Annotated in this window: 47 protein-coding genes (1 of these 47 running past the window's edge); 26 read left to right on the top strand and 21 right to left on the bottom strand. The window is 60.2% G+C overall.

Annotation, left to right across the window (positions count from 1 at the left end; all coding sequences use genetic code 11):
• The 6 genes from M0808_RS20850 to mreB all read right to left on the bottom strand — a co-directional run.
• A protein-coding gene (locus M0808_RS20850; RefSeq protein ID WP_247842313.1) for a YhdP family protein crosses the window boundary here: on the bottom strand, positions 1-860 show its 5' portion. The gene continues 2,944 nt to the left of window position 1, outside the view; the window shows 860 of its 3,804 coding nt (coding positions 1-860); its start codon is at positions 858-860; the stop codon falls past the left edge of the window.
• 75 nt (positions 861-935) lie between these two features.
• A complete protein-coding gene (gene rng, locus M0808_RS20845) occupies positions 936-2,393 on the bottom strand; it encodes a ribonuclease G (protein WP_007961585.1) in 1,458 nt (485 codons plus the stop codon).
• A 58-nt stretch (positions 2,394-2,451) separates the two neighbouring features.
• Positions 2,452-3,048 (bottom strand): Maf family protein, encoded by a 597-nt coding sequence (locus M0808_RS20840; protein WP_225137543.1) that lies wholly within the window; start codon positions 3,046-3,048, stop codon positions 2,452-2,454.
• Positions 3,049-3,092: 44 nt separating this feature from the next.
• Positions 3,093-3,584: a rod shape-determining protein MreD gene (gene mreD / locus M0808_RS20835; protein ID WP_096795347.1), complete on the bottom strand. Its 492-nt coding sequence runs from the start codon at positions 3,582-3,584 to the stop codon at positions 3,093-3,095.
• Complete coding sequence (mreC, locus tag M0808_RS20830; RefSeq protein WP_223008496.1) at positions 3,584-4,708, bottom strand: rod shape-determining protein MreC; 1,125 nt, start codon at positions 4,706-4,708, stop codon at positions 3,584-3,586. The genes mreD and mreC overlap by 1 nt, the downstream gene beginning before the upstream one ends.
• Positions 4,709-4,849: 141 nt before the next feature.
• The gene (gene mreB / locus M0808_RS20825) at positions 4,850-5,887 is read right to left on the bottom strand and encodes a rod shape-determining protein MreB (protein ID WP_002555108.1); all 1,038 of its coding nucleotides are present in this window, start codon (positions 5,885-5,887) and stop codon (positions 4,850-4,852) included.
• Between the two features lie 211 nt (positions 5,888-6,098).
• On the opposite strand from mreB, the gene gatC reads away from it, so the two are divergent.
• The 6 genes from gatC to M0808_RS20795 all read left to right on the top strand — a co-directional run bounded on the left by gatC (position 6,099) and on the right by M0808_RS20795 (position 11,399).
• Positions 6,099-6,386, top strand: coding sequence for an Asp-tRNA(Asn)/Glu-tRNA(Gln) amidotransferase subunit GatC (gene gatC, locus M0808_RS20820; protein ID WP_003221657.1), 288 nt, complete (start codon positions 6,099-6,101; stop codon positions 6,384-6,386).
• Positions 6,387-6,402: 16 nt separating this feature from the next.
• On the top strand, positions 6,403-7,854 hold the full coding sequence (gatA, locus tag M0808_RS20815; RefSeq protein WP_097090387.1) for an Asp-tRNA(Asn)/Glu-tRNA(Gln) amidotransferase subunit GatA: 1,452 nt from the start codon (positions 6,403-6,405) through the stop codon (positions 7,852-7,854).
• A gap of 10 nt (positions 7,855-7,864) precedes the next feature.
• The gene (gatB, locus tag M0808_RS20810) at positions 7,865-9,310 is read left to right on the top strand and encodes an Asp-tRNA(Asn)/Glu-tRNA(Gln) amidotransferase subunit GatB (RefSeq protein ID WP_007961565.1); all 1,446 of its coding nucleotides are present in this window, start codon (positions 7,865-7,867) and stop codon (positions 9,308-9,310) included.
• A gap of 229 nt (positions 9,311-9,539) precedes the next feature.
• Positions 9,540-9,914: a septal ring lytic transglycosylase RlpA family protein gene (locus M0808_RS20805; RefSeq protein ID WP_007966094.1), complete on the top strand. Its 375-nt coding sequence runs from the start codon at positions 9,540-9,542 to the stop codon at positions 9,912-9,914.
• A 46-nt stretch (positions 9,915-9,960) separates the two neighbouring features.
• Entirely contained in the window at positions 9,961-11,022 is a 1,062-nt protein-coding gene (locus tag M0808_RS20800; RefSeq protein ID WP_247842311.1) for a calcium/sodium antiporter, read from the top strand.
• Positions 11,019-11,399 (top strand): carboxymuconolactone decarboxylase family protein, encoded by a 381-nt coding sequence (locus M0808_RS20795; RefSeq protein WP_003221648.1) that lies wholly within the window; start codon positions 11,019-11,021, stop codon positions 11,397-11,399. The genes M0808_RS20800 and M0808_RS20795 overlap by 4 nt, the downstream gene beginning before the upstream one ends.
• A gap of 135 nt (positions 11,400-11,534) precedes the next feature.
• Here the strand turns inward: M0808_RS20795 and M0808_RS20790 are convergent, their stop codons facing one another.
• The 5 genes from M0808_RS20790 to kdgD all read right to left on the bottom strand — a co-directional run bounded on the left by M0808_RS20790 (position 11,535) and on the right by kdgD (position 18,370).
• Positions 11,535-12,476 (bottom strand): AEC family transporter, encoded by a 942-nt coding sequence (locus M0808_RS20790; protein ID WP_041072811.1) that lies wholly within the window; start codon positions 12,474-12,476, stop codon positions 11,535-11,537.
• 388 nt (positions 12,477-12,864) lie between these two features.
• Positions 12,865-14,418 (bottom strand): galactarate dehydratase, encoded by a 1,554-nt coding sequence (gene garD / locus M0808_RS20785; RefSeq protein WP_027610829.1) that lies wholly within the window; start codon positions 14,416-14,418, stop codon positions 12,865-12,867.
• An 11-nt stretch (positions 14,419-14,429) separates the two neighbouring features.
• Positions 14,430-15,794 (bottom strand): MFS transporter, encoded by a 1,365-nt coding sequence (locus M0808_RS20780; protein ID WP_247842310.1) that lies wholly within the window; start codon positions 15,792-15,794, stop codon positions 14,430-14,432.
• Between the two features lie 158 nt (positions 15,795-15,952).
• A complete protein-coding gene (locus M0808_RS20775; RefSeq protein WP_027610827.1) occupies positions 15,953-17,398 on the bottom strand; it encodes an aldehyde dehydrogenase family protein in 1,446 nt (481 codons plus the stop codon).
• A 60-nt stretch (positions 17,399-17,458) separates the two neighbouring features.
• On the bottom strand, positions 17,459-18,370 hold the full coding sequence (kdgD, locus tag M0808_RS20770; protein ID WP_007981458.1) for a 5-dehydro-4-deoxyglucarate dehydratase: 912 nt from the start codon (positions 18,368-18,370) through the stop codon (positions 17,459-17,461).
• Positions 18,371-18,607: 237 nt separating this feature from the next.
• Here kdgD and M0808_RS20765 point away from each other — a divergent pair, with 237 nt between their 5' ends.
• Together M0808_RS20765 and M0808_RS20760 are read left to right on the top strand one after the other, a co-directional pair.
• Complete coding sequence (locus M0808_RS20765) at positions 18,608-19,921, top strand: phospholipase (RefSeq protein WP_247842309.1); 1,314 nt, start codon at positions 18,608-18,610, stop codon at positions 19,919-19,921.
• 2 nt (positions 19,922-19,923) lie between these two features.
• The gene (locus tag M0808_RS20760; RefSeq protein WP_134785435.1) at positions 19,924-20,112 is read left to right on the top strand and encodes a hypothetical protein; all 189 of its coding nucleotides are present in this window, start codon (positions 19,924-19,926) and stop codon (positions 20,110-20,112) included.
• A gap of 145 nt (positions 20,113-20,257) precedes the next feature.
• On the opposite strand, the gene M0808_RS20755 is transcribed toward M0808_RS20760, so the two are convergent.
• Together M0808_RS20755 and M0808_RS20750 are read right to left on the bottom strand one after the other, a co-directional pair.
• Positions 20,258-21,007 (bottom strand): FadR/GntR family transcriptional regulator, encoded by a 750-nt coding sequence (locus M0808_RS20755; RefSeq protein WP_177416188.1) that lies wholly within the window; start codon positions 21,005-21,007, stop codon positions 20,258-20,260.
• A 191-nt stretch (positions 21,008-21,198) separates the two neighbouring features.
• Positions 21,199-22,926, bottom strand: coding sequence for an ABC transporter ATP-binding protein/permease (locus tag M0808_RS20750; protein ID WP_247842308.1), 1,728 nt, complete (start codon positions 22,924-22,926; stop codon positions 21,199-21,201).
• A 270-nt stretch (positions 22,927-23,196) separates the two neighbouring features.
• Between M0808_RS20750 and M0808_RS20745 the strand changes: the two genes are divergently transcribed.
• The gene (locus M0808_RS20745) at positions 23,197-23,523 is read left to right on the top strand and encodes a hypothetical protein (RefSeq protein WP_134785433.1); all 327 of its coding nucleotides are present in this window, start codon (positions 23,197-23,199) and stop codon (positions 23,521-23,523) included.
• 71 nt (positions 23,524-23,594) lie between these two features.
• On the opposite strand, the gene M0808_RS20740 is transcribed toward M0808_RS20745, so the two are convergent.
• On the bottom strand, positions 23,595-24,155 hold the full coding sequence (locus M0808_RS20740; protein ID WP_003221630.1) for a response regulator transcription factor: 561 nt from the start codon (positions 24,153-24,155) through the stop codon (positions 23,595-23,597).
• Positions 24,148-25,410: an ATP-binding protein gene (locus M0808_RS20735; protein ID WP_247842307.1), complete on the bottom strand. Its 1,263-nt coding sequence runs from the start codon at positions 25,408-25,410 to the stop codon at positions 24,148-24,150. Before M0808_RS20735 ends, M0808_RS20740 begins: the two co-directional genes overlap by 8 nt.
• A gap of 407 nt (positions 25,411-25,817) precedes the next feature.
• Here M0808_RS20735 and M0808_RS20730 point away from each other — a divergent pair, with 407 nt between their 5' ends.
• Positions 25,818-26,537 carry an SIMPL domain-containing protein gene (locus M0808_RS20730; protein WP_027610819.1) on the top strand — a complete coding sequence of 240 codons (720 nt, stop codon included), beginning with the start codon at positions 25,818-25,820 and terminating at the stop codon, positions 26,535-26,537.
• 169 nt (positions 26,538-26,706) lie between these two features.
• On the opposite strand, the gene M0808_RS20725 is transcribed toward M0808_RS20730, so the two are convergent.
• A complete protein-coding gene (locus tag M0808_RS20725) occupies positions 26,707-27,066 on the bottom strand; it encodes a DUF6124 family protein (RefSeq protein WP_247842306.1) in 360 nt (119 codons plus the stop codon).
• A 969-nt stretch (positions 27,067-28,035) separates the two neighbouring features.
• Here M0808_RS20725 and M0808_RS20720 point away from each other — a divergent pair.
• The 9 genes from M0808_RS20720 to M0808_RS20680 all read left to right on the top strand — a co-directional run bounded on the left by M0808_RS20720 (position 28,036) and on the right by M0808_RS20680 (position 40,675).
• Entirely contained in the window at positions 28,036-29,637 is a 1,602-nt protein-coding gene (locus M0808_RS20720; RefSeq protein ID WP_247842305.1) for an ABC transporter substrate-binding protein, read from the top strand.
• A gap of 260 nt (positions 29,638-29,897) precedes the next feature.
• Positions 29,898-31,523, top strand: coding sequence for an ABC transporter substrate-binding protein (locus M0808_RS20715; RefSeq protein ID WP_027610816.1), 1,626 nt, complete (start codon positions 29,898-29,900; stop codon positions 31,521-31,523).
• A 303-nt stretch (positions 31,524-31,826) separates the two neighbouring features.
• Entirely contained in the window at positions 31,827-33,425 is a 1,599-nt protein-coding gene (locus tag M0808_RS20710) for an ABC transporter substrate-binding protein (RefSeq protein WP_027610815.1), read from the top strand.
• 175 nt (positions 33,426-33,600) lie between these two features.
• Positions 33,601-35,022: an OprD family porin gene (locus tag M0808_RS20705; protein WP_247842304.1), complete on the top strand. Its 1,422-nt coding sequence runs from the start codon at positions 33,601-33,603 to the stop codon at positions 35,020-35,022.
• 77 nt (positions 35,023-35,099) lie between these two features.
• The gene (locus M0808_RS20700) at positions 35,100-36,695 is read left to right on the top strand and encodes an ABC transporter substrate-binding protein (protein ID WP_098967183.1); all 1,596 of its coding nucleotides are present in this window, start codon (positions 35,100-35,102) and stop codon (positions 36,693-36,695) included.
• A 73-nt stretch (positions 36,696-36,768) separates the two neighbouring features.
• The gene (locus M0808_RS20695) at positions 36,769-37,779 is read left to right on the top strand and encodes an ABC transporter permease subunit (RefSeq protein ID WP_007953665.1); all 1,011 of its coding nucleotides are present in this window, start codon (positions 36,769-36,771) and stop codon (positions 37,777-37,779) included.
• Positions 37,780-37,789: 10 nt separating this feature from the next.
• On the top strand, positions 37,790-38,716 hold the full coding sequence (locus tag M0808_RS20690; RefSeq protein ID WP_007966702.1) for an ABC transporter permease subunit: 927 nt from the start codon (positions 37,790-37,792) through the stop codon (positions 38,714-38,716).
• 10 nt (positions 38,717-38,726) lie between these two features.
• Positions 38,727-39,695 carry an ABC transporter ATP-binding protein gene (locus tag M0808_RS20685; protein WP_139055904.1) on the top strand — a complete coding sequence of 323 codons (969 nt, stop codon included), beginning with the start codon at positions 38,727-38,729 and terminating at the stop codon, positions 39,693-39,695.
• Positions 39,695-40,675 (top strand): peptide ABC transporter ATP-binding protein, encoded by a 981-nt coding sequence (locus M0808_RS20680; protein ID WP_027610810.1) that lies wholly within the window; start codon positions 39,695-39,697, stop codon positions 40,673-40,675. Before M0808_RS20685 ends, M0808_RS20680 begins: the two co-directional genes overlap by 1 nt.
• A 201-nt stretch (positions 40,676-40,876) precedes the next feature.
• On the opposite strand, the gene M0808_RS20675 is transcribed toward M0808_RS20680, so the two are convergent.
• The 3 genes from M0808_RS20675 to M0808_RS20665 all read right to left on the bottom strand — a co-directional run bounded on the left by M0808_RS20675 (position 40,877) and on the right by M0808_RS20665 (position 44,904).
• Positions 40,877-41,131 (bottom strand): hypothetical protein, encoded by a 255-nt coding sequence (locus tag M0808_RS20675; RefSeq protein WP_247842303.1) that lies wholly within the window; start codon positions 41,129-41,131, stop codon positions 40,877-40,879.
• 157 nt (positions 41,132-41,288) lie between these two features.
• Positions 41,289-42,518, bottom strand: a complete 1,230-nt coding sequence (locus tag M0808_RS20670) for an MFS transporter (protein ID WP_247842302.1) — start codon at positions 42,516-42,518, stop codon at positions 41,289-41,291.
• A gap of 802 nt (positions 42,519-43,320) precedes the next feature.
• Positions 43,321-44,904 (bottom strand): peptide chain release factor 3, encoded by a 1,584-nt coding sequence (locus tag M0808_RS20665; RefSeq protein WP_027610807.1) that lies wholly within the window; start codon positions 44,902-44,904, stop codon positions 43,321-43,323.
• A 358-nt stretch (positions 44,905-45,262) separates the two neighbouring features.
• On the opposite strand from M0808_RS20665, the gene M0808_RS20660 reads away from it, so the two are divergent.
• The 5 genes from M0808_RS20660 to M0808_RS20640 all read left to right on the top strand — a co-directional run bounded on the left by M0808_RS20660 (position 45,263) and on the right by M0808_RS20640 (position 50,486).
• A complete protein-coding gene (locus M0808_RS20660) occupies positions 45,263-45,952 on the top strand; it encodes an ABC transporter permease (RefSeq protein WP_171061924.1) in 690 nt (229 codons plus the stop codon).
• A 21-nt stretch (positions 45,953-45,973) separates the two neighbouring features.
• Complete coding sequence (locus tag M0808_RS20655) at positions 45,974-46,867, top strand: glycine betaine ABC transporter substrate-binding protein (RefSeq protein ID WP_027610805.1); 894 nt, start codon at positions 45,974-45,976, stop codon at positions 46,865-46,867.
• 12 nt (positions 46,868-46,879) lie between these two features.
• Positions 46,880-47,533 (top strand): ABC transporter permease, encoded by a 654-nt coding sequence (locus M0808_RS20650; protein WP_007965673.1) that lies wholly within the window; start codon positions 46,880-46,882, stop codon positions 47,531-47,533.
• Complete coding sequence (locus tag M0808_RS20645) at positions 47,530-48,687, top strand: ABC transporter ATP-binding protein (RefSeq protein WP_027610804.1); 1,158 nt, start codon at positions 47,530-47,532, stop codon at positions 48,685-48,687. Before M0808_RS20650 ends, M0808_RS20645 begins: the two co-directional genes overlap by 4 nt.
• A gap of 635 nt (positions 48,688-49,322) precedes the next feature.
• Positions 49,323-50,486, top strand: coding sequence for a type III PLP-dependent enzyme (locus M0808_RS20640; protein WP_027610803.1), 1,164 nt, complete (start codon positions 49,323-49,325; stop codon positions 50,484-50,486).
• Positions 50,487-50,647: 161 nt separating this feature from the next.
• Here the strand turns inward: M0808_RS20640 and M0808_RS20635 are convergent, their stop codons facing one another.
• Positions 50,648-51,406, bottom strand: a complete 759-nt coding sequence (locus M0808_RS20635) for a tetratricopeptide repeat protein (RefSeq protein WP_247842301.1) — start codon at positions 51,404-51,406, stop codon at positions 50,648-50,650.
• Positions 51,403-52,083: a Fe2+-dependent dioxygenase gene (locus tag M0808_RS20630; RefSeq protein ID WP_247842300.1), complete on the bottom strand. Its 681-nt coding sequence runs from the start codon at positions 52,081-52,083 to the stop codon at positions 51,403-51,405. The genes M0808_RS20635 and M0808_RS20630 overlap by 4 nt, the downstream gene beginning before the upstream one ends.
• Positions 52,084-52,290: 207 nt before the next feature.
• On the opposite strand from M0808_RS20630, the gene M0808_RS20625 reads away from it, so the two are divergent.
• Together M0808_RS20625 and M0808_RS20620 are read left to right on the top strand one after the other, a co-directional pair.
• Positions 52,291-54,612, top strand: coding sequence for a TonB-dependent siderophore receptor (locus tag M0808_RS20625; protein ID WP_247842299.1), 2,322 nt, complete (start codon positions 52,291-52,293; stop codon positions 54,610-54,612).
• 236 nt (positions 54,613-54,848) lie between these two features.
• Positions 54,849-57,377 carry a sulfite reductase flavoprotein subunit alpha gene (locus tag M0808_RS20620; protein WP_247842298.1) on the top strand — a complete coding sequence of 843 codons (2,529 nt, stop codon included), beginning with the start codon at positions 54,849-54,851 and terminating at the stop codon, positions 57,375-57,377.
• Positions 57,378-57,671 lie beyond the last annotated feature (294 nt).

The raw sequence follows: 57,671 nt of genomic DNA, 5'->3' as shown, positions 1-57,671 counted from the left end.
TTGCGCTCGGCATAAGCGCCGGTCACCTGTGGTGCGTTCAAACGAATGGCGGCGCTTTGCAGAGCGCCGTCGTTCCAGTTCACCCACAGCTCGCCGCCAGCCTTGATCTCGGAAAAATTCCACTGTTGGGTCAAACGCTCCGGCAGCCACTTCGACCAGTCGCTTTGCGGCAGGCTGACATAACCTTCCACCGAACTGTCCGGCAATTGAGAGGGGCGGATCCGTGTACGCAGGCTCATCGCCACCGGTTGCCCGTCGGGCAAGGTCAGACGAGCATCGAGACGCTGACGGCTGCTGCCGGTTTTCAGATTCAGTCCGACGTAGGTAAAGGTCATCGGCGCCTGATCCAGCGGCTGCACGGTCACCTGACTGTCGAGCACCGACAGTTGCTGAACCATCTGCGAGCGTTGGAACAATTGTTCGGGATCCAGCGGCTGATCGTTCTGCACCGGCAGGCCTTCCAGCGCCCAGGTGCCGTCCTGTGCTTCTTTGACACTGATCTTCAGGCCGTTCAATTCCAGATGGGCGATACGCACTTCGCGCGCCAGCAGACTGGCCCAGAGGTCAGGCACCACGCGCACCCGATCCAGACGCAAGGCATTGGCGCCGTCACCGACCATCACATCATGGGCCAGCAGAATCGGTGCGAAGCCGCTCCAGTTGCCTTCCAGCTCGCCGATCTGCAACGGCATGCCAAGCGCAGCCGTGGCCTTGTCTTCGATATCGGTGCGGTATTCCGCCACCAGTGGCGTCAGTTCCCGACCGAGGCTGACGTACAACGCCATCAACACCAGAACCAACGCGCACAGGCCCAGCCCCCAGCGGGTCAGTGCGGCCAAAATGCGTGTCAGACGCTCCATGTCAGTTGGCTCCCATGGCAAAAAAACTACTGAAAGCTGAGGCCAGCCGTTGTGGATTAAATGTGCTGCAGGGGTTCAGAGCAGCACCACGTCATATTGTTCCTGGGAATACATGGTTTCGACCTGAAAGCGTATGGTGCGGCCGATAAACCCTTCAAGCTCGGCGACGTTACCGGATTCTTCATCGAGCAAACGGTCCACCACTTTCTGGTTCGCCAGCACCCGGTAACCTTCGGCCTGATAGGCGCGGGCTTCGCGCAGAATCTCGCGGAAAATCTCGTAACAGATGGTTTCCGGGGTCTTCAACTTGCCCCGCCCCTGGCAACTGCTGCACGGCTCGCACAGCACTTGTTCAAGGCTTTCACGGGTGCGCTTGCGGGTCATCTGCACCAGGCCCAACTCGGTGATGCCAATGATGTTGGTCTTGGCGTGATCACGTTCGAGCTGTTTTTCCAGGGTGCGCAGCACCTGGCGCTGATGCTCTTCATCTTCCATGTCGATGAAGTCGATGATGATGATCCCACCCAGATTGCGCAGGCGCATCTGCCGGGCAATCGCGGTGGCGGCTTCGAGGTTGGTCTTGAAGATGGTTTCTTCGAGATTGCGATGGCCTACAAACGCGCCGGTGTTGACGTCGATGGTGGTCATGGCTTCCGCCGGATCGACCACCAGATAGCCGCCGGACTTGAGCGGCACTTTGCGCTCGAGGGCTTTCTGGATTTCGTCTTCGACGCCATACAGGTCGAAAATCGGCCGCTCGCCCGGATAGTGTTCCAGACGATCGGCGATTTCCGGCATCAGTTCGGCGACGAACTGCGTGGTTTTCTGGAAGGTTTCCCGGGAATCGATGCGGATTTTCTCGATCTTCGGGCTGACCAGATCGCGCAAGGTGCGCAGGGCCAGACCGAGGTCTTCGTAGATCACACTCGGCGCGCCGATGGTCTGGATCTGCGCATTAATCTGATCCCACAGGCGGCGCAGGTAGCGGATGTCCATGAGGATCTCATCGGCCCCGGCACCTTCGGCGGCAGTACGCAGAATGAAGCCTCCGGCCTCCTTGATTCCTTCCTTGGCCACACAATCGCTGACCACTTGCTTGAGGCGCTCGCGCTCGGCTTCGTCTTCGATCTTCAGGGAAATACCGACGTGGGCGGTGCGCGGCATGTACACCAGATAGCGCGACGGAATCGACAGCTGCGTGGTCAGGCGCGCGCCTTTGGAACCGATCGGGTCCTTGGTGACCTGTACCACCAGGCTCTGCCCCTCGTGCACCAGCGCGCTGATGCTCTCCACCGCCGGGCCTTCGCGCAGGGAGATTTCCGAGGCGTGGATGAATGCCGCACGATCCAGACCGATGTCGACGAATGCCGCCTGCATGCCCGGCAGCACCCGGACAATCTTGCCCTTATAGATGTTGCCGACGATCCCGCGTTTCTGCGTGCGCTCGACATGGACTTCTTGCAGCACACCGTTTTCGACCACCGCCACGCGCGATTCCATCGGCGTGATGTTGATCAGAATCTCTTCACTCATGGCAGGGTCTCGTTCAGGCATGTTCACGATAATGGCCGCATCTTGATTCGTACGACGCTCATTGCGCGTTCAGGTTTTGCCAACAGGGTATGCCGAAATGGCCCAACAGTTCTGCGGTTTCGCAAACCGGCAGCCCGACCACCGCCGAATAGCTGCCATTGAGCCCGGCGACAAACACCGCGCCGAGGCCCTGAATGCCATACCCGCCGGCCTTGTCCCGGGGTTCGCCACTGGCCCAGTAGGCCGCCGCTTCTTCGCGGCTGATCGGGCGGAAGCGCACCAGACTGCGCACCACGCGCGACTCACAGCGCTCGCCTTCGAGCACGGCGATGGCGGTCAGCACTTCATGCTCCTTGCCGGACAACATCATCAGCATGGCGCATGCATCGGCTTCGTCCACCGGTTTGCCAAGAATTTTGCCGTCGAGCACCACGGCGGTGTCCGCGCCCAGAACGCAAAACGCCGCGTCGGTCACTCGCGTGCGTCGACCGGCCTCGGCCTTGCCACGCGCCAGGCGTTCGACATAGGCCGAGGGCGATTCTTCGGGGATCGGGGTTTCATCGATGTCCGCACTGATGGCGGAGAACGGCACGCCGATCTGCGTGAGCAACTCACGCCGACGCGGCGAACCAGAGGCGAGGTAAAGCGGCTTCATCAAGACATCTCCCTTGTCGAGGTGCGGGCACATGCCTGACCGAATCAGTTGATTTTGTAGCGCCGGCGCAATCCACGCAAAGCGAAGCTGACCCAAGGCCAGAGCAAGGCACTGACCAGTGCCGGCAGTACCAGAGCCAGGGTTGGCTGACGGTTGCCGGTCAAGGCGCTGAGCCACAGTTGAACCAGTTGAGCGAGGCCGAAGATCACCAGGATCACCAGGCATTGCTGCCACATCGGGAACATCCGCAGACGCTGCTGCAACGACAGCACGAGGAAGGTGATCAGCGTCAGGATCAAGGCATTCTGGCCAAGCAGATCGCCCTGCAGCACGTCTTCGGCCAGCCCCAGACAGAACGCGGTGACCATGCCGACGGTATGCGGCATGTACAACGCCCAGAAAGTCAGCAGCAAGGCCAGCCAGAGGGGACGCAGGATTTCCATGAACATCGGCAGCGGTGAAACGCTGAGCAGGATGCCGAAGACAAAAGTCAGCCAGACAATCCAGCCGTTACGCGAAGCGGTAGCGCCGACCATTATTCTTGTCTCCCTGTGTTGCCCGGCGCAGTGGCGGGCGGTTTCGCCGCCGGACGCGCAGCAGGCTGGGATGCTGGCGGTTTGGCCGCCGCCGCAGGCTTGGCCGCAGCGGGTTTGCTCGCAGCAGGTTTGGCCGGCGTGGTGCTGGCCGCAGCGGCCGGTGCTGCCGGGGCGGCTGGCGCTGCAGCGGCAGCCGGTGTGTTGACGACTTTCGGCACCGTGGCCGGAAGCATCGGGCCACCGCCCTGCGCATCGAGATTTTCCTGGGCCTGCGCCGCATCGTTGGCGCGCTCTTCGGCGGTGCGGTTGTCACTGAACACCAGCAGCAGATAACGGCTGCGGTTCAACGCAGCGGTCGGCACCGCGCGGACAATTGCGAACGGCTGTCCGGAATCGTGGATGACTTCCTTGACCGTCGCCACCGGATAACCGGCCGGGAAGCGCTGACCGAGGCCGGAGCTGACCAGCAGATCGCCTTCCTTGATGTCAGCGGTATCGGCAACATGCCGCAGTTCCAGGCGTTCCGGGTTGCCGGTGCCGCTGGCAATCGCCCGCAGACCGTTACGGTTCACCTGCACAGGAATGCTGTGAGTGGTGTCGGTCAGCAGCAGCACACGGGAGGTGTACGGCATCAACTCGACCACCTGGCCCATCAGACCGCGTGCATCGAGCACCGGCTGACCGAGCACCACGCCATCGCGCTCACCTTTATTGATGATGATGCGATGGGTGAAGGGATTGGGGTCCATGCCGATCAACTCGGCCACCTCGACCTTTTCGTTGACCAGTGCGGAGGAATTGAGCAACTCGCGCAGCCGCACGTTCTGCTCGGTAAGGGCGGCAAGCTTCTGCATGCGCCCCTGCAACAGCAGGTTCTCGGTCTTGAGTTTTTCGTTTTCGGCGACCAGCTCGGTGCGGCTGCCGAACTGACTGGCGATCCCTTCCCACAGCCGTCCGGGCAGGTCGGTGATCCAGTAGGCGTCCATCAACACCAGCGACGCTTGTTTGCGCGCGGGTTTGAGCAGGTCGAAGCGGGCATCGACCACCATCAGCGCGACCGACAGCACGGCCAGCACCAACAGGCGCACACCCAACGAAGGGCCTTTGGCGAAAAGCGGTTTAATAAGCCGCTCCTCCCAGGCAAATGTTCTGTTTATTCATACGGCATCAAACCGGCCTGGATGAAGACTGACAGAAGATAAACGCCAACAGGCAGCACTGCAAAGTGCTGCCTGTGCGCTCACCCACGTATTGCAAACCGGCGCTTATTCGCTGGAGAGCAGGTCCATGGTGTGCTTGTCCATCATTTCCAATGCACGGCCACCGCCGCGAGCAACACAGGTCAGCGGATCTTCGGCAACAATCACCGGCAGACCGGTTTCCTGGGCCAGCAACTTGTCGAGGTCACGCAGCAGCGCGCCACCACCGGTCAGCACCAGGCCACGCTCGGCGATGTCGGAAGCCAGTTCCGGCGGCGATTGCTCCAGCGCGCTTTTCACCGCCTGAACGATAGTGGCCAGGGACTCTTGCAGAGCTTCCAGCACTTCGTTGGAGTTCAGGGTGAATGCACGTGGAACGCCTTCGGCCAGGTTGCGACCGCGAACGTCGACTTCGCGAACTTCGCCGCCCGGGTAGGCCGTACCGATTTCCTGCTTGATGCGCTCGGCAGTCGATTCACCGATCAGGCTGCCGTAGTTGCGGCGTACGTAGGTGATGATCGCTTCGTCGAAGCGGTCGCCGCCCACGCGGACGGATTCGGCGTAGACCACACCGTTCAGGGAGATCAGCGCGATTTCAGTGGTACCACCACCGATATCGACGACCATCGAACCGCGTGCTTCTTCAACCGGCAGGCCGGCACCGATCGCAGCAGCCATCGGCTCTTCGATCAGGAACACTTCACGGGCACCGGCACCAAGGGCCGATTCACGGATGGCACGACGCTCAACCTGGGTGGATTTGCATGGAACGCAGATCAGCACACGAGGGCTGGGCTGCAGAAAGCTGTTTTCGTGAACCTTGTTGATAAAGTATTGCAGCATCTTTTCGCAGACGCTGAAGTCGGCGATCACGCCGTCCTTCATCGGACGAATGGCAGCAATGTTGCCCGGCGTACGGCCGAGCATGCGCTTGGCTTCGGTGCCGACAGCAACGACACTTTTCTGGTTACCGTGTGTCCGAATGGCCACAACCGATGGCTCATTCAGGACGATACCGCGCTCGCGCACGTAAATAAGGGTGTTGGCAGTGCCCAGGTCAATGGAAAGATCGCTGGAAAACATGCCACGCAGTTTCTTGAACATGGGAAAGGGACCCTAGGCAACGCGTGGGTAAAAAAGTGCGGCAAACTCTAACAACGACAGGGATTTTGGGCAAGGCGCCAATATGTTAAATTGGCCGCTTTTCTGTGCACCAAGCCCCACAATCGCGGCCTTATGACCGTAGAAGTGCGGTAGTGTTCCGACAATCTAACACACGGACGCCGTCCGTTCTGTTTTCCACTGGAGAATCCCGATGGCGCTAGAACGCTCCGACGTGGAAAAAATCGCACATCTGGCCTGCCTTGGCCTGAATGATGCCGATCTTCCGCACATTACTTCCGCCCTCAACAGCATTCTCGGGCTGGTCGACGAAATGCAGGCCGTCGATACCGACGGTATCGAGCCTTTGGCCCACCCGCTGGAAGCCAGTCAGCGCCTGCGCGCCGACGTCGTGACCGAGACCAATCACCGCGAGGCCTATCAGTCCATCGCACCAGCGGTCGAAAACGGCCTGTATCTGGTTCCGAAAGTCATCGACTAAAGGGAAAGAGCCTGCAATGCATCAAATGACTCTGGCCGAGATCGCCCGCGGTCTCGCCGATAAAAAGTTTTCCTCCGAAGAGCTGACCAAAGTCCTGCTGGCGCGTATTACCCAGCTCGATCCGCAGCTCAACAGTTTCATCAGCCTCACCGAAGAGCTGGCACTCGAGCAGGCGAAAGCCGCCGACGCGCGCCGGGCCAACGGTGAGAGCGGCGCCCTGCTCGGTGCGCCGATCGCCCACAAGGACCTGTTCTGCACTCAAGGCATCCGCACCAGCTGCGGTTCGAAGATGCTCGACAACTTCAAGGCCCCGTACGACGCCACCGTGGTCGCGAAACTGGCCGCTGCCGGCGCCGTGACCCTGGGCAAGACCAACATGGACGAATTCGCCATGGGTTCGGCCAACGAGTCGAGCTGGTACGGTGCGGTGAAAAACCCGTGGAACCTGGAACACGTGCCGGGTGGTTCGTCCGGTGGTTCGGCGGCGGCGGTTGCCGCTCGTCTGTTGCCGGCGGCCACGGCCACCGATACCGGTGGTTCGATCCGTCAGCCCGCTGCATTCACCAACCTCACAGGCCTGAAACCGACGTACGGTCGTGTTTCGCGCTGGGGCATGATCGCTTACGCCTCCAGCCTCGACCAAGGTGGCCCGTTGGCGCGTACGGCCGAAGACTGCGCGATTTTGTTGCAAGGTATGGCCGGGTTCGACCAGAACGACTCCACCAGCATCGATGAGCCTGTTCCGGATTACTCCGCCAGCCTCAACACTTCGCTGCAGGGCCTGCGCATCGGCGTGCCGAAGGAATACTTCAGCGCCGGTCTCGACCCGCGCATCGCCGAACTGATCCAGAACAGCATCAAAGAGCTGCAGAAGCTCGGTGCCGTGATCAAGGAAATCAGCCTGCCGAACATGCAGCACGCGATTCCTGCGTACTACGTGATCGCGCCAGCCGAGGCCTCCTCGAACCTGTCGCGTTTCGACGGCGTGCGCTTCGGCCATCGCTGCGAGAACCCGGAAAACCTGATCGACCTGTACAAGCGCTCCCGCGGCGAAGGCTTCGGGCCGGAAGTGCAGCGCCGGATCATGGTCGGCGCCTACGCGCTGTCCGCCGGTTACTACGACGCCTACTACCTGAAAGCGCAGAAGATCCGTCGTCTGGTGAAAAACGACTTCATGGCGGCCTTTAATGAAGTCGACATCATCCTCGGCCCAACCACGCCGAACCCGGCCTGGAAACTCGGCGCGAAGAACAGCGATCCGGTCGCTGCCTATCTGGAAGACGTCTACACCATCACCGCCAACCTCGCGGGCCTGCCAGGCCTGTCGATGCCGGCCGGTTTTGTCGACGGTCTGCCGGTGGGCGTGCAGTTGCTTGCGCCGTATTTCCAGGAAGGTCGCCTGTTGAACGTTGCCCATCAGTATCAGTTGAACACTGACTGGCACACCCGCACCCCAACCGGCTTCTGAGGAGACACACATGCAATGGGAAGTCGTGATCGGGCTGGAGATTCACACTCAGCTCACTACCCGGTCGAAAATCTTTTCCGGTAGTTCCACCCAGTTCGGCTCCGAGCCGAACACCCAGGCCAGCCTGATCGACCTGGGCATGCCCGGCGTATTGCCGGTGCTGAACCAGGAAGCGGTGCGCATGGCGGTGATGTTCGGTCTGGCGATTGACGCCGAGATCGGTCAGCACAACGTGTTCGCCCGCAAGAACTACTTCTACCCGGATCTGCCGAAGGGCTACCAGATCAGCCAGATGGAATTGCCGATCGTCGGCAAGGGCCACCTGGACATCGCGCTGGAAGACGGCACCGTCAAACGTGTCGGCATCACCCGCGCGCACCTGGAAGAAGACGCCGGCAAGAGCCTGCACGAAGAATTCAACGGTGCCACCGGCATCGACCTGAACCGTGCCGGCACGCCGCTGCTGGAAATCGTTTCCGAGCCGGACATGCGCAGCGCCAAGGAAGCCGTGGCTTACGTCAAGGCGATCCACGCGTTGGTACGTTATCTGGGCATCTGTGACGGCAACATGGCCGAAGGCTCGCTGCGTTGCGACTGCAACGTGTCGGTACGGCCGAAAGGCCAGGTCGAGTTTGGTACCCGCTGCGAGATCAAGAACGTCAACTCGTTCCGCTTCATCGAGAAGGCCATCAACTCCGAGATCCAGCGGCAGATCGAGCTGATCGAAGACGGCGGCAAAGTGATCCAGCAGACCCGTCTGTACGATCCGAACAAGGACGAGACCCGTCCGATGCGCTCCAAAGAGGAAGCCAACGACTACCGTTACTTCCCCGATCCGGACCTGCTGCCAGTGGTCATCGAAGAGTCGTTCCTCGGCGAGGTGCGCGCCACCCTGCCGGAACTGCCACCGCAAAAACGCGAGCGCTTCCAGAGCCAGTTCGGTCTGTCGGCCTACGACGCCAACGTGCTGGCCACCAGCCGTGAGCAAGCGGACTACTTCGAGAAGGTCGCAGCCATCGGCGGCGACGCCAAACTGGCGGCGAACTGGGTCATGGTCGAGTTGGGCAGCCTGCTCAACAAGCAAGGCCTGGACATCGACGAGTCGCCGGTTTCCGCTGAACTGTTGGGCGGCATGTTGCAGCGCATCAAGGACAACACCATCTCCGGCAAGATCGCCAAAGTGGTGTTCGAAGCGATGGCCAACGGCGAAGGCACGGCGGACGAGATCATCGACAAGCGCGGTCTGAAGCAAGTGACCGACAGCGGCGCGATCTCCGCGGTGCTGGACGAAATGCTCGCGGCCAACGCCGAGCAGGTCGAACAATACCGTGCGGCAGACGAAGCCAAACGCGGCAAGATGTTCGGCTTCTTCGTCGGTCAGGCCATGAAGGCTTCGAAAGGCAAGGCCAACCCGCAGCAAGTGAACGAACTGCTGAAAAGCAAGCTCGAAGGCTGATGCAAATGGGGCCAGACCTGAAGCCTGGCTCCATCCCCTGTGGGAACAATCCATGGCTGAAGGGGTTTTGTGGTGAGGGGATTTATCCCCGATGGGCTGCGAAGCGGCCCCAATTCTTCTGTATCTGGAATTTGGGGGCGCTGCGCGCCCCATCGGGGATAAATCCCCTCGCCACTGAAGCTGATCTTCACATTGGGTTGTTTCCACATTTGTTTTGTGGAGCCTTTGAATGAAACGTCTGCTCGGCGCCTGCGCCCTGCTCTCCTTGCTCGCCGGTTGCGCCAGCAACGACATCATCGACCCGCACGGTTACGACCAGACCGGCGTCGCCTCCTATTACGGTGCCAAGCACCACGGTAAACGCACCGCCAGTGGCGAACCGTTCAACCAGCATTCCCTGACCGCCGCCCACCGCCAATTGCCATTCGGCACCCGGGTGAAGGTCACCAACCTGAAAAACGACAAATCCTGCGTTGTGCGCATCAACGATCGTGGCCCGCACACCCGTGGCCGCTTGATCGATGTCTCGCGTGAAGCCGCCGAACGCCTCGGCATGCTCGGTAGCGGCACCGCACGGGTGCGCATACAGGCCCTCGACGACTGATGGAGCGCTGACCATTTTTGCTCTAGCCGACCTACCACTGATCAAGGTGATCGAGCTGCTCAGCGGCCTGATCCTGCTGATCCTCGGCGCCGAACTGATGGTGCGCGCCGCGGTGCGTCTGGCCGCACGCCTGCATGTGCGGCCGCTGATCATCGGCCTGACCATCGTCGCCCTCGGCAGCAGCGCCCCGCAGATGGCGGTCAGCCTGCAAGCAACCCTGACGCACAACCCCGACATCGCCGTCGGCAGCGTGATCGGCAGCAGCATCTTCAACATCCTCGTGACCCTTGGTCTGTCGGCGCTGATCATTCCGTTGCGAGTCTCACGGCAACTGGTGCGTCTGGATATTCCACTGATGATCGGCGCCAGCCTGCTGGTGTTCGTCCTCGCTTGGAATGAACAGATCGGCCGCTTCGACGGCGTGCTGTTGCTCGCGGCATTGGCGTTGTATCTGGGCCTGTTGCTGCGCCAGTCGCGACACTCGGCGCGCCCGCATTCGGAATCGCCACAACCTCCGCAGGTGCCGTGGTTCAGCAGTCTGCTGATGATCATCGTCGGCCTCGCGCTGTTGGTGTTCGCCGGGCATTTGCTGCTCGGCGCAGCGGTGGCGGTGGCGACCGATCTGGGCTTCTCCGAACGGGTGATCGGTCTGACGGTGGTTGCGGTCGGCACCTCGCTGCCGGAACTCGCCACCTCGCTGATCGCCGCATTGCGCGGGCAACGCGATATCGCCGTGGGCAACGTGATTGGCGCCAACCTGTTCAACCTGCTCGGGGTGCTCGGGGTCACTGCGTTGATTGCGCCGACGCCGTTGTCGGTATCGCCCAACGCGCTGGATTTCGACTTGCCGGTGATGCTCGGCGTCGCCGCTTTGTGCCTGCCAGTGTTCTATTCCGGCTACCGCGTGACCCGCGCCGAAGGTTTGTTGTTGCTCGGTTTGTACGCGGCTTACGGGCTGCACGTGGTGTCGTTCACCACCGGCATGCCGCTGGCCGGCAAACTGGAAAAACTGATGCTGTTCTACGTGCTGCCGACGCTGCTGGCGTTTCTGTTGTTCACGTCCGTACGCGCCTGGCGCCGCCAACACCACAAGAGGGATGTGCCATGACCGATTCGCAGAAAACCGGGGTTGAAATCCGCCGTCAGGTAATGGGCGATGCGTTCGTTGATCGCGCCTTGGGCAACGCCACCGAGTTCACTCAGCCGTTGCAGGATTTCGTCAATGAACACGCCTGGGGCGGCGTGTGGAATCGCGAAGGTCTGCCGCTGAAAACCCGCAGCCTGATTACCCTTGCAGCGCTGACCGCATTGAAGTGCCCGCAGGAACTGAAAGGCCACGTGCGTGGCGCGCTGAACAATGGCTGCACGGTCGAAGAGATTCGCGAAGCGCTGCTGCATTGCGCGGTGTACGCCGGGGTGCCGGCGGCGATTGATGCGTTTCGCGCGGCGCAGGAAGTGATCGACAGTTACCAGAAACCTGAGTGAAAGGACTGACGCCTTCGCGAGCAAGCCCGCTCCCACAGGGTTCTTTGGTGTTGTTGAAATCTGATTAACAACACAAAAATCTGTGGGAGCGGGCTTGCTCGCGAAGAGGCCCGCAGGAGCAACCCGAGTCTCAGGCTAGATCCACCCACCCCACTGCAACAGAAAGATCCCGATATTGGTGGTCACCGCCGCCATCAGCGTGGTCAGCACAATGATCGCCGCTGCCAGCTCATGATTGCCCTGCGCCGCCCGGGCCATGACGAAACTGGCCGCCGCCGTCGGGCTGCCGAAGTACAGAAACAGAATCCCCAGCTCTGCGCCACGAAAGCCCCACAACCACGCCCCCAGCGTCGCCAGCACCGGCAGGCCGATCATCTTCACCAGACTCGAACTCAGCGCCATGCTGCCGCTCTTGCGCAGCGCCGCCAGTGACAGCGTGCCACCAATGCAGATCAGCGCCAGCGGCAAAGTGGTTTGCGCCAGATACTGGCCGGAGGTTTCCAGCCAGCCCGGCAGGCTGATCTGGAAATACGCGAACGGCGCGGCGGCAATCACGCTGATGATCAGCGGGTTGCTGAACACGCTTTTGCAGATGCTCCACGGATCGGACTTGATCACCGGGCTGTACACCGCGAGCACGATGGTCGACAGCGTGTTGTAAAACAGGATCACCAGCGCCGCGAGAATCGCCCCGAGGGAAATCCCGTAGTCGCCGTACATGCTCGCCGCCAGCGCCAGACCGATCACCCCGTTGTTGCCGCGAAACGCGCCCTGGGTGTAGATGCCGCGATCTTCACGCGGGCACTTGATGATCGCCCAGCCCCAGGCCAGAGCAAAACTCACCAGCGTCGCAACCGCAAAATAGATCAGCAGCGCCGGTTGCAGCGCGGCATGCAGGTCCGCATGCAGGATCCCGAGAAACAGCAGCGCCGGCATGCTGACGTTGAACACCAGCGCCGAGGCGGTGTGGATGAAGTTGTCGTTGATCCAGTCGATGCGCTTGAGCAACACCCCGAGGAACAGCATGGCGAACACCGGCGCGGTGATGTTCAAGGTTTCGAGGAAGATTGCCAGCATGCCGGGGGAGCCTTTGGGTGAGCGTCGTCAGGGCTTAATGATAAGCCAAAAGCTTGAAAAGCCCCTCACCCTAACCCTCTCCCGGAGGGAGAGGGTTAGGGTGAGGTGTGGTGCGTCATACATTGACCTGCAATACCGAGTCGACTATGGATTCGGCAAAGCATTTTCAGGTCGGCGTATTATTAAAATTCCCGGATCGGCCCCTCTCCCCCTCCGGGAGAGGGGGCTGACTGAGGTGTGGTGCGTCATACATCGACCCGAGAGACCGAGTCGATTATGGATTCGGTAGATCCCTTTCAGGTCGGTGTATTACTAGAATATTCCCGGATCGGCCCCCTCTCCCTCCGGGAGAGGGTTGGGGTGAGGGTAGCTTTTGCCTCACAAACCATCAGGTAATCGGCGCCGGATTGAACAGGGTGATGTCGTTATGCAGCTTGTGCTTCTCCGCCCACGTCTGCTGCTTGCCGCTCGCCACATCCAGGTAGTAGTGGAACAACTCCCAGCCCAATTCCTCGATGGTCGCGCGCCCGGTGGCGATCCGTCCGGCATCGATGTCGATCAGATCCGGCCAGCGCTGCGCCAGTTCGGTCCGGGTCGAGACCTTGACCACCGGCGCCATCGCCAGGCCATACGGCGTGCCACGCCCGGTGGTGAACACATGCAGGTTCATCCCCGCTGCCAACTGCAAGGTGCCGCAGACAAAATCACTCGCCGGCGTGGCGCAGAAAATCAAACCCTTCTGCTTGAAACGCTCGCCCGGGCCGAGCACGCCATTGATCGCGCTGCTACCGGATTTGACGATCGAACCCAGCGACTTCTCGACAATGTTCGACAACCCACCCTTCTTGTTGCCCGGCGTAGTGTTGGCACTGCGATCCGCTTCGCCCTTGGCCAGATAGCGGTCGTACCAGTCCATCTCACGCACCAGTTCCTGCGCCACGGTTTTGGTTTCGGCACGGGAAGTCAGCAGATAAATCGCATCGCGCACTTCGGTGACTTCGGAAAACATCACCGTCGCCCCTGCGCGCAGCAGCAAGTCCGAGGCATAACCCAGCGCCGGGTTGGCGGTGATGCCGGAGAACGCATCGCTGCCGCCGCACTGCATGCCGAGGATCAGCTCGGAGGCCGGCACGGTTTCGCGGCGGCGCTGGTCGAGCTTCTTCAAACGGACTTCGGCCAGCGCCATGATCTGCTCGATCATCTCGGTGAAACCGTGACTGGAATCCTGCAGGCGATACAGCCACGGCTCGCTAAGATCCACCGAGGCGTCATCCTCGTGCATCACCTGCCCGGCCTGCAATTTCTCGCAGCCCAGACTGATCACCAGCGCTTCGCCACCCAGGTTCGGGTTGCGCGCCAGATTGCGCACGGTGCGGATCGGTATGTAGGCGTCGGTGGCGGTGATCGCCACGCCGCAGCCGTAACTGTGGGTCAGCGCCACCACATCATCGACATGCGGGTATTTCGGCAGCAACTCGTCCTTGATGCGTTTCACCGCGTGATCGAGCACGCCGGTCACGCACTGCACCGTGGTGGTGATCCCGAGAATATTGCGCGTACCGACGGTGCCGTCGGCGTTGCGATAACCCTCGAACGTGAAGCCTTCCAGCGGGGCCTGCGCGGCAGGCACCTCGGTGGACAGCGGCAGGCTGTCCAGTGGCGGCGCGGTCGGCATGCGCAGTTGATCTTCCTTGACCCAGCTGCCACGCGGGATCGGCTGCAACGCGTAGCCGATGGTCTGGCCGTAGCGAATCACCTGGCCGCCCTCGGGAATGTCCTCGAGGGTGACCTTGTGGCTCTGCGGCACAAAATCCACGGTCACCAGACCGTCCGGGAATTCGGTGCCGGCCGGTACGCCCTGGTCGTTGACCACAATCACTACGTTGTCCCGCTCGTGCAGGCGGATGTAGCGCGGCGAGTCGGAATGTTCAATCAACTGCATGACGCCGCTCCTCAGGAATGCGCTTGAGACAATTTGCCGGTGATTTCAGAACCACCGTTGGTTGGCGGCTCTTTGAGCACCACACGTTTGATCGGGCCGACGATCACCAGGTAGCTGAACACCGCGACCAGTGCGTTGGCACCGACGAACACCAGCGCCCACTTGAACGAACCGGTGGAGCTGATGATGTAGCCAATCACGATCGGCGTGGTAATCGAGGCGATGTTGCCAAAGGTGTTGAACAGGCCACCGCTCAGACCGGCGATCTGTTTCGGCGAGGTGTCGGACACCACTGCCCAGCCCAACGCGCCCACGCCTTTGCCGAAGAATGCCAAGGCCATGAAGCCGACCACCATCCATTCAACATCGACATAGTTGCAAGCGACGATGCTGCTCGACACCAGCAATCCGGCGATGATCGGTGCCTTGCGGGCGAAGGTCAGCGAATGCCCTTTGCGCAGCAAGTAATCGGAAATCACCCCGCCAAGCACGCCACCTATGAAACCGCAGATTGCCGGCAGCGAGGCAATGAAACCGGCTTTGAGAATAGTCATGCCGCGCTCCTGCACCAGGTACACCGGGAACCAGGTCAGGAAGAAATAGGTGATGCCGTTGATGCAGTACTGACCCAGATATACACCGAGCATCATGCGGTTGGTCAGCAACTGACGGATGTAATCCCACTTCGGACCGTCGGATTTTTTGCCTTGCTTGACGTCCATGTCGACCATGCCGCCGTTGTCGGCGATGAACTGCACCTCGGCTTCGTTGGCCAGCGGATGTTGACGCGGGCTGTGGATAACCTTGAGCCAGATGCCCGAGAACACGATGCCGAACATACCCATGACGATGAACACGTGTTCCCAGCCGAAGCGATACACAATCCAGCCCATCAGCGGTGCAAACAGCACGGTGGCAAAGTATTGCGCCGAGTTGAAGATCGCCGAGGCGGTACCGCGTTCCGCAGTCGGGAACCAGGCCGCGACAATCCGCGCGTTGCCGGGAAAGGATGGCGCCTCGGCCAGGCCCACCAGAAAGCGCAGCATGAACAGCGCAACGATCGCCGTGGACATGCCGAATTCACCGACAAAGCCTTGCAGCACGGTGAACAGCGACCAGGTGAAAATGCTCAGGGCATAGACTTTTTTCGAGCCGAAGCGATCGAGCAGCCAGCCACCGGGAATCTGCCCGGCAACGTAGGCCCAGCCGAAAGCAGAGAAGATGTAGCCGAGGGTGACCGCGTCGATGCCGAGGTCTTTTTGCAGGCTGGAACCGGCGATGGCGATGGTCGCGCGGTCGGCGTAGTTGATCGTGGTCACCAGGAACAGCATGAGCAGGATCAAATAGCGGACGTGAGTCGGCTTGGACGATTGCATGTAGATGTACTCCCACTGATTATTTTTATGCGCGGGTGAATCTTCTTTGGTGTTGCTTTTGTGGGAGCTGGCTTGCCAGCGATGGCATCACCGCGGTACGAGGACATATCGCGTCGTCCGCATCGCTGGCAAGCCAGCTCCCACAGGTATTGCGTGTATCAGGAACCGATGTAGGCAGTTTTCACCACGGTGTAGAACTCTTGCGCATAGCGCCCTTGCTCACGTGAGCCATAGGATGAACCCTTACGGCCACCGAACGGAACGTGGTAATCGACACCGGCGGTCGGCAGGTTGACCATCACCATCCCGGCCTGCGAATGGCGCTTGAAGTGGTTGGCGTACTTCAGCGACGTGGTGGCTATGCCGGCAGACAGACCGAACTCGGTGTCGTTGGCCATCGCCAGCGCCGCCTCGTAATCGGCCACGCGAACGACGTTGGCCACCGGGCCGAAAATCTCTTCACGGCTGATGCGCATCGACGCTTCGCTGTCGGCAAACAGCGTTGGCGCGAGGAAGTAGCCTTCGGTGTCGCAGGTCACCAGACCACCGCCGCTGACCAGACGTGCACCTTCGGACTGGCCGATGTCGATGTACTTCATGTCCTGTTCAAGCTGCGCCTGGGAAACCACCGGACCGATATCGGTGCCGGATTTCAGCGCGTGGCCGACCTTGATCGACTGCATGCGCTCGGCCATGGCCTCGACGAATTTGTCGTGAATCCCGGCGGTGACGATCAGGCGGCTCGACGCCGTGCAACGCTGGCCGGTGGAATAGAACGCGCTCTGCACCGAGAGCTCGACCGCTTGTTTGAGGTCGGCGTCGTCGAGAATGATCTGCGGGTTCTTGCCGCCCATTTCCAGCTGCACCTTGGCCTGGCGCGACACGCAATTAACAGCGATCTGCCGACCCACGCCCACCGAACCGGTAAAGCTGATGCCATCGACTTTCGGGCTGTTGACCAGCGCTTCACCGACCACTCGACCGCTGCCCATCACCAGGTTGAACACGCCGGCCGGGAAGCCTGCACGGGAGATGATTTCCGCCAGCGCCCAGGCACAACCCGGCACCAGATCCGCAGGTTTCAGCACCACGCAGTTGCCGTAGGCCAATGCCGGAGCAATCTTCCATGCCGGGATCGCAATCGGGAAGTTCCACGGGGTGATCAGACCGACCACGCCGAGGGCTTCGCGGGTCACTTCAACGTTGACGCCCGGGCGCACCGACGGCACGTAATCGCCGGACAGACGCAGGCATTCACCGGCGAAAAACTTGAAAATATTGCCGGCGCGGGTCACTTCGCCGATGGCTTCGGGCAGGGTCTTGCCCTCTTCCCGGGCCAGCAGGGTGCCGAGTTCTTCGCGACGGGCGAGGATTTCCGTGCCGACTTTATCCAGCGCATCGTGACGGGCCTGAATGCCCGAAGTCGACCACGCCGGGAACGCGGCGCGGGCCGCATCGATAGCGGCGTTAACCTGAGTCAGGTCAGCCTTGGCGTAATCGCCGATGGTGTCGCTCAACTCGGACGGGTTGATGTTGGCCGAGTAGTCGGCACCGGCGACCCATTCACCGTTGATGTAGTTGTCGTAACGCTTGGAATCAGCCACAGAAAATTCTCCTCTCTACGCAAAAGCCGCTGATTGCTCAGCGGCCTTGTGGGTCGGTGTTTATTGCGCGCCTTGCTTGTCGATCAGCGCAGCGAGCATTTCGTACTCTTCGCCGGTCAGGTCGGTCAGCGGTGCGCGCACCGGGCCTGCGTCATAGCCGGCAATTTTTGCCCCGGCCTTGACGATGCTCACGGCGTAACCGGCTTTGCGGTTGCGGATGTCGAGGTACGGCAGGAAGAAGTCGTCGATGATCTTGCCGACGGTGGCGTGATCTTCGCGAGCAATCGCGTGGTAGAAATCCATCGCGGTTTTCGGGATGAAGTTGAACACCGCCGACGAGTAAACAGGCACGCCCAGCGCCTTGTAGGCGGCGGCGTAGACTTCAGCGGTCGGCAGGCCGCCGAGGTAGCTGAAGCGATCACCGAGGCGGCGACGGATCGACACCATCAACTCGATATCGCCCAGACCGTCCTTGTAGCCGATCAGGTTCGGGCAACGCTCGGCCAGACGTTCCAGCAGTGGCGCGGTCAGGCGGCAGACGTTGCGGTTGTAGACCACCACGCCGATGTTCACCGATTTGCACACCGCTTCAACGTGGGCGGCAACGCCGTCCTGGCTGGCTTCGGTCAGGTAATGCGGCAGCAGCAACAGACCTTTGGCGCCCAGACGCTCGGCTTCCTGGGCGTACTCGATGGCTTGACGGGTCGAGCCGCCGACACCGGCCAGAATCGGCACGCTGGTGGCGCAGGTATCGACCGCGGTCTTGATGATTTCCGAGTATTCGCTGGCTGCCAGGGAGAAGAACTCACCGGTGCCGCCGGCGGCGAACAGTGCCGACGCGCCGTACGGGGCCAGCCATTCCAGACGTTTGATGTAGCCAGCGCGGTTGAAATCGCCCTGGGCATTGAAATCGGTGACCGGGAACGACAGCAGACCGGCGGAGAGGATGGACTTCAGTTCTTGTGGATTCATTTTTCGAACACCCTGGGTAGCAACATTTTTTGTGAGTTTTATGGTTCAGCCAGCGCTGAAGTTGTAGGTCATCGTACAACTTAAAAGATAACCGTCAACTGCATTTCATCGTCGCCTCACACTTTTTGTCGGACAAGATTCGTTCTTGACGTAGGAAAAATCTGGGCTAGGCTCGATTTGACTGTATATACATACAGCTAAAAATAAATCCACCGACGACATATCAAGGAGCCAGAAATGTCCGGACTGCATGCAAAACCACAGGAAAGACCCACACCGCTCATCGCCCGATTCGAAGATCTTTTCACTGTAAACGGCATCCACTTCAGCACCGACAATCCGCATCTGCTGCTGCACATCGCCGACGCCCACGGCGATGTTGAACCTGCCACCGCCCTCCCCGGCAACGCCTTGAAAATTCGACCGCCACTGCGCTTTGAAGGCGCTGAACACACGGCCATCGGCGATAACACCTTGCTGCGCTTCAGCGAAAACGTCGAGCCGGTTCGCGCGCAAAACCTGCCCTTGCACTTGCCCAACGGTCTCGCGCTGACCTACGGCCAGGTAGTGGCGCTGGCCGGAGATTTCTACGGCGTGATCGATAGACCGATCAACGAAGGCGCGACTCCAGCCGATCGCCTGAACCGTTTCAATGCCGCCTTCGACTCCCTCGCCGTGCTACCGGCCTCCCGCGCCGAGGCCACGCAGATTCTCGCGGTCATGCAAAAAGAGATCGACGCGGTTAAGCAGGCGATCAAGGACGGCAAAGCACCGCACGAAGCCTACGACGCGCTCGGAGATACGTTGTCCGAAGAGTGGAACAAACTCACCGGCGGTGGCAGTTTTGTCTCCGCGCTGTTCCCGCTCGGGCGTTATCTGAAACTGGCGGCAAACAACGCCGACCACTTTGGCGAATGGGCCAGACTGGCCTACATCGCCGGCCATACCGCCGCTCTGCAAACCGCTGTCGCGGCCCGCGCCACTCACGATGAACAACGATTGGAACGGGCCTACGCGATGAACGCGTTTGCCGACCACTTCCTCACTGACCTGTTCTCTGCCGGCCACCTGCGGGTACCGCGCAAAGAGCTGGCGGCGGTGGTCACGCCGAGCGATCTCGGCTCGCTGGTGACCCGTTTCATGCACGACGAGGACAGCAAATTCGGCCTCAAAGTGCGCAACGCCCATGGCGATCAATGGCGCGCCTACGGCGACAAACGCTACTTCGAGGCCAGCGATGCGGACAACCGCACCCAGGTCAACCTGGCGGTGCAGGCCTCGGCGGATGAAGTCTTCGCCGCTTACCTCAGCGGCAACGTGCCCGCCCCTTCGACGTTTGCCGCGCTGCAACGGCTGCCGGATCTGACGGCGGTGCTGAATCTTTCGAATAACTTCGCGCCGCTGTTCCGCGTCGAGGGCGGCAAGGTGCTGCGGCGCAAAGACGTGAACAACCTCAACGACACCGCCACCATCGATGACTGGTGGGGCTGGAGCACCTACCTGCTGCTCAAGGACTACCACCCGACGGGCAACGTCAATCAAGGAGAATGAGCATGACGATCAGATTGAAACTGGAACTGGCGTCGGGACAGTCGCTGCAAGGTGCACCGCTGGAGTTGCTGGCAGATGGCAAGCCGATTGCGCGGGGTATTGTGGATCAATCAGGCGAGGTGGCGTTTGCTGCCAAGCCGGGGCAAGCGCAACTGGCAGTGAGGGTGGATCGCTCGATATTGCCGCGCTGAATTCGCGGGCCCCTTCGCGAGCAAGCCCGCTCCCACAATGGATCTCGGCTGAACTCAAAGTCCGGGCTTGCCGAAAATCCAGGGTGGGAGCGGGCTTGCTCGCGAAAGCGGTAGATCAATCAACACATGAATCAAACCTGCAAACTCATCCGCGCTGCGCTTGTGCCTCTTCATGAGCCTGGCGCAGTCTTTCGCGGCTGTTGGTCAAGTGCAGACGCATGGCCGCCCGCGCCGCATCGGAATCCTGGCGGGCAATTGCGTCATAAATCTCTTCGTGCTCACGGCTCAGACGATTCATGTAGTGCTGCTGATCGTCATGGGCCAGGCGCGCCGAATTCAGCCGCGTACGCGGAATGATGCTGGTGCCCAGGTGGGTCATGATGTCGGTGAAGTAGCGGTTGCCGGTGGACAGGGCGATTTCCAGGTGGAAGGCGAAGTCCGAGGCCACCGCATCGCTGGCGTGGGCGACGCTGTCGTTCAGCGCATCGAGGGCGGCGCGCATGGTCGCCAGTTGTTCGGAGCTGCGGCGTTGCGCGGCGAGGCCGGCGGACTCCACTTCCAGGCTGATGCGCAATTCGAGAATCGCCAGCACGTCACGCAGGGTGACGACCGTGGCCGGGTCGATGCGGAAACCGCTGGGGCTCGGCGTGTCGAGCACGAAGGTGCCGATGCCGTGGCGGGTTTCCACCTGGCCGGCGGCCTGCAAGCGGGAGATCGCCTCGCGCACCACGGTGCGGCTGACGCCGTGCTCCTGCATGATCGCCGACTCGGTGGGCAATTTGTCGCCGCGCTTGAGCAGACCGTCGCGGATCTGCTCGGTCAGCACCGTCACCAGCTCCTGAGCCAGGCTGCGGCGCTTGCGTGGGAGGCGTGGAGTGTCGATCGGGTTTTCCATGGTCAACGTCTGGTCTCGAAAATTCGGCTTGGTGGGCATCATAGCGCAGGCGGGTTGTACGATCACATCCCGCCTCACATTACCCCATGTGGGAGCGGGCTTGCTCGCGAAGGCGGTGTGTCAGGCAACCGATTTGTCGACTGAAGAGACGCCTTCGCGAGCAAGCCCACTCCCACAGGGGGTTGTGGTGATCAAGCGGTCACGGCCTGCTCCACCAGATGCCCGCTGTCGATCCGCACATGTCTAGGGTGGAAACGCTTCAGGCTGCTGCGGTGGCCGACGCTGACGATGCTCAGGCCCGGCAACTGATCGATCAGCGCCTGATACAACGTTGCCTCATCCTCTTCATCCATCGCCGACGTCGCTTCGTCCATGTACAGCCATTGCGGTGCATAAAGCATGGCGCGGGCGAAAGCCAGGCGTTGCTGCTCACCCGGCGACAGCATGCGCTGCCAGTGATTGGCTTCGTCCAGACGCGCAACCAGATGCGGCAGACGGCAAGTCTCCAGCACCTGCGCGTAACGTTCCGTCGCGTAGGTATCGCCCGGTTGTGGATAACTCAAGGCCTCGCGCAAGGTGCCGATCGGCAGGTACGGTTTCTGCGGCAGGAACAGGTAACGCGCCGCCGGCAGCCGGATGTTGCCGTGGCCCGCCGGCCACAGATGCCCCATCGCTCGCAGCAACGTCGACTTGCCGCTGCCGGATCGGCCGCTGAGCATCACCCGCTCGCCCGGCTCCACCGTCATGTCGGCATTGGTCAGCAGGTGACGACCATCAGCCAAGTCCAGACCGAGGTTGTGCACTTGCAATTCACTGCCCTGATTCTGCACGTCGATGGCCGGCGTACGCTGTTCGTTATCGGTCATGGCCTGACGGAAACTCAGCAGACGATCACAGGTCGCACGCCAGGACGCGAGGCTCTGATACGCACTGATAAACCAGCTGAAACTCTCCTGGACGTTGCCGAATGCAGAGCTGATCTGCATCAGCTCACCCAGTTCGATCTTGCCGGCGAGGTAACGCGGCGACGCAACGATAAACGGGAAAATGATCGCAGCCTGGCTGTAACCGGCAGTGAAAAATGTCAGGCGCTTGGACACTTTCATGATGTCCCAGAAGTTATGCCAGACCATGCCGAAACGGTTGCTCAAGCGACGGTTCTCATTCGGTTCGCCGTTGTACAACGCGATGCTTTCGGCATTTTCACGAATCCGCACCATGGAAAAACGCAGGTCGGCTTCGAAGCGTTGTTGTTGGTTGTTCAGGCCGATCAAGCGACGACCGATCAAATGCGTCAGCCAGCTGCCCACCACGGCGTAGACCAGCACGCACCAGAACATGTAGCCGGGAATGGTGATGCCATAGACTTCGATGCTGCCCGACACACCCCACAAAATGATCGAGAACGACACCAGGCTGACTATATTGCGCAGCAGGCCGATCCCCAGTTCAAGGGTGTTGGAGGTGAAGTTATTGAGGTCTTCGGAAATCCGCTGGTCCGGGTTATCGGTGTAACCGCCCTGCTCCAGCTGGTAGTAATTCTTGTCGGCGAGCCAACGGGAAAAATGCTTTTCGGTGAGCCAGGCCCGCCAGCGAATCGTCAGCATCTGGGTCAGATACAGCCGATACACCGCACCGACAATCGCCACCGCCGCAATGCCGCAGAAATACAGAATCAAGCGCCAGAACGCCGCTTCGTCCTTCTTTTGCAGGGCGTTGTAGAAGTCCTTGTACCAGGTGTTGAACCACACCGAGATGCCCACGCTCAGCAGCGAGAGCGCGATCACCGCAATCAGCAGCGTCCAGGCCTTGCCCTTCTCTTCACTGCGCCAGTAGGGCGTGATGATCGCCCACACCTTGCGAAAAAACTGCCCGCGCACAGCATCGTTGACCGCGGAATATTCAGCGTTCTGATTCATGGAAAAGGCTCGATAAAGAAAAGAACAGACACGCACCGATCATAGTTGATCGGTTCGTTTTATCGCCAGAGTGGGACTGGCTCATTCAGGGATTGTTCAGATTGATGGGGGTTTCAGTATCGCAGCGAGCGCACGTACCGTTCATCGGGACTGTCAGAGTTGACAGTAGAGGGGGGCTATTCAGGCTGATCAACTGGGCTGGCCTCCTGCAAGGAATTCGCTGTGAATCAGGAGAGCAGATTACCCCTCTGACAACGAAAGGAATTGGTCATGAACAAAGAAGAAAACCCGCTTAATGCTCCAACCAGCGATTCGATCAGGAATGGCAAACTGTCTATCAGCAAGCTCGGGGATTCGGGAACTACATTCACATTCGGGTCCAAAAACTCCGAGGTTCATATCGATGCTGCCTGGATCGGTTATGCCTCCGGAAAGAAATCCGAACAGAAAGGCGGTAAAAACAACGAGCTTATTCTCCCGGTATCAAAAGCTACCTTGGAAAGCTGGTTGGGGCTGGATCTCTACGCGCAATGCAAAGCGACACTGGGTGAAAAACAATACTCATCGCCAAAAACGTTCTTCACGGTTGTAGATTGAACCCAAGGCGCTACCCTAATGCAGGGTAGCGCCTGCTTCATTCAATCCAGCTCATTCGGCCAGAAAACCTCTCAACGACGAACCGGGCGCTTCTGCAGTTTGCGCTGCAGGGTGCGGCGGTGCATGCCCAGGGCGCGGGCAGTGGCGGAAATGTTGCCTTCGTGCTCGGTCAGCACACGCTGGATGTGCTCCCATTGCAGACGGTCAACCGACATCGGGTTTTCCGGCACCAGGCTGTCGAGGTCGGCGTGCTCGGAGAGCAGCGCGGCCAGTACGTCATCGGCGTCGGCCGGTTTGCACAGGTAGTTGCAGGCGCCGCGCTTGATCGCTTCGACCGCGGTGGCAATGCTCGAATAACCGGTGAGGATCACCACGCGCATTTCCGGATCCAGCTCCAGCAGCTTGGGCAGCAGCACCAGGCCGGAGTCGCCGTCCATTTTCAGGTCGAGCGCGGCGTAGTCCGGCAGGTCGGCCTGGGCGATGGTCAGGCCTTCTTCGGCGGAACCTGCGGTGCTGACGCGAAAGCCACGACGAGCCATGGCACGGGCCATGACGCGGGTGAACGTTGCGTCGTCGTCGACCAGCAGCAAATGCGGCAGTTCTTCGCCTTCGACTTGGATTTCGTCACTCATGTTGGTCTCCTCGGGCGCCGTGGGGCAGGCGCAGCTCGGTGAGCGTGCCGCCTTCCTCATGACTATAGAGTTTCACTGAGCCGCCGGCGCGTGTCACGCTGGCCTTGCTCAAAAACAGGCCCAGGCCGAAACCTTTGCCCTTGGTGGTAAAAAACGGTTTGCCGATCTGCTCGGCGATGGCCAGCGGCACACCGGCGCCGTGGTCACGAATGCTGATGGTCACGGTTTCCGCGTCCCAGTCCAGCGTCACCTGAAGATTTTCCGGGCAGGCGTCGGCGGCATTGTTCAGCAGGTTGAGCAGCGCCTGGGTCAGGTCCGGCGGCGGCGCCATGCGCGGCACCGTGCCCTGGCCGAGACGCTGGAAACGGTAACTGGCTTCCGGACGCATCAGGTGCCAGCGATTCAGCGCTTCGTCGAGCCATTGGGTCACGTCCTGCATTTCTACCGCCAGACGCCGGTTGGCTTCGGCGGCGCGCACCAGTTGCTGCAGGGTTTCTTTGCAGAGTTTGACCTGGTCCTGCAGCACCTTGAGGTCGTCCTGCAGCATCGCGTCGGGATGATCCTGCTGCATTTCCTTGAGCAACACACTCATGGTCGCCAGCGGCGTGCCGAGTTCATGCGCGGCGCCGGCCGCCTGAGTGGCGACGGCGAGCAATTGCTGATCGCGCAAGCCTTCTTCGCGGCGAATCGCACGCAATTCTTCCTGACGACGCAGCTCTTCAGCCATGCGCGCAGCGAAAAACGTGATGACCGCAGCCGCCAGCGCGAAGCTCAGCCACATGCCGTAGATCTGCAGGTTCTCGCGGGCCACCGGCAGAGTTTCCAACGGGTAGAAACGCGTGAGCATCACGGTGTACAGCGCCAGCGCGATACCCGACAGAATCACCGAATAACGCCACGGCAGCGTCACCGCCGCGATGGTCAGCGGCACCAGGTAGTAGGAAACGAACGGGTTGGTCGAACCGCCGGAGAAATACAGCAGCGCACTGTGGATCACCAGATCACAGGCCAGTTGCAGGGCATATTCGAGCTCGGTCACCGGCCATGAAGTGCGCAGGCGCACGGCGGTGAACACGCACAGCAGAATCGAGCAGCCGAGGGTCATCGCCAGTTGCACCCACGGCAACGGCAGCAGTTGCAGCCAGTAAGCCAGGCCGACGGAACCGGCCTGCGCGGCGAGCACCAGGGTGCGAATGAAGGTCAGCCGCCAGAGGTTCTGGCGAGTGGCGGAAGTCAGTTGTACGGGGGCGAGCATGAGCTCTCCTGATGAGCGCTCCAGGCGGATCGCACGGAGTATAACCAAGCCGCGCCTTTGAGAGGCGAAAGTGCGGCAAATGACCACATGGCGCTACCAGAAAAATCGGCTATCTCACACGAAATTCCGAGGCTTGAAGAGATCAACTGTGGTGAGGGGATTCATCCCCGATCGGCTGCGCAGCAGTCGTAAAACCTGCGCCCCCATTCTCCTGAAATAAATCTGGTTGCAGCATTTGGGCGGCTTCGCCACCCATCGGGGATAAATCCCCTCACCACAGAGTGCTTTCAACTTGCGGACATCTGTATAGAAGTTGTAACTGGGCGAACCGGAGCATAAAAGCTAGAGTCTGATGGTTTCACGCAGGCCCCCCGATCCAGCACCTGCGCCCTCATCAAGGAGCTTTCATGCACACATTTCGCCGCAGCGCCGCCCTTCTCGCCCTGACCGTCGGCAGCATCGCCAGCCTTCCGGCGCTGGCCGCCGATGAGCTGCACTACAACCAGATCTCCCTGCGCGCCGAAGTCAGCCAGGAAGTGGCCCGCGACCTGATGATCGTGACGCTCTACACCGAAGCGCAAAACACCGACCCGGCCAAACTCGCCGCCGACGTCAGCACCACCATGAACAAGGCACTGGCCCAGGCCAAGCAAGTCAAAGACATCACCCTGCGCCAGGGCAGCCGCAACAGCTACCCGATCTACGACACCAAAGGCCAGAAAATCACCGGCTGGCGTGAACGCGCCGAACTGCGCCTGGAAAGCGCCGACTTCGCCGCACTGTCCAAACTCACTGGCGAACTGCTGACCGACCTGAAAATGGGCGGCATGGACTTCGCCATCGCCGAGCCGACCCGCAAGGCCAGCGAAGACAAGTTGCTGAAAGAAGCCGTCAGCGCCTTCAAGGCCCGCGCGCAACTGGCCACCGATGCCTTGGGCGGCAAGGGCTACAAAATCGTCAACCTGAACCTCAACAGCAACGGTTATCCACAACCGTACATGCGCGCCCCGATGATGATGAAAGCCGCCGGCATGGCGGATTCGGCACCGGTCACGCCAGAAGTTGAAGCCGGCACCAGCCAGGTCAGCCTGACCGCCGATGGCTCGATTGAAGTGCTGATGCAGTGAATTGATGTGGGCTGAATGAGAAACCGACGATCAGTGAATGATCGCCGGTTTTTTTGTGCCTGGATTTTGTGTTGTTTGATCTGCCGCCTTCGCGAGCAAGCTCGCTCCCACATTTGAAATGCGCACTCCTGTGGGAGCGGGCTTGCTCGCGAAGAACGATAACGCGGTCTCAAGCCTGCGGATCAACCCGATCCAGCGCCCGATTCACCGCCAGCTCAGCGAGCATGATGATCTGCTGAATCGCCAGCGCCGTATTGCGCTGCGGACGACTGGGCTGATCGGCGAAATCACTGGCCATGGTGTTGGCCGAGGCCAGGGACTCACAGGCGTGGGCCAGCAGACTTTCGGTGTCGATGCCCGGATGGACGAGGAACATCGAACTCGGGGGGCGCGGTTTTGTAGCTTCGGGGCTGAGGTAGAAATCGAGGGCGCGTTTGATCGCTTCGCGGTTTTTTGCGAGGTCTTCGGCGTTGAGGGCTTCGGTGAGTGGGGTTGTTTCTGGGGGTGGATCGGGGACAGGCTTGGACATTGATAGCGTTCCTAATCAAAAGCCATTCACTCGCCGTTTCTCACGCGGCGGAGTGGTGGCAGCAATGTGCGGGGTGAGAAACCGGTAGGAACAAGCCCGGCCGGACCGAAGCCCGCCCGCACACAGCCGCCATAGAACATTGCAGCAGCAGAAATGCCGGCGGCAATTATGGTGGTACTGATTGTGGATTAACAGTTCCTGCGGGTTCTCACGCCCGATCGCTGAGTTTTCAGCGACAGCTCAAGGCTAGAGAGCTGACGTCCGAGGGACAACCTGAAAACCTTGTGGGAAGGTTCTGGTTATTTGACACAGATTTAAACAGCCAAAAGCCAACCCTCACCCTAGCCCTCTCCCGGAGGGAGAGGGGACTGACCGAGGTATTTGGGGGAGCTACGCCGACATGAAATACCGAGCCGAACTCCAATTTTGAAAAGCCCAAAAATCGGCCCCCTCTCCCTCGGGAGAGGGCTGGGCGGGCGGCGTTCCGATGAGGGGCAAATCCACCACAAAACCAAAGCCGCCCCCCCGCTTTCACCACTCAACAGGATGAGCGTTAGCTCGGCTGCGGCTTTTGATCTGTAAGGCGACGTCGGAAGGCTGAGTGGAGGGATTGATCCGGGGGCGGGAGCGCAGCGACCGTTTGGCGCAGCCAAACACAGCGAGAGGAGGTGCAGCGAAGCAAACCGTAGGCGCTGCCCCCGGATCGATCCCGCAGCGAAGGCACCCCGAGCCCCAGCGAGCGGGCCGAACGCAGGAGCAAGCCTTTTTGGTTACTTTTTCGGCGTCTGGAAAAAGTGACCCGCCGTAAGGGCGGAACCCCAAGCCGCCGTTACCGCAGCAACGGATATGCACCCAAAAGCCCCAGATATACCGAGATAGACATCTCAACAGGAAAAACGATATTTCCGAAGTCCCCCAAATCCCCGCTACCCTGAAAACACAACCACCTCCAATCGACCCGGGGACTCCATGCCAAGATCCACCCTCAAACCGCTCCTGATCTCCCTGGCCCTGGCCGCAACCACCCCGATCGCCAATGCCGCCACCACCCTGGTCTACTGCTCCGAAGCCAGCCCGGCAGGCTTCGACCCCAGCCAATACACCAGCGGCACCGACTTCGACGCCTCCGCCGAAACCGTCTTCAACCGCCTCACCCAATTCCAGCGCGGCGGCACCGACATCGAACCCGGCCTGGCGACAAAATGGGACGTCTCCAGCGACGGCCTGCAATACACCTTCCACCTACGGCAAGGCGTGAAATTCCACACAACGGAATATTTCACCCCGACCCGCGACTTCAACGCCGACGACGTACTGTTCACCTTCCAGCGCCTGCTCGACCCCGACAACGCCTTTCGCAAGGCCTACCCCGCCGAGTCCCCGTACTTCACCGACATGGGCCTGAACACCACGATCAAATCGGTAGAAAAAATCGACGATCAGACCGTGCGCTTCAACCTGAACAACGTCGACGCCGCGTTCGTGCAAAACCTCGCCATGAGCTTCGCCTCGGTGCAATCAGCCGAATACGCCGCGCAACTGTTGAAGAAAGACAAAGCCGCCGACCTCAACCAGAAACCCGTCGGCACCGGCCCGTTCGTATTCAAGCGCTACCAGAAAGATTCGCAGATCCGCTACGCCGCCAACCCGGCCTACTGGAAACCCGAAGACGTGAAGATCGACAACCTGATCTTCTCGATCACCCCCGACGCCGCCGTACGCCTGCAGAAACTCAAGGCCGGCGAATGCCAGGTCAGCGGCTACCCGCGCCCGGCCGACATCGAAGTCATGGAGAAAGACCCGAACCTGCGCGTGCTCAAGCAGCCCGGTTTCAACCTCGGCTTCCTCGCCTACAACACCACTCACCCGCCATTGGACCAGCTAAAGGTCCGTCAGGCACTGGACATGGCCATCGACAAACCGGCGATCATCAAAGCCGTTTACCAGAGTGCCGGCCAACTGGCGCAGAACGCCTTGCCGCCGGCGCAATGGTCGTATGACCCGAACATCAAGGACGCGCCGTACGACCCGGTGAAGGCCAAGGCGCTACTCAAGGAAGCCGGGGTTGCGCCGGGTACCACCATCAACCTGTGGGCGATGACGGTGCAGCGCGCCTCAAACCCGAATGCACGCATGTCGGCGCAGATGATCCAGCAGGATTGGGAGAAAATCGGCATCAAGGCCAACATCGTCAGTTACGAATGGGGCGAGTACATCAAGCGTGCGAAAAATGGCGAACACGACGCGATGATCTATGGTTGGACAGGTGACAACGGCGACCCGGACAACTGGCTCGGCGTGCTCTACAGCTGCGCGGCAGTCAAGGGCAGCAACTACGCCAAGTGGTGCGACCCGGCCTACGACAAACTGGTGCAGCAGGCCAAGGTGACTACCGACAAGGCGCAACGGGTAAAACTGTATCAACAGGCGCAACTGATCCTTAAACAGCAGGTGCCGATCACCCCAATCGCCAACTCCACGGTGTTCCAGCCGCTGCGCAAGGAAGTGACCGACTTCAAGATCAGTCCGTTTGGCCTTACGCCCTTCTACGGCGTGGGTATAAATAAGTAACACCGAGCCCCAATGCGGCGCGCACAACGTGACCGGCGCACCGTTTTGGGGCTTCGTTTGCACCGTAAAATCCACCCGCAAACGGTCAAATGCGTCAAAAGTTATACAGATGCGACATTAAGGTACGTACGTGCCACCGTTTAACGCTCGCTCACACTCTGGATCTTGCATTGGGTATGGCCCCTGCATAAGTATCCGCAGGCACGACTCACGAGGTCGTACCTCAATATTAAAAAATGACAACAAATCATGAGGCCAACATGCTTAAACACGCGGTCATTCCGTTTTTAGTCGGCGCAGGCTTGTTAGCCTCCGCACCTTTCGCATCCGCTGCGACTAACCTGGTGTTCTGCTCCGAAGGGAGCCCGGCCGGTTTTGATCCAGGCCAGTACACCACCGGAACCGACTTCGACGCCTCAGCCGAAACCATGTTCAACCGCCTGAGCCAGTTCGAGCGTGGCGGCACCGCCGTTATCCCGGGCCTGGCCACCAGTTGGGACATTTCCCCGGACGGCCTGACTTACACCTTCCACCTGCGTGAAGGCGTCAAGTTCCACACCACCCCGTATTTCAAGCCGACTCGTGAGTTCAACGCCGACGACGTGCTGTTCACCTTTAATCGCATGATTAACAAGGATGACCCGTTCCGTAAGGCGTACCCGACCGAATTCCCGTACTTCACCGACATGGGGATGGACACCAACATCACCAAGATCGATAAAGTCGACGACCACACCGTTAAATTCACGCTGAAAGAAGTCGACGCCGCGTTCATCCAGAACATGGCCATGAGCTTCGCCTCGATCCAGTCCGCCGAGTACGCTGCCCAGCTGCTCAAGGAAGGCAAGGCTGCCGACATCAACCAGAAGCCGATCGGCACTGGCCCGTTCGTGTTCAAGAGCTACCAGAAAGACTCGAACATCCGTTACACCGGCAACAAGGATTACTGGAAGCCTGAGGACGTGAAGATCGACAACCTGATCTTCGCCATCACCACCGACCCGTCGGTACGTATCCAGAAACTGAAAAAGAACGAGTGCCAGGTCACCCTGTTCCCGCGTCCGGCGGATCTCGCGGCGCTGAAGGCCGACAAAACCCTGAAGATGCCTGACCAGGCCGGTTTCAACCTGGGCTACATCGCCTACAACGTGATGGACAAGGTCAAGGGCAGCAACGAGGCTAACCCGCTGGCTGACCTGCGTGTACGTCAGGCGCTGGACATGGCGGTGAACAAGCCGCAGATCATCGATTCGGTTTACCAGGGCGCCGGCCAGTTGGCCGTCAACGCCATGCCACCGACCCAGTGGTCCTACGACACCACCATCAAGGACGCCAAGTACGATCCTGAAAAAGCCAAGCAACTGCTCAAGGAAGCTGGCGTCAAGGAAGGTACCGAGATCGTTCTGTGGGCGATGCCGGTGCAGCGTCCGTACAACCCGAACGCCAAGCTGATGGCTGAAATGCTCCAGTCCGACTGGAAGAAGATCGGCCTGAACGTGAAGATCACCAGCTACGAGTGGGGCGAGTACATCAAGCGTTCCAAAGGTGGCGAGAACCAGGCCATGATCATTGGCTGGAGCGGTGACAATGGTGACCCGGACAACTGGCTGAACGTGCTGTTCGGCTGCGACTCGCTCAGCGGCAACAACTTCTCCAAGTGGTGCGACAAGAAGTTCGACGGCCTCGTCAAGGAAGCCAAGCGCACGACCGACCAGGCCAAGCGCACCGAACTGTACAAACAGGCGCAACACGTCCTCAAAGATGCAGTCCCAATGACACCTATCGCTCACTCGACGGTGTATCAACCCATGCGCGCCAACGTGCAGGACTTCAAGATCAGCCCATTCGGCTTGAACTCCTTCTACGGCGTCAGCGTCAGCAATTAAAAACAGACAGCGGCGACGTTTCAGGCGGCGCCGCTGTTTTTTTCTGCCGACTAGCCAGGAATTTGCCTACAGCCATTTCCACCCTGCTCTAACAGGGAGGTACATGACGTGTTGCCTTTTCCTACGAGTCTTTAGGACTCAGCGCATTTACTGCCAGACCCACGGCACCTACCGTCGGGTTCTGACCAGTTTCTGCGTGGGCCACCGGCTTGCTGTACGTACTGGATTGAGCTCAATGCCACCTCAGCGTCCCTGGACGGGACCGCGGTGCATTGAACAACACTACAAAAAAGAGGGAGCGTCATGCGCCATACCTTGGTTTTTTCCGCACTGCTGGGCGCCGGCCTGTTGGCCGCCACGTCCGCCAGTTACGCCGCCAGCAACAGCCTGGTGTTCTGCTCCGAAGGCAGCCCGGCGGGTTTTGATACCGCGCAATACACGACGGCCACCGATAACGATGCCGCCGAGCCGCTGTACAACCGCCTGGTCGAGTTTGAAAAAGGCGCGACCAACGTCGTACCGGGACTGGCAACCAAGTGGGATATTTCCGAGGATGGTCTCAAGTACACCTTTCACCTGCGTGAAGGTGTGAAATTTCATACAACGCCGTACTTCAAACCGACGCGCGATTTCAACGCCGACGACGTGCTGTTCACGTTTAACCGCATGCTCGATCCGCAACAGCCATTCCGTAAGGCTTATCCGACCGAATTCCCGTATTTCAACGGGATGAGCCTGAACAAGAACATCGCCAAGGTCGAAAAGACCGGGCCGCTGACCGTGGAGTTCACGCTCAACAGCGTCGACGCCGCGTTCATCCAGAACATCGCCATGAGCTTCGCTGCCATCCTGTCCGCCGAATACGCCGACAAGCTGCTGGCCGAAGGCAAGCCGAGCGACATCAACCAGAAGCCGGTCGGCACCGGGCCGTTCGTGTTCAAGAGCTATCAGAAAGACTCGAATATCCGTTACACCGGTAACGAGCACTACTGGGACCCGAGCCGGGTCAAGCTGAAGAACCTGATCTTCGCGATCAACACCGACGCTTCGGTACGCGTGCAGAAGCTCAAGGCCGGCGAATGCCAGATCACCCTGCATCCACGCCCTGCCGATGTCGAAGCACTGAAGGTCGACCCGAAACTGCAGCTGATTTCCAAGCCGGGCTTCAACCTCGGCTACATCGCCTACAACGTGCGCCACAAGCCCTTCGACCAGCTCGAAGTACGTCAGGCGCTGGACATGGCGGTGAATAAACAGGGGATTCTCAACGCTGTTTATCAAGGCGCCGGGCAACTGGCGGTCAACGCCATGCCACCGACCCAGTGGTCCTACGACGACAGCATCAAGGACGCCGCCTACAACCCGGAAAAAGCCCGCGAGCTGCTCAAGGCTGCCGGCGTCAAGGAAGGCACCGAGATCACCCTGTGGGCGATGCCGGTACAGCGTCCGTACAACCCGAATGCCAAATTGATGGCCGAAATGCTCCAGGCTGACTGGGCCAAGATCGGTCTGAAAGTGAAGATCGTCAGCTACGAATGGGGCGAGTACATCAAGCGCACCAAGAATGGCGAGCACGATATCAGCCTGATCGGCTGGACCGGCGACAACGGGGACCCGGACAACTGGCTGGGCACCCTGTACAGCTGCGACGCCATTGGCGGCAACAACTATTCCATGTGGTGCGATCCGGCGTACGACAAGCTGATCAAAGAGGCCAAGGTCGTCACCGATCGCGACCAGCGCACCACGCTCTACAAACAGGCGCAGCAGTTGCTCAAGCAGCAAGTGCCGATCACGCCTGTCGCCCACTCGACGGTCAACCAGCCGTTAAGCGCCCGGGTTGAAGGCTTCAAGGTCAGCCCCTTCGGTCGCAATGTGTTTTCAGGCGTCAGTATCGATTAACCCAACCGATTAGCCGCAACGCTGAGGGGACTGTCTATCCCCTCACGCAAGCGCTTTGCCGAAATTCGCCGATCCGGCATTTTGCAAACGTTTGCGATGTGTGAAATGAGTTCTAAACCAATAACCGGCCCACCCAAAAAAGCCGGCATAAAAAGAAAGTAAAGGAGCTTCACCCATGAAACTGAGCAGCACCGCGATACTGGCCCTGGCCATCAGCAGCATCACCGCTACGGCGTACGCAGAACCTGCAAGTCAGGAATTCGTACCGACCACCCTGGCCGGCAGCAGCGCCCAAAGCGAGGCCAAAGGCTTTATCGATGGACAAAGTCTGGGCGGCACCACGCGTAACTGGTATGCCAACGAACTGCGTCGTCGCGACGACACTTTCAGCTACGTGAAAAACAGCGACAAGAATACTTCGCCAGTGGTCCGGACCAAGACCCCGCGCCGTATCAACTGGGTGCAGGGCACAATCGTCAACTACACCTCGGGCTTTACCCAAGGTACCGTTGGCGTCAGCACCGAGGTGGCGGCCTACAACGCCATCGCTCTCGACCGCGACCGCAAGGACATTGCTGGCGGCTCCAACCGCACCCTGGCGCACTCCGACGGCGACGCTGTCGACCAGTGGAGCAAACTGGGTCTGGCCAACGTCAAGTTCCGTGTTTCCAACACTACGCTGACCGCGGGTCGTCAGAATTTCAGCACCCCGATCGTCGACGTCATCGGCAACCGTCCGCTGCCTTCGAGCTTCGAAGGTATCAGCCTGCACAGCGAAGAATTCAACAACCTGTCGTTCGACCTGGCCGGTTTCGACCGCGTCTCGCCTCGTACCGAGCAGAGCCTGTCGAAATTCCGCAGTGAGTACAACGCCAACGGCGCGGAAACTGACAAGGTCTACACCGGCGGCGTGAACTACCAGCCGCTCAAGAGTCTGAAAACCAGCCTGTACGTAGCCAATGTCGAAGACTTCTGGAACCAGTACTACTTCGGCGCCACCCACGAACTGGGTGATAGCCAGGTACTGAGCCTGACCACCGGCCTGAACTACTACAAAACCGTCGACGAAGGCAAAAAGTTGATGGGCAACATCGACAACGACACCTACTCGCTGTCGTTCGGCCTGACCCACCAGGCCCACAGCCTGACCTTCTCGTACCAGCAAGTGAACGGTGACGAGTACTTCGACTACCTGCACGAAACCAACGGCATCTACCTGGCCAACTCGCTGCTGTCGGACTTCAACGGCCCGAACGAGAAATCCTTCCAGATCGCCTATGGCATCAACATGGCCGAATACGGCGTGCCAGGCCTGAAGTTCAACATCTATCAGGCTCGCGGCTGGGGCATCGACGGGACTCACTACACCGGTACTGCCTACACCGTCCCAGGTGACAAGCGCGGCGACCTGAGCCTGATGGACGGCGAAAGCCACTACGAATACGGCATCGGCGCCTCTTACGCTGTGCAGAGCGGCCCTCTGAAGGCCACCGCGATTCGCGCGACTTACACCACTCACCGCGCGAGCGAGCACCAGGCTGACGGCAACATCAACGAGTTCCGTCTCGTGACCACCATCCCGTTCAACATCCTGTAAAAACCGCCAACCGACGGCTGACTCATGACGAGTCGGCCGTTCGGTTTTTGTCTTCAACCGATTGCAGAGGGTTATCGATGAAAATGCTTCCCCTACGTGCGGCCGTCGCTGCCGCGTTGTTGAGCGCCGCCATCGGCGTCTCGGCCAAACCCTTGGTGGTCTGCACCGAAGCCAGTCCGGAAGGCTTCGATATGGTCCAGTACACAACTGCAGTCACTGCCGATGCGGTGGCCGAAACGATCTTCAACCGTCTGGCGGACTTCAAGCCCGGCACCACCGAAGTGATTCCGGCACTGGCCGAATCCTGGGACATCAGTGAAGACGGCCTGACGTACACGTTCCACCTGCGCAAAGGCGTCAAGTTTCACACCACCGAATACTTCAAGCCGACCCGCGACATGAACGCCGACGACGTGGTCTGGAGCTTCCAGCGTCAGCTGGACCCGAATCACCCGTGGCACAAACTGTCGAGCGTGGGCTTCCCGTACTTTGAAAGCATGGGCTTCAAGGAACTGCTCAAAAGCGTAGAGAAAGTCGACGACAACACGGTCAAGTTCACCCTGACCCGCCGCGAAGCGCCGTTCCTGGCCGACATCGCCATGGCGTTCTCCTCGATCTACCCGGCCGAATACGCCGACCAGTTGCTCAAGTCTGGCAAAACTGCCGACCTGAACAGCAAGCCGATCGGCACCGGTCCGTTTATCTTCCAGCGTTATGCCAAGGATGCGCAGGTGCGCTTCAAGGCCAACCCGGACTACTTCCGTGGCAAGGCCCCGGCTGACGCGCTGATCCTGGCGATTGCCACCGACAACAACGTGCGCCTGCAGAAGCTCAAGGCCAACGAGTGCCAGATCGCGCTGTATCCGAAACCGGATGACATCCCGAGCATCAAGAAAGACAGCAACCTGAAAGTCGACGAGATGGACGCGATGACCGTCTCGTACATCGCCATGAACACCCAGCACAAATACATGAGCGACGTGCGCGTGCGTAAGGCCATCGACATCGCGTTCGACAAGGAAGCCTACGTCAACGCGCTGTTCGGCAAAGGCAACGCCAGCGTGGCGGTCAACCCGTACCCGCCGACGCTGCTGGGCTACAACCACGACCTGAAGAACCCGCCACGCGATCTGGACAAGGCACGCGCCCTGCTCAAGGAAGCCGGGGTTCCGGAAGGCACCGTGTTTACCCTGTTTACCCGTAACGGCGGTGGCCCGACCAACCCGAACCCGATGCTGGGCGCGCAGATGATGCAGGCTGACCTGGCCAAGGTCGGAATCAAGATCGACATCCGCGTCATGGAATGGGGCGAAATGCTCAAACGCGCCAAGGCCGGCGAGCACGACATGGTGTCGGCCGGATGGGCGGGCGACAACGGCGACCCGGATAACTTCCTGACGCCTATGCTCAGTTGCGAAGCAGCCAAGAACGGCGAAAACTACGCGCGCTGGTGCAACGAGAAATTCCAGACCCTGCTCGACGAAGCACGGGCTAAAGTAGATCCGGCCGAACGCGCCAAACTCTACGAACAGGCCCAGGTGCTGTTTAATCAGGACCAACCGTGGATCAGCATGGCCCACACCCGGATGTTTACCGCAATGCGCAACAACGTAGAGGGTTATCACATCAGCCCTCTCACAACCAATAACTTCGCCACTACCCAGGTGAAGTAGATAAGAAACTCCCGGCCTCCCTGACCCCAGGGTCGCCGGGCACGCCTAACCGGCTGATGAGGTACCACACAAGATGTTTAGTTTTATTGCCCGCCGACTGGGGTTGTTGATCCCCACGTTTTTCGGCATCACCTTGCTGACTTTCGCGTTGATTCGCATGATTCCGGGCGACCCCGTGGAAGTGATGATGGGCGAACGTCGGGTCGACCCCGAAATGCACGCTCAGGCAATGGAACGCCTAGGTCTGAACAAACCGCTGTATGCCCAGTACCTGGACTACATCGGCAAACTGGCCCACGGCGATCTCGGCGAATCCCTGCGTACGCGTGAGAGCGTATGGACCGAGTTCACCTCCCTCTTCCCGGCGACCCTGGAACTGTCCATGGCCGCCCTGCTGTTTGCCGGCATCCTCGGTCTTCTGGCCGGGGTGATTGCGGCTCTAAAGCGAGGATCCCTGTTCGACCACGGGGTGATGGGCATCTCCCTGGCGGGGTATTCGATGCCGATCTTCTGGTGGGGCCTGATCCTGATCATGTTCTTCTCGGTGAGCCTGGGCTGGACCCCGGTTTCCGGGCGGATTGACCTGCTCTACGACATCGAGCCGCGCACCGGTTTCATGCTGATCGACACGCTGCTGGCCGATGACATGGGCGCATTCCTCGACGCCCTGCATCACCTGATCCTGCCGGCCATCGTGCTCGGCACCATTCCGCTGGCGGTGATCGCGCGGATGACCCGTTCGTCGATGCTCGAAGTGCTGCGTGAAGACTACATCCGTACCGCCAAGGCCAAAGGCCTGTCGCCCTCGCGCGTGGTGTTCGTGCACGGCCTGCGCAACGCGCTGATTCCGGTGCTGACCGTGGTCGGCCTGCAAGTCGGCACCCTGCTGGCCGGTGCAGTCCTGACCGAAACCATTTTCTCCTGGCCCGGCATCGGTAAATGGCTGATCGAAGCCATCGGCGCCCGGGACTACCCGGTTGTGCAAAACGGCATCCTGTTAATCGCCTGCCTGGTGATTCTGGTCAACTTCGTAGTGGACATCCTCTACGGCTTTGCCAACCCACGCATCCGTCATCAGCGCTGAGGTCCATACCATGAGCACTCCAACATCCTCAGTAGCCACTTCCGCCCCAAACGCGGATCAAAGCCTGCTGTACCCGTCACCGTACAAAGAATTCTGGCAAGCCTTCTCCAAGAACAAGGGCGCGGTTGCCGGTCTGCTGTTCATGCTGCTGGTGATTTTCTGCGCGATCTTCGCGCCGTGGGTCGCCCCGCATAACCCGAGCGAGCAATACCGGGACTTCCTGCTGACGCCACCGGCATGGCTCGAAGGCGGGCAGATGCAGTTCCTGCTCGGCACCGATGAACTGGGCCGCGACCTGCTGTCACGGCTGATTCAGGGTTCGCGCCTGTCGCTGCTGATCGGTCTGTCGTCGGTGGTGATGTCGCTGATCCCGGGGATCCTGCTGGGTCTGTTCGCCGGTTTCTTCCCGAAAATGATCGGCCCGACCATCATGCGTCTGATGGACATCATGCTGGCCCTGCCGTCCCTGCTGCTGGCTGTGGCGATCGTCGCCATCCTCGGCCCTGGCCTGATCAACACCGTGATCGCCATTGCTGTGGTATCGCTGCCGTCCTACGTGCGTCTGACCCGTGCTGCGGTGATGGGCGAACTGAACCGCGACTACGTGACCGCCGCGCGCCTGGCCGGTGCCGGTCTGCCACGTCTGATGTTCATCACCGTGCTGCCGAACTGCATGGCGCCGCTGATCGTGCAGGCCACCCTGAGCTTCTCCTCGGCGATTCTCGATGCCGCCGCCCTGGGTTTCCTCGGCCTTGGCGTACAACCGCCAACCCCTGAATGGGGCACCATGCTGGCCTCGGCCCGCGATTACATCGAACGCGCCTGGTGGGTCGTGAGTCTGCCTGGTTTGACCATTTTGCTCAGCGTGCTGGCAATCAACTTGATGGGCGACGGCCTGCGCGATGCGCTGGACCCGAAACTCAAGAACGCCGCCTGAGGAGATTCCCATGTCACTGCTAGAAATCAAGAATCTCAACGTTCGCTTCGGCGACAAAACCGCGACACCCGTTGTCGATGGCCTCGACCTGAAAGTCGACAAAGGCGAAGTCCTGGCAATCGTTGGCGAATCGGGTTCGGGTAAATCCGTGACCATGATGGCGCTGATGGGCCTGATCGAGCATCCCGGCATCGTCACCGCCGACTCGCTCAGCTTTGACGGCAAAGACATGCTCAAGCTGAGCAATCGTCAACGTCGGCAAATCGTCGGCAAAGACCTGTCGATGGTGTTCCAGGACCCGATGACCGCGCTGAATCCGAGCTACACCGTCGGTTTCCAGATCGAAGAAGTGCTGCGCCTGCACCTGAAAATGTCCGGCAAGCAAGCGCGCAAACGCGCCATCGAACTGCTGGAAAAAGTGGAGATCCCGGGCGCCGCCAGCCGTATGGACGCCTACCCGCACCAACTGTCTGGCGGTATGAGCCAGCGTGTCGCGATTGCCATGGCGATTGCCGGCGAACCGAAACTGCTGATCGCCGACGAACCGACCACGGCACTCGACGTAACCATTCAGGCACAGATCATGGATCTGCTGCTGGCGTTGCAGAAAGAACAGAACATGGGCCTGGTGCTGATCACTCACGACCTCGCGGTCGTGGCCGAAACCGCTCAGCGCGTCTGTGTGATGTACGCCGGCCAGGCTGTTGAAGTCGGTCAGGTGCCGCAACTGTTCGACATCCCGGCGCACCCGTACAGCGAAGCGCTGCTCAAGGCGATTCCGGAACACAGCCAGGGCGCCGAGCGTCTGGCGACACTGCCGGGCATCGTCCCGGGCCGTTATGACCGCCCGCAGGGCTGCCTGCTGTCGCCACGCTGCCCATACGTGCAGGACACCTGCCGCGCGCAACGTCCGACCCTTGATCCGAAAAGCCACAGCCTCGCCCGCTGCTTCTTCCCGCTGAACCAGGAGGTGGCGTAATGGCCGTCGTACTTACCGCCCGCGACCTGACCCGTCACTACGAAGTCTCCCGTGGCCTGTTCAAGGGGCACGCCACCGTGCGCGCGCTCAACGGCGTGTCGTTCGAACTGGAAGCCGGCAAAACCCTCGCTGTCGTAGGCGAATCGGGCTGCGGCAAATCCACCCTCGCCCGCGCCCTGACCCTGATTGAAGAGCCGTCGTCCGGCTCGCTGAAAATCGCCGGCCAGGAAGTGGCTGGCGCCGACAAGGCCCAGCGCAAACAACTGCGCAAAGACGTGCAGATGGTATTCCAGAGCCCGTACGCGTCGTTGAACCCACGGCAGAAAGTCGGTGACCAACTCGGCGAGCCGCTGCTGATCAACACCAACCTGTCCGCCGCTGAACGCCGCGAAAAAGTCCAGGCGATGATGAAGCAGGTCGGCTTGCGTCCCGAGCACTACCAGCGCTATCCGCACATGTTCTCCGGCGGTCAGCGCCAGCGGATCGCTCTCGCCCGGGCGATGATGCTGCAACCGAAAGTGCTGGTGGCGGATGAGCCGACCTCGGCACTGGACGTGTCGATTCAGGCCCAGGTGCTGAACCTGTTCATGGATCTGCAGCAAGAGTTCAACACGGCGTACGTGTTCATTTCGCACAACCTGGCGGTGGTGCAACATGTGGCCGATGACGTGATGGTGATGTACCTCGGTCGCCCGGTGGAAATGGGCCCGAAAGACGCTATCTACGAACGTCCGCTGCACCCGTACACCCAGGCGTTGCTGTCGGCGACCCCGACCATTCACCCGGACCCGAACAAGCCGAAAATCAAGATCGTCGGCGAATTGCCCAACCCGCTGAACCCGCCACCGGGCTGCGCGTTCCACAAGCGCTGCCCGTACGCGACCGAGCGTTGCAGCACTGAAGAGCCGTTGTTGCGTGAATTGGATAATCGCCAGGTGGCCTGCCACTACGCCGAGCAATTCCTCGACGGCGCCGCCTGATTAACGGCGGACGAAAGTGTGGGAGCGGGCTTGCTCGCGAATGCGGTGTGACAGTCACTGATAATGGTGACTGACACACCACTTTCGGGAGCAAGCCCCCTCCCACAGGGAACTTGAGTTGTCGCTAAAGCGTTAACCAAACCCCTTCTCCCCCGATTGCGCATCAGTCGGGGGAAGAAGGGGTTTTCTTTTGCCGGCGATTTACGACTGGCTGTCGCCTTCGTCATCGTCAGTGTCCGGCTCGTCAGTGGTCGAGTCGTCATCATCCTTGCTGCCGCCCTGATCCTGATCGCCTGGTTCGGATTCAGACTTGGCCAGCATGACCACACCGGCTTGTCCGTGGGCTGCGTTAAACCCCTGTGATGGTGTGACAGAACTTGCCCACGCCGCCGTAGTGCCAAGCGTCAACATCACCAAAACCTTAAGCAACAGCACAATGCGTTGAAAAATGCTCATAGCCATTTCCATCCTTTCGTGGTTGAAGCCTGGGGTGCCGATCCGGCGCTGAATGAAATCTAGTTCCGATCAGTCCGGTTCACCAGATAGGACGCTGACCAACCCCGGGAAATGCCCCGGTACGGGAGATCACTTGTGAATAACCGCTATAACCGAATCAGCTAAGCGAGGCCGTGCGTTTGCTGGTGGCCAGCACTTTGGCCTGGGTCGATGAGCGCGTCGCCAGGCAGATCAGCGGCAAGGTCAACAACGCCAGTGTCGCGCTTGCAAGCCATACACTGTGGCCGCCGAAGCGACCATACAACTGACCACTCAACACCGGCGACAGCAATGCACTGGCGCTCCAGCTCATGAAAAACAGGCCGAAATACTGGCCGCTTTTGCTGCCCTGCGCATGCCGCATGACCAGCACATTCATCGGCGGCATGAAAAAAGCTTCACCCAACGTCCAGATCACCGTCGACAAACACACGTAAAACAGCCCCGAACCAAACGGCAGCATTCCCAACCCGACCGCCAGCAACACACAACCCGCCAGCAATTGCCGACGCAAGCCCCAGCGCTCGCCCCAATGCGTCAGTGGTATCTGCAGCGCCACCACCAGCATCGCGTTAAGCCCGAACTGCCAGCCGATGGCCTCGGTGCTCAAGTGGTAGTAGTCACGCAGATAGTTGCCCAGCGTGCTGTAAACCGTGTCGAAGGCCATCCCCAGCAACACCGCCGCACCGAGCAGCCAAAGGAACGCCGTGTCGCGCAACGGTGTGCCAGTGCCAGCCTCGGTCACCTCATCGAGCTCGAGCACCTCACGGTGCCAGGTAGTGCGCACAAACCACAGCAACGCCAGCAACGTCATCGCCGCACTGACAAAAAACACCCAACGGAAATCCGTCTGCGCCAACACCCCGCCCGCCACACCTGCGGCGGCCATGCCAAGGTTTCTTGCAACACGACTCAAGGCTTGGGCGCGCGAACGCTGCGCAGGCTCGCAATACTCCATGATCAGCCGCTGATGCAGCGTTCGAATCGCCCCGTCGAGGGTGCCGCTGAGCAACAGCAAACCGGCCAGCAGCGGTACCTGCGTCACCAGCCCCAGCAGAATCAACACAAACACAGAAACAAAGAACAACCCCGCCGTCAGCCGCGCCGTACGCACATGGTCACTGAGCAAACCACCCAGCATCGAACCGACCAACAACCCGGCACCATAGGCCGACAGCAACCAGCCGACGGTTTCAATCGCCAGCCCCAGCTCCTGACGCAGATACAGCGCCATGAACAACTTGACCATGCTGCTCAGACGATTGATGAACAGCAACGCCGCAAGCACCCAGGCCATCAGACTGAAATAACCGTTGGGGCGCAGCAGATGGATGAGGTTGCGCGTCATTCCATTGACCTCTCAAAGCGACTGGCGTGACCTGGAACACTAACGTCCAGCGCGCCGGTTGTCGCGCTCAAGAACCTTGAGATCTCAAAATACGGATTCGTCCTACAGTCCCTGCAAGGAGCTTCCTTCAGTCGCTCAATTGGATTAGAAAAAATGGTCGGCTGTCAGGCCGCCATCGCCAGCAGGCTGGCTCCTACAGTGGGAATGGGTGCGGTCAGCTGGAGACTGGTCGGCTGTCAGGCAGCCTTCGCGAGCAAGCCCGCTCCCACAGGTTGAAACCGGTGTATTCAGGTAGAGATTGGTCGGCTGTCAGGCCGCCATCGCTGGCAAGCCAGCTCCCACAGAAAAAGCTAAAGCCAGGCGCATGCTTTTCACCACTCAAATGGCCGAGTGTCAGCTCGCCGAAAGCTTTTGATCTTGATCCATGGGCGACATCGGAAGGCTGAGTGGAGGGATTGATCCGGGGGTGGGAGCGCAGCGACCGTTTGGCGAAGCCAAACACAGCGAGAGGAGGTGCAGCGAAGCAAACCGTAGGCGCTGCGCCCGGATCAATCCCGCAGCGAAGGGACCCCGAGCCCCAGCGAGTGGGCCGAACGTAGGAGCAAGCCTTTTGGGTTACCTTTTCGGCGTTTGGAAAAGGTGACTCGCCGTAAGGGCGAAACCCTTAGTAGCCGTTACCAAAAAAACGGATATGTACACAAAAAAACCAAGAACCTGGTCGGCCCAAAGGCCGCCAAGACCAAAGCCCCAAAAAGCCCCCAAGGCCTACACCTCAGGGGCTCCAGACAACCCAGCTCAGCGCTTAATGATGCTCACGCGTCGCACGGAATTTCACATCCGGCCACCGCTCTTCCATCAACGCCAGGTTAACCCGCGTCGGCGCCAGGTAGGTCAGGTGCCCACCGCCATCCAGTGCGAGGTTCTCCACCGCCTTGTTGGAAAATTCCTCAAGCTTCTTCTTGTCGCTGCACTCGATCCAGCGCGCGGAGTAAACAGTGATCGGCTCATACGAGCACTCAACCTTGTATTCCTCCTTCAAACGACTGGCGACCACATCAAACTGCAGCACACCCACGGCGCCAAGAATGATGTCGTTGCTGCGCTCCGGGAAGAACACCTGGGTCGCGCCTTCTTCGGCCAACTGCTGCAGACCCTGACGCAACTGCTTGGACTTCAGCGGATCACGCAGACGCACACGACGGAACAGCTCCGGGGCGAAGTGCGGGATACCGGTGAAACCGAGGACTTCACCTTCGCTGAAGGTGTCGCCGATCTGGATCGTGCCGTGGTTATGCAGACCGATGATGTCGCCGGCGTACGCCTCTTCCAGCTGTTCACGCTCGGAGGAGAAGAACGTCAGGGCGTCGCCGATGCGCACGTCCTTGCCGGTACGCACGTGGCGCATCTTCATGCCTTTCTCGTACTTGCCGGAGCAGATACGCATGAAGGCGATACGGTCGCGGTGCTTCGGGTCCATGTTCGCCTGGATCTTGAAGATGAAGCCCGAGAACTTCTCTTCCACCGGCTCCACGGTACGTTCGTTGGCGACACGGGCCAGCGGACGCGGGGCCCAGTCAACTACAGCGTCGAGCACGTGATCGACACCGAAGTTGCCCAATGCCGTACCGAAGAACACCGGAGTCAGTTGACCGTCGAGGAACTCCTGCTGGTTGAACTCGTGGCAGGCGCCCTGCACCAGTTCCAGCTGTTCGAGGAAGCGATCGTACTCGTCGCCCAGGTGCGCGCGCGCCTCGTCGGAGTCGAGTTTCTCGATGATCTTGGTTTCGGTGCGTTCGTGACCGTGACCGGCGGTGTAGACAATGATGTAGTCGTCGGCCAGGTGGTACACGCCCTTGAAGTCGCGGTAGCAACCGATCGGCCAGGTGATCGGCGCTGCCTTGATCTTCAGAACGGCTTCGATTTCGTCGAGCAGTTCGATCGGGTCGCGGATGTCACGGTCGAGTTTGTTGATGAAGCTGACGATCGGCGTGTCACGCAGACGGCAGACGTCCATCAGGGCGATGGTCCGTGGCTCAACGCCTTTACCGCCGTCGAGCACCATCAGCGCCGAGTCGACCGCCGTCAGGGTGCGGTAGGTGTCTTCGGAGAAGTCTTCGTGGCCCGGGGTGTCGAGCAGGTTGATCATGTGTTCGCGATACGGGAACTGCATGACCGACGTGGTAATGGAAATACCCCGCTGCTTCTCCATCTCCATCCAGTCGGATGTCGCATGGCGGTCGGATTTACGGGATTTCACCGTACCGGCCACTGCAATCGCCTTGCCCATCAACAGGAGCTTTTCGGTGATCGTGGTTTTACCGGCATCGGGGTGGGAAATAATGGCGAAAGTGCGGCGTTTCGCGACTTCGGCGGCCTGGTTGGTCATGGGAAATCGCCTGGCGGTGATTCAAAAAAGGGCCGCGATTATAGCCCAACTCGATGCAATAACCGAACCGTTGAGCACATTAAGGGTGGCCAAATGCTGCCCCAGATGGGAACCTTTTAAAGCACGGAGACGTCCATCCCCTGTTACGACATTTCGTCAGGGGCTGAAAAATCAGCAAGTTAGCCTGACGAGGCTGCGCTCATGGCTCGCTTTCAGACCGCTTGTTGCCGGTGCTGAAGGAGCTGCTTCTCGCGAACGTTTATTCCCGGCAGCCAAGGCTTGGCATGCCACACGGGAGAGCGTTCGCCGACTATAAAAAAGGAGTCCGCCTGTGGCTATCCGCTATGGCAAAGGGCTGATGGGAGGTGCGGTGGTTATCGCGCTCCTGGCCCTGCTGATCCACTGGATCGGCATCAACACGATCGAACACTACCGCGACGATTTGTTGTTTTACCTGCAAGCTCATCTGATTCTCGTCCTCGCTTCAATGCTGGCCGCCCTGGTCGTGGGCATCCCCGCCGGTATCTTCCTCAGTCGCCCGACCATGGTCGGCCGCGCTGAACGCTTCATGCAGATCTTCAATATCGGCAACACCGTGCCACCGCTGGCCGTACTGGCGATTGCCCTGGGGGTTCTCGGCATCGGCAGTGGTCCGGCGATCTTCGCTTTGTTCCTCGCGTCCCTGTTGCCGATCGTGCGCAACACCTACGAAGGCCTGAAAAACGTTCAGGGTTCGCTGAAGGAAGCCGCCGTCGGCATCGGCATGACCCCGCGCCAGGTGCTGTGGAAAGTCGAATTGCCCAACGCCGTGCCGATCATCATCGGTGGCGTGCGCGTGGCACTGGCGATCAACGTCGGCACCGCGCCGCTGGCATTCCTGATCGGCGCCAACAGCCTCGGCAGCCTGATCTTCCCTGGCATCGCCCTGAACAATCAGCCGCAACTGCTGCTCGGCGCCGCGTGCACCGCGCTGCTGGCCCTGCTGCTCGATGGCGTGGTCACCCTCGCCAGCCGTCTCTGGCTGGAACGCGGTTTGCGCCCGTCTTAAGGCTTTTGCGAAGGAATACTTATGAAACGATTTAGCTTGATCTTAGGCTGCATCATGCTGTTCGCAGGATTTGCCCAGGCGGCGGAAAAACCGCTCATTCGCCTCGGCGCCCGGGTGTTCACCGAGCAGACCCTGCTCGCGGAAATCACCGCGCAATATCTGCGCAGCAAAGGCTACGACGCGCAGATCACCGGCGGTCTGGGCAGCAACCTCGCCCGCAGCGCTCACGAAAGCGGACAACTGGACATGCTCTGGGAATACACCGGCGTGTCGCTGGTGGCCTACAACCATGTCACCGAGAAACTCGACAGCGAACAGTCCTACGCCCGAGTGAAAGAACTCGACGCGAAAAAAGGCCTGGTCTGGCTGACCCCGTCGAAATTCAGCAACACCTACGCCCTCGCCCTGCCGAAAAAAGTCGCCGAGGAGTATCCGCAGATCAACACCATCAGTGACCTGAACAAGGTGCTGCGCGATGAGGCCAAGACCAATCACCTGGTGGCGCTGGACACCGAGTTCGCCAACCGCTCCGACGGTCTGGACGGCATGGTCAAGCTCTACGACATGAACCTGACCCGCAAGAACATCCGCCAGATGGACGCGGGACTGGTCTACACCGCGCTGCGCAACGGCCAGGTGTTTGCCGGTCTGGTCTACACCACCGACGGTCGCCTGAATGCGTTCGGCCTGAAACTGCTGGAAGACGACAAACACTACTTCCCCGACTACACCGCCGCGCCGGTGGTGCGTCAGGCGTATCTGGACAAGCACCCGCAACTGGCCGAGCAACTCAAGCCGCTGGCGCAACTGTTCGACGACGAAACCATGCGCCAGCTCAACGCGCGGGTCGATGTCGATCACGAAAGCCCATCGAAAGTCGCCGCGGATTTCCTGCGCCAGCATCCACTCAATTAAGGAGGAAAAGTCATGGAATTTCTCAACGCCTTTTCCCACCTCGACTGGCAGCAGGTGATGCACCTGACCTGGCAGCACATCACCCTGGTCGGCATCGCCGTGACCCTGGCGATTCTCATCGGTGTGCCGCTGGGCATTCTGATGACGCGCTTCCCGAGCCTCGCCGGTCCCTTGCAGGCCAGCGCCACGGTGCTGCTGACCGTGCCGTCGATTGCCCTGTTCGGCCTGCTGCTGCCGTTCTACTCCAAATTCGGCCAGGGCCTGGGGCCGATGCCGGCGATCACCGCAGTGTTCCTCTATTCGCTGCTACCGATCATGCGCAACACCTATCTCGCCCTGACCGGCGTCGAGCCGGGCATTCGTGAAGCTGCACGCGGCATCGGCATGACCTTCGGCCAGCGCCTGCGCATGGTCGAGCTGCCGATTGCGGTGCCGGTGATCCTCGCTGGCGTACGCACCGCGGTGGTGATGAACATCGGCGTAATGACCATCGCCGCGACCATCGGCGCCGGTGGCCTCGGTGTGCTGATCCTCGCCTCCATCAGCCGCAGCGACATGTCGATGCTGATCGTCGGCGCGCTGCTGGTCAGTCTTCTGGCGATCTTCGCCGACCTTCTCCTGCAGTGGCTGCAACGTACGCTGACTCCAAAAGGACTCCTCAAATGATCGAACTTCAAAACCTCAGCAAGACCTTCCAGAGCAACGGCAAAGATGTCAAAGCCGTGGACTCGGTGAGCCTGACCGTCAATGAAGGCGAAATCTGTGTGTTCCTCGGGCCATCGGGTTGCGGCAAAAGCACCACGCTGAAAATGATCAACCGCCTGATCAAGCCGACCTCGGGCAAGATCCTGATCAACGGCGAAGACACCACCGACCTCGACGAAGTGACCCTGCGCCGCAACATCGGCTACGTGATCCAGCAGATCGGCCTGTTCCCCAACATGACCATCGAAGAGAACATCGTCGTGGTGCCGAAACTGCTCGGCTGGGACAAACAGAAATGCCACGACCGCGCTCGCGAACTGATGAGCATGATCAAACTGGAACCCAAGCAGTATCTGCATCGCTATCCGCGTGAACTGTCCGGCGGCCAGCAGCAGCGCATCGGTGTGATCCGCGCACTGGCGGCGGATGCGCCGCTGTTGCTGATGGACGAGCCGTTCGGTGCAGTCGACCCGATCAACCGCGAGATGATCCAGAACGAGTTCTTCGAGATGCAGCGCGCGCTGAACAAGACCGTGATCATGGTCAGCCACGACATCGACGAAGCGATCAAGCTTGGTGACAAGATCGCGATCTTCCGCGCCGGCAAACTGCTGCAGATCGATCACCCGGACACCCTGCTCGCACACCCGGCGGACGACTTTGTCAGCAATTTCGTCGGCCAGGACAGCACCCTCAAACGCCTGCTGCTGGTGAAGGCCGAAGACGCCGCCGACAATGCGCCTTCGGTCAGCCCGGAAACCCCGGTGGCCGATGCGCTGGAGTTGATGGACGAGCATGATCGCCGCTACGTGGTGGTCACCTGTGCCGAGAACAAGGCGCTGGGCTATGTGCGTCGTCGCGACCTGCACCGCCAGACCGGCACCTGCGCGCAGTATCTGCGTGAGTTCAACGCCACCGCGGCGTACGACGAACACCTGCGCATCCTGCTGTCGCGCATGTACGAGTTCAACCGTTCGTGGCTGCCGGTGATGGATGCCGAGCGGGTGTTCCTCGGTGAGGTGACGCAGGAGTCGATCGCAGCCTATCTGAGCTCGGGGCGTTCGCGCGGGATGAAGACCAATATCGTCTCGCCGGCTGAGGCTGTAATCGCGTAAAAACTCCAAACCTGTGGGAGCGGGCTTGCTCGCGAATGCGTAGTGGCCGTCGGCGGTGATGTCGGCTGTGAAAATGTCTTCGCGAGCAAGCCCGCTCCCACAGGATTCGCGCAATTTCCTGATGATTCGCAGGGCGGAAAAGAATCTCAACAGCTGCGTTCACAGAACCTCTGCAAACTCCCGCTCCCAAACGGCCAAAATCCCCCTCACATCCACCTCTCGCCGCCAACGTCGCCGATGTTGCGCCGATCACACTTCCCGGCTAATTAGCCGACAAAAGCCGCGAACGTGCAGGTATTTTTAACACATGAAAATCCTCGGGGAACATCTGTCCGTCATCTCGGTCGGCTACAAAGAGTGATATCCGCGACGTACGTCAGAAGCGTGCAAAAACGCGACATTTTTAGTTGATCTCAGGCCCCTCACGCCCTAAAGTTCGCGCCGAACGTCCATGCTGGAAACGATCCATCCGGCTCAAGTACTGACGACGAGACAGCAAGGCCAAGGGCAGATACGCCCGTGGCCTTTTTGCTTTCGGCGACATGCCTTGGGAAGTAGGCGAACCAAAGTGGGGATACGGAGGACGTTCATTTACACCCATGTTTTTACCCGTTTGCCCATAGGAGCACTCCAGCATGTCGATCCAGGTCGAAGACTATTTCGCGCGCGAAACCTTTCAGAAAATGAAGGCGTTCGCCGACAAACAGGAAACCCCGTTCGTGGTGATCGACACCGCGATGATCAGCCAGGCCTACGATGACCTGCGCGCCGGTTTCGAATTCGCCAAGGTCTACTACGCGGTCAAGGCCAACCCGGCTGTCGAGATCATCGACCTGCTCAAAGAGAAAGGCTCGAGCTTCGACATCGCCTCCATCTATGAGCTGGACAAAGTGCTGAGCCGTGGCGTCAGCCCGGACCAGATCAGCTACGGCAACACCATCAAAAAGTCCAAGGACATCCGCTACTTCTACGAGAAGGGTGTGCGCCTGTTCGCCACCGACTCCGAAGCCGACCTGCGCAACATTGCCAAGGCTGCGCCGGGTGCGAAAGTCTATGTGCGCATCCTCACCGAAGGCTCGACCACCGCTGACTGGCCACTGTCGCGCAAGTTCGGCTGCCAGACCGACATGGCCATGGACCTGCTGATCCTCGCCCGCGACCTGGGCCTGGTGCCGTACGGCATCTCGTTCCACGTCGGTTCGCAACAGCGCGACATCAGTGTCTGGGACGCGGCGATCGCCAAGGTCAAAGTGATCTTCGAGCGCCTGAAAGAAGAAGACGGCATCCACTTGAAGCTGATCAACATGGGTGGCGGCTTCCCGGCCAACTACATCACCCGCACCAACAGCCTGGAAACCTACGCCGAAGAAATCATCCGCTTCCTGAAGGAAGACTTCGGCGATGACCTGCCGGAAATCATTCTGGAGCCGGGCCGTTCGTTGATTGCCAACGCCGGCATTCTCGTCAGCGAGGTGGTACTGGTTGCACGTAAATCCCGCACCGCCGTTGAGCGTTGGGTGTATACCGATGTGGGCAAGTTCTCCGGCCTGATCGAAACCATGGACGAGGCGATCAAGTTCCCGATCTGGACCGAGAAGAAAGGCGAGATGGAAGAAGTGGTCATCGCCGGCCCGACCTGCGACAGCGCCGACATCATGTACGAGAACTACAAGTACGGTCTGCCGCTGAACCTGGCCATCGGTGATCGTCTGTACTGGCTGTCGACCGGTGCTTACACCACCAGCTACAGCGCCGTCGAATTCAATGGCTTCCCGCCGCTGAAATCGTTTTACGTGTAAGCGCTGAAGCCATAATGCAAAAGGCCCATGACGTGTCATGGGCCTTTTTGTATGTCGATGCAATCCATTGTGGGAGCGGGCTTGCTCGCGAATGCGGTGGGCCAGTGCGGATGATGATGACTGACACGACGCCTTCGCGAGCAAGCCCGCTCCGACAGGGGTTATGCAGTGCGGCTTAACTCATCGGCGCGAAGCTGATATCTGGATGCCATCCCCCGGATTCCGGGATCTGTCGCACTTAACAGTGCCTGACTCGCCACCCGCAGAAAATTCAGATTGCCGCCGGCCAAGGCTTTCTCAAGCCAATCGACCGCCTCATCAATCCGCCCCTCGTCCGCCAAAACTGCAGCAAAACTGAACTGCCCACGAAAATCCCCAGCCTCAGCCGAACGTCGATACCAATCGCGCGCTGCCACAGGATCCGCCGGGCACGCCTGCCCTTCTTCCAGATAGCGCCCCAGCAGATTCATCGATTTCGCATGGCCCAATTCAGCCGCGCGCCGATACAGCGCCAACGCCTGTTGCTGATCCACCGCCCCGCCCCGCCCGGTCGCGAGCAGATTGGCGAGGTTGTACATCGCCCAATCCAGTCCGGCTTGCGCCGCGATCCGATAGTGCTGTGCGGCAATCGCCGCATCTGCCGAACATCCCCAGCCATGCTCATGACAACGCCCGAGCATGTTGCGCGCCATCAAATGCCCGCGCCCGGCCGCGATGCCGAACCAGCGCAGCGCCAGCGGCTGATCCTGCGCGATGCCCTGTCCATCCAGAAGAATCTGTCCAAGCAACGCCTGCGCTTCAACTTCGCCCTCACCCGCCGCGAGCAAAATCGCTTGCGCGGCACGGGCCGGACTTTCGCCGAGCATGGCGCTAAGTTGTTCGCCGCTGAGGATTTCCTCGCGACGCAGCAGGAAACTCATACCTCGACCCAGCGCCGCAGTAGATTGTGATAGGTCCCGGTGAGGCGAATCAGTGACGGATGATCGGGCATATCCTGGGTGAGTTGCTGAATCGCGCCGTCCATCTCGAACAACAAGGCGCGCTGGCTGTCTTCGCGCACCAGGCTTTGCGTCCAGAAGAACGACGCATAACGCGCGCCGCGGGTGACGGCATTGACCTTGTGCAGGCTGCTGCCGGGGTACAGCACCATGTCGCCGGCGGGCAGTTTCACCCGTTGCGTGCCGAAAGTGTCCTGGATCTCCAGCTCGCCGCCGTCGTAATCCTCGGGTTCGCTGAAAAACAGTGTGGCCGACAGATCGGTGCGCACCCGCTCGATGCTGCCTTTGGGCTGACGCACGGCGTTGTCGATGTGAAAGTCGAAACTACCGCCCGCCGTGTAGCAGTTGAGTAACGGCGGGAATACTTTGTGCGGCAGCGCGGCCGACATGAACAGCGGATTTTTCCACAAGCGTTCGAGCATCGCTGCACCGATTTCCTTGGCCAGCGGATGGCCTTCCGGCAGTTGCAGATTGTGCTTGGCCTTGGCCGACTGATAGCCGGCGGTGATCTTGCCATCAGCCCAATCCGCTTGCTCCAGCGCCTCGCGAATGCGCTGCACTTCGTCTTTCGCGAACAAGCCGGGAATGTGCAGCAGCATGGCAAACGTACCTGATGGTAAAGGGGTGCCAATGGTATTGATTCTTATTGGCCGTGTAAAACCCGCACGACGGATGAATCGGCAAAAACCGTAAGGTTAAATTGTAAAGAATGTAAATTCGTCGCGAATAACAATGTTTCGCAATTGATACGAATACCTGTTTACCCTATATTCCGCGACCTCAAATCCTTGGGGAGGGGAATAAAAATGTCACGTCAACAGGTTCAATTGCCGGTCAGTTCACCACGTTTGCTTGCTTCGGCCATTGGTGTTGCCATCACCGCCGGCTCCGCTGGCCAGATGGTCTTCGCCGCGGAAAAGACCGATAGCAAAGCCTCTGGCAATGCCATCGCCCTGGACGCCACCGCCATCACCGGCGAAGCGCAGGACTCGACGTCCTACCAGGTCGAAAAAGCCTCCTCGCCCAAGTACACCGCGCCGCTGGTCGACACGCCGCGCTCGGTCACCGTCATCCCGCAACAAGTGCTCAAAGACACCGGCGCCCTGAACATGCAGGACGCGCTGCGCACCGTGCCGGGCATCACCTTCGGTGCCGGTGAAGGTGGCAACCCGCAGGGCGATCGCCCGTTCATTCGTGGTTTCGACGCCCAGGGCGACACCTACCTCGACGGCGTGCGCGACACCGGTTCGCAGAGTCGCGAAATCTTTGCCGTGGAAAACATCGAAGTCAGCAAGGGCCCGAACTCCGCCATCGGCGGTCGCGGCGCAGCCGGCGGCAGCATCAACCTGGTGAGCAAGAAAGCGCACCTGGGCAATTCGTTTGATGGTGGTTTCACCTGGGGTTCCGACCAGACCCAGCGTTACACCCTGGACGGCAACTACCAGTTCAGCGACACCGCTGCCGGCCGCCTGAACCTGATGAGCCACGAGAGCAATGTCGCCGGTCGCGACAAGGTCGACTACGATCGCTGGGGTATCGCGCCGTCCCTGGCGTTTGGCCTGGGTACCGACACCCGCGTCAACCTCGACTACTACCATCTGGAAAGCAACGACACCCCGGACTCGGGCATTCCTTACACCATCCCGGCCGGTGGTTCGGCTGCACGCACCAAGTCCAACCCGGACAAGCCGTACGCCGGTGGTGATCACAGCAACTTCTACGGTCTGGATCGCGACTTCCGCAAGGGCCGCACCGACACCGCGACCTTCGCCATCGAGCATGACCTGAGCGACTCGCTGACCATCAAGAACACCCTGCGCCACGGCACCAGCATGCAGGATTACATCCTGACTCAGCCGGACGACAGCAAGGGCAACGTCAACAATGGCAGCGTCTGGCGCCGTGCCAACACGCGGGTCAGCAACACCGAGACCACCACCAACCAGACTGATCTGTTCGGCAATTTCTACGTCGCCGGTTTCAAGAACAGCTTCTCCACCGGTGTCGAATACACCCGCGAGGAAGGCCAGAAGTCCTCGTACAACGTCAACACTGACACCACGCCGCGCACCAGCGCCGCGACCACCAATTGCACCCCGTCGATGATTGGCGCATCGAGCGGCTACAACTGCACCTCGCTGTCGAACCCGAACCCGAACGATCCGTGGAACGGCGCGATCTCGCGCAACTACGCCGGCACCGACACCAAGGCCAACACTTACGCGCTGTATGCGTTCGACACCCTGGAGTTGTCCGAGCAGTGGCTGGTGAACATGGGCCTGCGTTACGACCACTTCGACACCGACTACAAGACCTACAACAACGCCGGCACCACCACCTCCAAAGGTGATGACACCAGCGAATTCGTCACCGGTCAGTTCGGCGTGGTCTACAAACCGGCGCCAAACGGCAGCATCTACGCCTCCTACGCGACTTCCGCGACACCACCGGGCAACACCCTCGGTGAAGGCCAGGAAGGTAACCCGCTGGGCGGCACCCCGGATCGCAACGGCAACCTGCTCAAGAGCGACATGGAGCCGGAAACCACCAAGAACTACGAAATCGGCACCAAGTGGGATCTGCTGAACGATCGTCTGTCGCTGACCGCTGACGTGTTCCGCACCGAGAAAGAAAACGCTCGCGTACAAGTCGACACCACCTCCTACGAGAACGCCGGCAAGACCCGCGTGCAAGGTATCGAGCTGTCGGCCAGCGGCAAGATCACTGACAAGTGGCAAGTGTTCGCCGGCTACGCCTACATGGACAGCGAACAGGTGGACGGCGGTGACCTGCCGGCCAACAAAATCAACAACGGTAACGAGTTGCCCAACACGCCGAAAAACAGCGCCAGCCTGTGGACCACTTATCAGGTCACACCGAAGCTGACCCTCGGTGGCGGCGCGTTCTACGTCGACGACGTCTACGGCAGCGTGGCCAACACCACGATGGTCGATTCCTATGTACGTTACGACGCGATGGCCGCCTACAAGCTGAGCAAGAACGTCGACCTGCAACTCAACGTGCAGAACCTGACCAATGAAACCTACTACGACAAAGCCTTCTCGACCCACTTCGCCAACCAGGCGGCGGGCCGTACGGCGCTGTTGAGCACCAACTTCCACTTCTGATTGATGCGGTAAATGTGGGAGCGGGCTTGCTCGCGAAGGCGATGTGTCAGTGAAATAGATATCGACTGACACGACGCATTCGGGAGCAAGCCCCCTCCCACAGTTAATGCAATCAGCAGATCCGGCCCCGTTCATTAGATTGAACGGGGCCTTTGTGCGTAATCAAAGAAGCTCTCGACAACCCACGGCATAATGCGCGCCGTGATGACAATTTTCGAACGGACAAGGCGAGCGACGTGTTGAAGAAAACCCTGTTCCAGTTGCACTGGTTTTTCGGCATCACTGCCGGGCTGGTGCTGGCCCTGATGGGCATTACCGGTGCCGCCTATTCGTTCCAGGACGAAATCCTGCGGGCGCTGAACCCGTCGGTGTTGCAGGTGGAAAAACAGGTCGCTGGCGTCCTGCCTCCAGTCGAGCTGGTGGAACACATCGAAGCGAACTCCGGCAAGAAAGTCGGGATGCTCTGGGTCGAAACCGACAGTGGCAACGCCGCGCGCGTCTACTTCACCCCGCCCAAAGGCGAACGCCGTGGCGAGATGCGCTACTTCGACCCATACACCGGCGAGTTCATGGGCGACGCCGTGGGCCAGGACTTCTTCGGCCTGATGCTGCAACTGCACCGCTTTCTCGCCATGGGCGATACCGGGCGCAACATCACCGGCGCCTGCACCCTGATCCTGCTGTTCTTCTGCCTCTCCGGGCTGTACCTGCGCTGGCCGCGCCAGTGGAACAGCTGGCGCGTGTGGCTGACCCTCGACTGGAAGAAAAAGGGCCGCAGCTTCAACTGGGATCTGCACTCGGTGGCCGGCACCTGGTGCCTGCTGGTGTATCTGCTGCTGGCGTTGACCGGGTTGTCCTGGTCGTACGAGTGGTACAACAAGGGCCTGACCAAACTGCTTTCCGATGCGCCGCAAAACGAGCGCGTGCGCGGCGGTCGCGGGCCGGCGCCGGAAGGTCCGGCACCGACTGCCGACTACGCAGCGATGTGGAGCAGCATCTACAGCGCTGCCGGCCCGGGCCTGTCGGCCTACAACATCCGCATGCCGCCAGTGGCCGGGCAACCGGCGACCGTGTTCTATCTGCTCGACAGCTCGCCGCATGATCGCGCGCTGAACCAGATCACCCTCGACCCGGCCACCGGCGTGGTCAAACGCGTCGATCGCTACGCCGACAAGAGCTTCAAGGCGCAGCTGTTGACCAGCATTTACGCGCTGCACGTCGGCAGCTATTTCGGCCTCGTCGGACGGATCCTCGTCACCCTCGCCGCCGTGTGCATGCCGTTGTTTTTCATCACTGGCTGGCTGCTGTATCTGGATCGCCGACGCAAGAAAAAGCAGATTCAGGACACGCGCAAAGGTCTTCAGGCACCGAACGCTGATGCACCGGCATGGCTGGTGGGTTTCGCCAGCCAGAGCGGTTTTGCCGAGCAACTGGCGTGGCAGACCGCCGGGCAATTGCAAGCCGCCGGGTTGCCGGTGAAGGTGCAGCCGCTGGCGAACGTCAGCGCGCAGGATCTGCGTGAGTCGAATAACGCGCTGTTCGTGGTCAGCACCTTCGGCGACGGCGAAGCACCGGACAGCGCGCGCGGTTTCGAGCGCAAAGTGCTGAGCAACGCTGCAAGCTTCGACGGCCTGAACTATGCGGTGCTGGGCCTCGGCGACCGCCAGTACCAGAATTTCTGCGGTTTCGCCCGACGCCTGCATCAGTGGCTGGGCGAGCACGGCGGCAAGACCCTGTTCGCCCCGGTCGAAGTCGACAGCGGCGACCCCTACGCCCTGCGTCATTGGCAAACCCAGCTCGGACAGCTGACCGGACAAGCGCCGGTCGACACCTGGCAAGCGCCGAGCTACGACAACTGGACGCTGGTCAGCCGCGAACTGATGAACCCCGACAGCAGCGGCGCGCCGGTGTACCTGCTGGGCCTGAAGGCGCCGAGCACCAGCAGTTGGCTGGCCGGCGATCTGGTGGAAGTGTTGCCGCGTAACTGTGCGTGGGCAATCGAACACTTCCTCGACGGCCTCGGCATTCGTGGCGAAACCACGGTGAAGATCAACGGCCTCGAAGAGCCATTGGAAATCGCCCTCGCCAGCCGCCAGTTGCCCGAGCATCGCGCGCATCTGGTCGGCCTGCATGCACAAGCGCTGGTGGATGCGATGGTGCCGCTGGCCATGCGCGAATACTCGATCGCCTCGATTGCCGCCGACGGCGTGCTGGAACTGATCGTGCGTCAGGAACAACACAGCGACGGCAGCCTCGGCATCGGCTCCGGCTGGCTGACCGAGCATGCGCCCGTGGGCGGCAGCATCAGCCTGCGCGTGCGGCGCAACAGTGGCTTCCACTTGCCAAACGAACCGGTGCCGATGATTCTGCTGGGCAACGGCACCGGCCTCGCCGGATTGCGCAGCCTGCTCAAGGCACGCATCGCCGACGGTCAGCAACGTCAATGGCTGCTGTTCGGCGAACGCAATCGCGAGCACGATTTCCTCTGCCGGGCGGAGTTGGAAGAGTGGTTGATCAATGGTGATCTGGCGCGGCTGGACCTGGCGTTTTCGCGGGATCAGGCGCAAAAGATTTACGTGCAGGATCGCCTGCGCGAATTCGCTGACGAACTGAAGAAATGGCTGGCTGACGGTGCGGTGATCTACATCTGCGGCAGCCTGCAGGGCATGGCCGCCGGCGTCGATCAGGCACTCGACGACATCCTCGGTACCACCGAAGTCGAACGTCTGATCGAACAGGGCCGCTATCGCCGCGACGTGTACTGACTCAGCCAAAGAGCCCCTCACCCTAACCCTCTCCCGGAGGGAGAGGGGACTGATTGGGGGATGCCGGATAAATACGCCGACCTGAAGGTGATGTACCGAATCCATAATCGACTCGGTCTTTCAGGTCGATGTACAACTCGATACCACTCCGTAGGCTCCCTCTCCCCGAAAAAGAGGGGCGCTGATTGGGGATGCCGAATTACGCCGCTATGAAGGTGATTCACCGAATCCGTAATCGACTCGGTCTTTCAGGTCGATGTACAACTCGATACAACTCCGTAGGCTCCCTCTCCC

This window comes from Pseudomonas sp. MWU12-3103b, assembly GCF_023100615.1.
In the GTDB taxonomy this organism is placed as follows: domain Bacteria; phylum Pseudomonadota; class Gammaproteobacteria; order Pseudomonadales; family Pseudomonadaceae; genus Aquipseudomonas; species Aquipseudomonas putida_A.
Note: the sequence above shows the minus strand (reverse complement) of the source record. Positions and strands in the feature narration are given on the sequence as shown.

Bases quoted from the DNA above. Each gene is read 5' to 3' on its own strand.
- M0808_RS20635 (WP_247842301.1), bottom strand. From the start codon at position 51,406: ATGAGTTTCCTGCTGCGTCGCGAGGAAATCCTCAGCGGCGAACAACTT.
- gatC (WP_003221657.1), top strand. From the start codon at position 6,099: ATGGCGCTAGAACGCTCCGACGTGGAAAAAATCGCACATCTGGCCTGC.
- kdgD (WP_007981458.1), bottom strand. From the start codon at position 18,370: ATGAATCCACAAGAACTGAAGTCCATCCTCTCCGCCGGTCTGCTGTCG.
- M0808_RS20705 (WP_247842304.1), top strand. From the start codon at position 33,601: ATGAAACTGAGCAGCACCGCGATACTGGCCCTGGCCATCAGCAGCATC.
- M0808_RS20640 (WP_027610803.1), top strand. From the start codon at position 49,323: ATGTCGATCCAGGTCGAAGACTATTTCGCGCGCGAAACCTTTCAGAAA.
- M0808_RS20655 (WP_027610805.1), top strand. From the start codon at position 45,974: ATGAAACGATTTAGCTTGATCTTAGGCTGCATCATGCTGTTCGCAGGA.
- M0808_RS20700 (WP_098967183.1), top strand. From the start codon at position 35,100: ATGAAAATGCTTCCCCTACGTGCGGCCGTCGCTGCCGCGTTGTTGAGC.
- M0808_RS20695 (WP_007953665.1), top strand. From the start codon at position 36,769: ATGTTTAGTTTTATTGCCCGCCGACTGGGGTTGTTGATCCCCACGTTT.
- mreB (WP_002555108.1), bottom strand. From the start codon at position 5,887: ATGTTCAAGAAACTGCGTGGCATGTTTTCCAGCGATCTTTCCATTGAC.
- M0808_RS20720 (WP_247842305.1), top strand. From the start codon at position 28,036: ATGCCAAGATCCACCCTCAAACCGCTCCTGATCTCCCTGGCCCTGGCC.
- M0808_RS20725 (WP_247842306.1), bottom strand. From the start codon at position 27,066: ATGTCCAAGCCTGTCCCCGATCCACCCCCAGAAACAACCCCACTCACC.
- M0808_RS20660 (WP_171061924.1), top strand. From the start codon at position 45,263: ATGGGAGGTGCGGTGGTTATCGCGCTCCTGGCCCTGCTGATCCACTGG.
- M0808_RS20780 (WP_247842310.1), bottom strand. From the start codon at position 15,794: ATGCAATCGTCCAAGCCGACTCACGTCCGCTATTTGATCCTGCTCATG.
- M0808_RS20740 (WP_003221630.1), bottom strand. From the start codon at position 24,155: ATGAGTGACGAAATCCAAGTCGAAGGCGAAGAACTGCCGCATTTGCTG.
- M0808_RS20650 (WP_007965673.1), top strand. From the start codon at position 46,880: ATGGAATTTCTCAACGCCTTTTCCCACCTCGACTGGCAGCAGGTGATG.
- M0808_RS20715 (WP_027610816.1), top strand. From the start codon at position 29,898: ATGCTTAAACACGCGGTCATTCCGTTTTTAGTCGGCGCAGGCTTGTTA.
- M0808_RS20670 (WP_247842302.1), bottom strand. From the start codon at position 42,518: ATGACGCGCAACCTCATCCATCTGCTGCGCCCCAACGGTTATTTCAGT.
- M0808_RS20685 (WP_139055904.1), top strand. From the start codon at position 38,727: ATGTCACTGCTAGAAATCAAGAATCTCAACGTTCGCTTCGGCGACAAA.
- M0808_RS20665 (WP_027610807.1), bottom strand. From the start codon at position 44,904: ATGACCAACCAGGCCGCCGAAGTCGCGAAACGCCGCACTTTCGCCATT.
- gatB (WP_007961565.1), top strand. From the start codon at position 7,865: ATGCAATGGGAAGTCGTGATCGGGCTGGAGATTCACACTCAGCTCACT.
- M0808_RS20750 (WP_247842308.1), bottom strand. From the start codon at position 22,926: ATGAATCAGAACGCTGAATATTCCGCGGTCAACGATGCTGTGCGCGGG.
- garD (WP_027610829.1), bottom strand. From the start codon at position 14,418: ATGCAGTTGATTGAACATTCCGACTCGCCGCGCTACATCCGCCTGCAC.
- M0808_RS20840 (WP_225137543.1), bottom strand. From the start codon at position 3,048: ATGAAGCCGCTTTACCTCGCCTCTGGTTCGCCGCGTCGGCGTGAGTTG.
- M0808_RS20735 (WP_247842307.1), bottom strand. From the start codon at position 25,410: ATGCTCGCCCCCGTACAACTGACTTCCGCCACTCGCCAGAACCTCTGG.
- M0808_RS20690 (WP_007966702.1), top strand. From the start codon at position 37,790: ATGAGCACTCCAACATCCTCAGTAGCCACTTCCGCCCCAAACGCGGAT.
- M0808_RS20625 (WP_247842299.1), top strand. From the start codon at position 52,291: ATGTCACGTCAACAGGTTCAATTGCCGGTCAGTTCACCACGTTTGCTT.
- M0808_RS20730 (WP_027610819.1), top strand. From the start codon at position 25,818: ATGCACACATTTCGCCGCAGCGCCGCCCTTCTCGCCCTGACCGTCGGC.
- M0808_RS20745 (WP_134785433.1), top strand. From the start codon at position 23,197: ATGAACAAAGAAGAAAACCCGCTTAATGCTCCAACCAGCGATTCGATC.
- M0808_RS20675 (WP_247842303.1), bottom strand. From the start codon at position 41,131: ATGAGCATTTTTCAACGCATTGTGCTGTTGCTTAAGGTTTTGGTGATG.
- M0808_RS20795 (WP_003221648.1), top strand. From the start codon at position 11,019: ATGACCGATTCGCAGAAAACCGGGGTTGAAATCCGCCGTCAGGTAATG.
- M0808_RS20805 (WP_007966094.1), top strand. From the start codon at position 9,540: ATGAAACGTCTGCTCGGCGCCTGCGCCCTGCTCTCCTTGCTCGCCGGT.
- gatA (WP_097090387.1), top strand. From the start codon at position 6,403: ATGCATCAAATGACTCTGGCCGAGATCGCCCGCGGTCTCGCCGATAAA.
- M0808_RS20630 (WP_247842300.1), bottom strand. From the start codon at position 52,083: ATGCTGCTGCACATTCCCGGCTTGTTCGCGAAAGACGAAGTGCAGCGC.
- M0808_RS20710 (WP_027610815.1), top strand. From the start codon at position 31,827: ATGCGCCATACCTTGGTTTTTTCCGCACTGCTGGGCGCCGGCCTGTTG.
- M0808_RS20790 (WP_041072811.1), bottom strand. From the start codon at position 12,476: ATGCTGGCAATCTTCCTCGAAACCTTGAACATCACCGCGCCGGTGTTC.
- M0808_RS20755 (WP_177416188.1), bottom strand. From the start codon at position 21,007: ATGGAAAACCCGATCGACACTCCACGCCTCCCACGCAAGCGCCGCAGC.
- M0808_RS20645 (WP_027610804.1), top strand. From the start codon at position 47,530: ATGATCGAACTTCAAAACCTCAGCAAGACCTTCCAGAGCAACGGCAAA.
- mreD (WP_096795347.1), bottom strand. From the start codon at position 3,584: ATGGTCGGCGCTACCGCTTCGCGTAACGGCTGGATTGTCTGGCTGACT.
- rng (WP_007961585.1), bottom strand. From the start codon at position 2,393: ATGAGTGAAGAGATTCTGATCAACATCACGCCGATGGAATCGCGCGTG.
- M0808_RS20680 (WP_027610810.1), top strand. From the start codon at position 39,695: ATGGCCGTCGTACTTACCGCCCGCGACCTGACCCGTCACTACGAAGTC.
- M0808_RS20765 (WP_247842309.1), top strand. From the start codon at position 18,608: ATGTCCGGACTGCATGCAAAACCACAGGAAAGACCCACACCGCTCATC.
- M0808_RS20760 (WP_134785435.1), top strand. From the start codon at position 19,924: ATGACGATCAGATTGAAACTGGAACTGGCGTCGGGACAGTCGCTGCAA.